General features: G+C 49.7%; 55 protein-coding genes (2 of these 55 cut by a window edge). 29 read left to right on the top strand and 26 right to left on the bottom strand.

Annotated elements, in window-relative coordinates; genetic code table 11:
- Positions 1-826, bottom strand: partial view of a dTDP-glucose 4,6-dehydratase gene (rfbB, locus tag BMW93_RS09040; RefSeq protein WP_090374888.1) — the 5' portion only. 230 nt of this gene lie to the left of the window's left edge; the window shows 826 of its 1,056 coding nt (coding positions 1-826); its start codon is at positions 824-826; its stop codon lies off the left edge, out of view.
- On the bottom strand, positions 823-1,842 hold the full coding sequence (gene galE / locus BMW93_RS09045) for a UDP-glucose 4-epimerase GalE (RefSeq protein WP_090374889.1): 1,020 nt from the start codon (positions 1,840-1,842) through the stop codon (positions 823-825). Before galE ends, rfbB begins: the two co-directional genes overlap by 4 nt.
- A 157-nt stretch (positions 1,843-1,999) precedes the next feature.
- Here galE and BMW93_RS09050 point away from each other — a divergent pair, with 157 nt between their 5' ends.
- Entirely contained in the window at positions 2,000-2,848 is an 849-nt protein-coding gene (locus BMW93_RS09050; RefSeq protein WP_090374890.1) for a transglutaminase-like domain-containing protein, read from the top strand.
- Between the two features lie 2 nt (positions 2,849-2,850).
- Here the strand turns inward: BMW93_RS09050 and BMW93_RS09055 are convergent, their stop codons facing one another.
- Positions 2,851-3,480, bottom strand: coding sequence for a 4'-phosphopantetheinyl transferase superfamily protein (locus tag BMW93_RS09055; protein WP_090375086.1), 630 nt, complete (start codon positions 3,478-3,480; stop codon positions 2,851-2,853).
- Between the two features lie 30 nt (positions 3,481-3,510).
- On the opposite strand from BMW93_RS09055, the gene BMW93_RS09060 reads away from it, so the two are divergent.
- From BMW93_RS09060 to folB, 3 genes are all read left to right on the top strand, one after another.
- Entirely contained in the window at positions 3,511-4,410 is a 900-nt protein-coding gene (locus tag BMW93_RS09060) for a WD40 repeat domain-containing protein (RefSeq protein WP_090374891.1), read from the top strand.
- A gap of 107 nt (positions 4,411-4,517) precedes the next feature.
- Positions 4,518-5,561, top strand: a complete 1,044-nt coding sequence (locus BMW93_RS09065) for a DivIVA domain-containing protein (RefSeq protein WP_090374892.1) — start codon at positions 4,518-4,520, stop codon at positions 5,559-5,561.
- Between the two features lie 9 nt (positions 5,562-5,570).
- Positions 5,571-5,921 (top strand): dihydroneopterin aldolase, encoded by a 351-nt coding sequence (gene folB / locus BMW93_RS09070; protein ID WP_019940367.1) that lies wholly within the window; start codon positions 5,571-5,573, stop codon positions 5,919-5,921.
- 87 nt (positions 5,922-6,008) lie between these two features.
- On the opposite strand, the gene BMW93_RS09075 is transcribed toward folB, so the two are convergent.
- From BMW93_RS09075 to BMW93_RS09125, 11 genes are all read right to left on the bottom strand, one after another.
- Positions 6,009-7,265 carry a saccharopine dehydrogenase family protein gene (locus BMW93_RS09075; RefSeq protein WP_255372344.1) on the bottom strand — a complete coding sequence of 419 codons (1,257 nt, stop codon included), beginning with the start codon at positions 7,263-7,265 and terminating at the stop codon, positions 6,009-6,011.
- Between the two features lie 3 nt (positions 7,266-7,268).
- Positions 7,269-8,459, bottom strand: a complete 1,191-nt coding sequence (locus BMW93_RS09080; protein WP_090374894.1) for a sorbosone dehydrogenase family protein — start codon at positions 8,457-8,459, stop codon at positions 7,269-7,271.
- Between the two features lie 63 nt (positions 8,460-8,522).
- Positions 8,523-9,887, bottom strand: coding sequence for an alkaline phosphatase family protein (locus BMW93_RS09085; RefSeq protein WP_090374895.1), 1,365 nt, complete (start codon positions 9,885-9,887; stop codon positions 8,523-8,525).
- Positions 9,880-11,082, bottom strand: a complete 1,203-nt coding sequence (gene eboE / locus BMW93_RS09090; protein WP_090374896.1) for a metabolite traffic protein EboE — start codon at positions 11,080-11,082, stop codon at positions 9,880-9,882. The genes BMW93_RS09085 and eboE overlap by 8 nt, the downstream gene beginning before the upstream one ends.
- The gene (locus BMW93_RS09095; RefSeq protein WP_090375087.1) at positions 11,079-12,239 is read right to left on the bottom strand and encodes a 3-dehydroquinate synthase; all 1,161 of its coding nucleotides are present in this window, start codon (positions 12,237-12,239) and stop codon (positions 11,079-11,081) included. The genes eboE and BMW93_RS09095 overlap by 4 nt, the downstream gene beginning before the upstream one ends.
- Positions 12,240-12,446: 207 nt before the next feature.
- Entirely contained in the window at positions 12,447-13,316 is an 870-nt protein-coding gene (gene eboC, locus BMW93_RS09100; protein WP_090374897.1) for a UbiA-like protein EboC, read from the bottom strand.
- 1 nt (position 13,317) lies between these two features.
- Positions 13,318-14,346: a TatD family hydrolase gene (locus tag BMW93_RS09105; protein WP_090374898.1), complete on the bottom strand. Its 1,029-nt coding sequence runs from the start codon at positions 14,344-14,346 to the stop codon at positions 13,318-13,320.
- A gap of 4 nt (positions 14,347-14,350) precedes the next feature.
- The gene (locus BMW93_RS09110; protein ID WP_090374899.1) at positions 14,351-15,199 is read right to left on the bottom strand and encodes an EboA domain-containing protein; all 849 of its coding nucleotides are present in this window, start codon (positions 15,197-15,199) and stop codon (positions 14,351-14,353) included.
- Between the two features lie 198 nt (positions 15,200-15,397).
- A complete protein-coding gene (locus tag BMW93_RS09115; RefSeq protein ID WP_090374900.1) occupies positions 15,398-16,027 on the bottom strand; it encodes an MgtC/SapB family protein in 630 nt (209 codons plus the stop codon).
- A 245-nt stretch (positions 16,028-16,272) separates the two neighbouring features.
- Complete coding sequence (locus BMW93_RS09120; protein WP_090374901.1) at positions 16,273-16,671, bottom strand: DUF5618 family protein; 399 nt, start codon at positions 16,669-16,671, stop codon at positions 16,273-16,275.
- A gap of 53 nt (positions 16,672-16,724) precedes the next feature.
- Entirely contained in the window at positions 16,725-18,014 is a 1,290-nt protein-coding gene (locus tag BMW93_RS09125) for an aminopeptidase P family protein (RefSeq protein WP_090374902.1), read from the bottom strand.
- A gap of 165 nt (positions 18,015-18,179) precedes the next feature.
- Between BMW93_RS09125 and BMW93_RS09130 the strand changes: the two genes are divergently transcribed.
- Entirely contained in the window at positions 18,180-19,706 is a 1,527-nt protein-coding gene (locus BMW93_RS09130; protein WP_090375088.1) for a S8 family serine peptidase, read from the top strand.
- Here BMW93_RS09130 and BMW93_RS09135 read toward each other — a convergent pair.
- The gene (locus BMW93_RS09135) at positions 19,703-21,295 is read right to left on the bottom strand and encodes a Na+/H+ antiporter (RefSeq protein ID WP_090374903.1); all 1,593 of its coding nucleotides are present in this window, start codon (positions 21,293-21,295) and stop codon (positions 19,703-19,705) included. The genes BMW93_RS09130 and BMW93_RS09135 overlap by 4 nt on opposite strands.
- Positions 21,296-21,550: 255 nt before the next feature.
- On the opposite strand from BMW93_RS09135, the gene BMW93_RS09140 reads away from it, so the two are divergent.
- From BMW93_RS09140 to BMW93_RS09160, 5 genes are all read left to right on the top strand, one after another.
- Positions 21,551-22,810, top strand: a complete 1,260-nt coding sequence (locus BMW93_RS09140; RefSeq protein ID WP_090374904.1) for a Gfo/Idh/MocA family protein — start codon at positions 21,551-21,553, stop codon at positions 22,808-22,810.
- A 6-nt stretch (positions 22,811-22,816) separates the two neighbouring features.
- A complete protein-coding gene (locus BMW93_RS09145) occupies positions 22,817-23,713 on the top strand; it encodes a sugar phosphate isomerase/epimerase (protein WP_090374905.1) in 897 nt (298 codons plus the stop codon).
- 118 nt (positions 23,714-23,831) lie between these two features.
- Positions 23,832-24,413 (top strand): Crp/Fnr family transcriptional regulator, encoded by a 582-nt coding sequence (locus BMW93_RS09150; RefSeq protein ID WP_090374906.1) that lies wholly within the window; start codon positions 23,832-23,834, stop codon positions 24,411-24,413.
- 90 nt (positions 24,414-24,503) lie between these two features.
- A complete protein-coding gene (locus BMW93_RS09155) occupies positions 24,504-25,172 on the top strand; it encodes a hypothetical protein (RefSeq protein WP_090374907.1) in 669 nt (222 codons plus the stop codon).
- 307 nt (positions 25,173-25,479) lie between these two features.
- Positions 25,480-26,700, top strand: coding sequence for a T9SS type A sorting domain-containing protein (locus tag BMW93_RS09160; protein WP_229240300.1), 1,221 nt, complete (start codon positions 25,480-25,482; stop codon positions 26,698-26,700).
- A 38-nt stretch (positions 26,701-26,738) separates the two neighbouring features.
- On the opposite strand, the gene BMW93_RS09165 is transcribed toward BMW93_RS09160, so the two are convergent.
- Complete coding sequence (locus tag BMW93_RS09165) at positions 26,739-27,218, bottom strand: hypothetical protein (RefSeq protein WP_090374908.1); 480 nt, start codon at positions 27,216-27,218, stop codon at positions 26,739-26,741.
- 136 nt (positions 27,219-27,354) lie between these two features.
- Between BMW93_RS09165 and BMW93_RS09170 the strand changes: the two genes are divergently transcribed.
- From BMW93_RS09170 to BMW93_RS09190, 5 genes are all read left to right on the top strand, one after another.
- Positions 27,355-28,590 carry a nucleoside recognition domain-containing protein gene (locus BMW93_RS09170; RefSeq protein ID WP_090374909.1) on the top strand — a complete coding sequence of 412 codons (1,236 nt, stop codon included), beginning with the start codon at positions 27,355-27,357 and terminating at the stop codon, positions 28,588-28,590.
- A 116-nt stretch (positions 28,591-28,706) separates the two neighbouring features.
- Positions 28,707-30,191, top strand: a complete 1,485-nt coding sequence (locus BMW93_RS09175; protein WP_090374910.1) for a TolC family protein — start codon at positions 28,707-28,709, stop codon at positions 30,189-30,191.
- 50 nt (positions 30,192-30,241) lie between these two features.
- Positions 30,242-31,675, top strand: coding sequence for an efflux RND transporter periplasmic adaptor subunit (locus tag BMW93_RS09180; RefSeq protein ID WP_090374911.1), 1,434 nt, complete (start codon positions 30,242-30,244; stop codon positions 31,673-31,675).
- Between the two features lie 132 nt (positions 31,676-31,807).
- Positions 31,808-32,815: an NAD(P)H-dependent glycerol-3-phosphate dehydrogenase gene (locus BMW93_RS09185; protein WP_090374912.1), complete on the top strand. Its 1,008-nt coding sequence runs from the start codon at positions 31,808-31,810 to the stop codon at positions 32,813-32,815.
- A gap of 58 nt (positions 32,816-32,873) precedes the next feature.
- Positions 32,874-33,986, top strand: coding sequence for an exo-alpha-sialidase (locus BMW93_RS09190; protein WP_177194052.1), 1,113 nt, complete (start codon positions 32,874-32,876; stop codon positions 33,984-33,986).
- A gap of 2 nt (positions 33,987-33,988) precedes the next feature.
- Here BMW93_RS09190 and BMW93_RS09195 read toward each other — a convergent pair whose 3' ends face one another.
- Positions 33,989-35,146 (bottom strand): DEAD/DEAH box helicase, encoded by a 1,158-nt coding sequence (locus BMW93_RS09195; protein ID WP_090374913.1) that lies wholly within the window; start codon positions 35,144-35,146, stop codon positions 33,989-33,991.
- Between the two features lie 104 nt (positions 35,147-35,250).
- Here BMW93_RS09195 and BMW93_RS09200 point away from each other — a divergent pair, with 104 nt between their 5' ends.
- The 9 genes from BMW93_RS09200 (at position 35,251) to fabF (ending at position 42,508) form a co-directional block, all read left to right on the top strand.
- Entirely contained in the window at positions 35,251-36,843 is a 1,593-nt protein-coding gene (locus tag BMW93_RS09200) for a serine hydrolase (protein WP_090374914.1), read from the top strand.
- 59 nt (positions 36,844-36,902) lie between these two features.
- Positions 36,903-37,103, top strand: coding sequence for a hypothetical protein (locus tag BMW93_RS09205; protein ID WP_090374915.1), 201 nt, complete (start codon positions 36,903-36,905; stop codon positions 37,101-37,103).
- Positions 37,100-37,360 (top strand): Txe/YoeB family addiction module toxin, encoded by a 261-nt coding sequence (locus BMW93_RS09210; RefSeq protein ID WP_090374916.1) that lies wholly within the window; start codon positions 37,100-37,102, stop codon positions 37,358-37,360. The genes BMW93_RS09205 and BMW93_RS09210 overlap by 4 nt, the downstream gene beginning before the upstream one ends.
- Before the next feature lie 189 nt (positions 37,361-37,549).
- Positions 37,550-38,104, top strand: coding sequence for a DUF2911 domain-containing protein (locus BMW93_RS09215; RefSeq protein WP_090374917.1), 555 nt, complete (start codon positions 37,550-37,552; stop codon positions 38,102-38,104).
- Positions 38,105-38,164: 60 nt separating this feature from the next.
- Positions 38,165-38,602 (top strand): hypothetical protein, encoded by a 438-nt coding sequence (locus tag BMW93_RS09220; protein WP_090374918.1) that lies wholly within the window; start codon positions 38,165-38,167, stop codon positions 38,600-38,602.
- 84 nt (positions 38,603-38,686) lie between these two features.
- Positions 38,687-39,949 (top strand): sorbosone dehydrogenase family protein, encoded by a 1,263-nt coding sequence (locus BMW93_RS09225; protein ID WP_090374919.1) that lies wholly within the window; start codon positions 38,687-38,689, stop codon positions 39,947-39,949.
- A 227-nt stretch (positions 39,950-40,176) separates the two neighbouring features.
- Positions 40,177-40,938 carry an SDR family oxidoreductase gene (locus BMW93_RS09230; RefSeq protein WP_090374920.1) on the top strand — a complete coding sequence of 254 codons (762 nt, stop codon included), beginning with the start codon at positions 40,177-40,179 and terminating at the stop codon, positions 40,936-40,938.
- A 49-nt stretch (positions 40,939-40,987) separates the two neighbouring features.
- Positions 40,988-41,221, top strand: coding sequence for a DUF2798 domain-containing protein (locus BMW93_RS09235; protein ID WP_090147974.1), 234 nt, complete (start codon positions 40,988-40,990; stop codon positions 41,219-41,221).
- Between the two features lie 36 nt (positions 41,222-41,257).
- Complete coding sequence (fabF, locus tag BMW93_RS09240) at positions 41,258-42,508, top strand: beta-ketoacyl-ACP synthase II (protein WP_090374921.1); 1,251 nt, start codon at positions 41,258-41,260, stop codon at positions 42,506-42,508.
- Between the two features lie 9 nt (positions 42,509-42,517).
- Here the strand turns inward: fabF and BMW93_RS09245 are convergent, their stop codons facing one another.
- On the bottom strand, positions 42,518-43,315 hold the full coding sequence (locus BMW93_RS09245) for an HAD family hydrolase (RefSeq protein ID WP_090374922.1): 798 nt from the start codon (positions 43,313-43,315) through the stop codon (positions 42,518-42,520).
- Positions 43,316-43,383: 68 nt separating this feature from the next.
- A complete protein-coding gene (locus tag BMW93_RS09250) occupies positions 43,384-44,091 on the bottom strand; it encodes an outer membrane beta-barrel protein (protein ID WP_090374923.1) in 708 nt (235 codons plus the stop codon).
- Between the two features lie 173 nt (positions 44,092-44,264).
- Here BMW93_RS09250 and BMW93_RS09255 point away from each other — a divergent pair, with 173 nt between their 5' ends.
- Positions 44,265-45,164: an EamA family transporter gene (locus tag BMW93_RS09255; RefSeq protein WP_090374924.1), complete on the top strand. Its 900-nt coding sequence runs from the start codon at positions 44,265-44,267 to the stop codon at positions 45,162-45,164.
- On the opposite strand, the gene BMW93_RS09260 is transcribed toward BMW93_RS09255, so the two are convergent.
- Both BMW93_RS09260 and BMW93_RS09265 read right to left on the bottom strand, forming a co-directional pair.
- Positions 45,102-45,788 carry a class I SAM-dependent methyltransferase gene (locus BMW93_RS09260; protein ID WP_090374925.1) on the bottom strand — a complete coding sequence of 229 codons (687 nt, stop codon included), beginning with the start codon at positions 45,786-45,788 and terminating at the stop codon, positions 45,102-45,104. The two genes, BMW93_RS09255 and BMW93_RS09260, sit on opposite strands and share 63 nt — an antisense overlap.
- A 3-nt stretch (positions 45,789-45,791) precedes the next feature.
- Positions 45,792-46,715: a UbiA family prenyltransferase gene (locus tag BMW93_RS09265; protein WP_090374926.1), complete on the bottom strand. Its 924-nt coding sequence runs from the start codon at positions 46,713-46,715 to the stop codon at positions 45,792-45,794.
- Positions 46,716-46,859: 144 nt separating this feature from the next.
- Here BMW93_RS09265 and BMW93_RS09270 point away from each other — a divergent pair, with 144 nt between their 5' ends.
- The 3 genes from BMW93_RS09270 (at position 46,860) to BMW93_RS09280 (ending at position 51,264) form a co-directional block, all read left to right on the top strand.
- Positions 46,860-48,443, top strand: coding sequence for a M20/M25/M40 family metallo-hydrolase (locus BMW93_RS09270; protein ID WP_090374927.1), 1,584 nt, complete (start codon positions 46,860-46,862; stop codon positions 48,441-48,443).
- A gap of 76 nt (positions 48,444-48,519) precedes the next feature.
- The gene (locus BMW93_RS09275; protein WP_090374928.1) at positions 48,520-49,911 is read left to right on the top strand and encodes a M17 family metallopeptidase; all 1,392 of its coding nucleotides are present in this window, start codon (positions 48,520-48,522) and stop codon (positions 49,909-49,911) included.
- Positions 49,912-50,049: 138 nt separating this feature from the next.
- Complete coding sequence (locus BMW93_RS09280) at positions 50,050-51,264, top strand: acetyl-CoA carboxylase biotin carboxylase subunit family protein (RefSeq protein ID WP_229240302.1); 1,215 nt, start codon at positions 50,050-50,052, stop codon at positions 51,262-51,264.
- Positions 51,265-51,447: 183 nt separating this feature from the next.
- Here the strand turns inward: BMW93_RS09280 and BMW93_RS36050 are convergent, their stop codons facing one another.
- Entirely contained in the window at positions 51,448-51,570 is a 123-nt protein-coding gene (locus BMW93_RS36050; RefSeq protein ID WP_255372342.1) for an SRPBCC domain-containing protein, read from the bottom strand.
- A 109-nt stretch (positions 51,571-51,679) separates the two neighbouring features.
- Here BMW93_RS36050 and BMW93_RS09285 point away from each other — a divergent pair, with 109 nt between their 5' ends.
- Positions 51,680-52,741 carry a PDDEXK nuclease domain-containing protein gene (locus tag BMW93_RS09285; protein WP_090374930.1) on the top strand — a complete coding sequence of 354 codons (1,062 nt, stop codon included), beginning with the start codon at positions 51,680-51,682 and terminating at the stop codon, positions 52,739-52,741.
- 30 nt (positions 52,742-52,771) lie between these two features.
- On the opposite strand, the gene BMW93_RS09290 is transcribed toward BMW93_RS09285, so the two are convergent.
- The 4 genes in view from BMW93_RS09290 to BMW93_RS09305 are tightly spaced (at most 46 nt apart) and all read right to left on the bottom strand, a layout consistent with a single transcriptional unit that may run on beyond the window.
- Positions 52,772-53,206, bottom strand: coding sequence for a nuclear transport factor 2 family protein (locus BMW93_RS09290; protein WP_090374931.1), 435 nt, complete (start codon positions 53,204-53,206; stop codon positions 52,772-52,774).
- A gap of 46 nt (positions 53,207-53,252) precedes the next feature.
- On the bottom strand, positions 53,253-54,569 hold the full coding sequence (locus tag BMW93_RS09295) for an MFS transporter (protein ID WP_090374932.1): 1,317 nt from the start codon (positions 54,567-54,569) through the stop codon (positions 53,253-53,255).
- On the bottom strand, positions 54,550-56,085 hold the full coding sequence (locus tag BMW93_RS09300) for a tagaturonate reductase (protein ID WP_090374933.1): 1,536 nt from the start codon (positions 56,083-56,085) through the stop codon (positions 54,550-54,552). The genes BMW93_RS09295 and BMW93_RS09300 overlap by 20 nt, the downstream gene beginning before the upstream one ends.
- Positions 56,086-56,096: 11 nt before the next feature.
- Positions 56,097-57,370: the 3' portion of a glycoside hydrolase family 88 protein gene (locus tag BMW93_RS09305; RefSeq protein ID WP_090375090.1), read on the bottom strand. 565 nt of this gene lie beyond the right edge of the window; the window shows 1,274 of its 1,839 coding nt (coding positions 566-1,839); the start codon falls outside the window, past its right edge; the stop codon is at positions 56,097-56,099.

The raw sequence follows: 57,370 nt of genomic DNA on the forward strand, positions 1-57,370 counted from the left end.
CTTCACCGCGGCCGAGCTTGCGGTCCATAATCTCGCAAAGCAAATGCACGAGGTCGATGTTTTTCCACTCATTGTGGCCGCCGATATTGTAGGTATCGCCATTGACGCCTTTATGGAAAATCACGTCGATCGCGATCGCGTGGTCTTCCACGAACAACCAGTCGCGGATGTTTTCGCCTTTTCCGTAAACCGGAAGTGGTTTTTGCTGGATGATATTGTGGATCATCAGCGGGATCAGCTTCTCGGGGAAGTGGTTCGGACCGTAGTTGTTCGAGCAGTTTGAAATAACCACCGGAAGTTTGTAAGTATTATGATAAGCCCTTACAAAATGGTCGGAAGATGCTTTCGAAGCCGAATAGGGCGAGCGCGGGTCGTAACTGGTCGTTTCCACGAAGAATGTGCCCGGATCGTGCAATTCACCGTAAACCTCGTCCGTCGAGACGTGGTAAAAACGACGGTCGCTGAAATCGTCTTTCCATGCTTTTTTGGCAGCATTCAGAAGATTTACCGTTCCAACGACATTCGTCATCACAAACGACATCGGATCGGAGATCGAACGGTCTACATGGCTTTCCGCCGCGAGGTGAACCACGCCGTGGAAATCGTTGTCGGTAAACAGCTTGTCGATAAACGTAGCATCGACGATATCGCCTTTTACAAATGTATAGTTCGGCGCATGTTCGATGTCGCGCAGGTTTTCGAGGTTACCTGCGTACGTAAGCGCGTCGAGGTTATATATATGATATTCCGGGTGAAAGTTGACGAACCGGCGCACAACGTGTGAGCCTATGAAACCCGCTCCGCCCGTAATCAGGATTTTTTTCATTTTTCAGCTTGAAGTTTTAGTTGCCAGTTCCACGCGTCGCGCAATGCTTCCGCCATGGTTTTCTCGGCATGCCATTTCATTACATTATTCACTTTATCAGACTGCGCATAGATTTGCTCGACGTCCCCTTCGCGGCGTGGCCCGATGGTGTAGTTGAGTTTCACGCCGTTTACTTCCTCAAAAGTATTAATCAATTGCAAAACGGTATAACCTTCGCCCGTTCCTACATTAAATACATCGTAATAGTTAGTATCCGTCTGCGATTCGAGCAGGTCGAGGGCCTTTACGTGCGCTTTCGCGAGGTCCACCACGTGAATGAAGTCGCGGATACAGGTGCCGTCGGGCGTATGATAGTCGTTGCCGAAAACGGTAAGCGACTTGCGGAGACCGGCAGCGGTTTGGGTAATGAATGGTACCAGGTTGCTCGGAACGCCATTGGGCAGCTCTCCGATGAGCGACGTTTCATGCGCGCCGATCGGGTTGAAATAACGCAATGAAATTGCTTTCAAACCGGGTTTGGAATGTACGTGGTCGCGGATAATGTCCTCGGCGATCGCCTTGGTATTGCCGTAAGGCGAGTTGGCCGGCAGGCGCGGCGTGCTTTCGGTTACAGGCAGCTTTTCGGGCTGGCCGTACACGGTACACGATGAGGAGAATACAAATTTATCAACATTGAATTCCTTCGCGGTCCGAAGCAGTACCAGGAGGGAAATGAGGTTGTTTTCGTAGTAGTTAAGGGGCTTCTCAACCGACTCGCCAACAGCCTTGTAGGCCGCGAAATGGATCACGCCGTCGAACTTTTCCTTTTCAAACAAGGCCCTTACTTTGTCGGCATCATTGCAATCGATTTCGTAGAATGGAAACTCCTTGCCGGTGATTTTTTTGATTCCTTCTAAAACGTTGAGATTGGAGTTGTACAGGTTGTCGATAATGACCGGTTCGAACCCTGCATTGTGTAACTCTACAACGGTATGGGAACCGATAAAACCGGCCCCTCCGGTAACGAGAATTTTCATGCGTTATGTGCGTTTTTTATAAAAAGATGGTGGTATAGATGTTGTTCAAAACGGTTTCTGACCGCCTTTTTTTCCGGGCAAAAGTAGAAAATTTGACGTCCATTAAAAAAAAATGTTTTTATTTATCCGTTGGTTGTAAAACGCAGATTTGAGGAAAATGAACCAGAAAGAAATCAAGGCACTGATATCCTTGCTTGATGATGAAGATCATGAAGTGAGTCAGCATGTTGAAGGGAAGATATTATCGTTGGGAGGGACAGTGATACCTTTTCTGGAGACTGAATGGGAAGAGAGTTTCAACCCGATCGTGCAGCGTAAAATCGAGGAACTGATCCACGAATTGCAGCTCAGCATTATGATCGAACGGTTACAAGCGTGGAAAAATGGCGGCGGGCTCGACCTGCTCGAAGGCATGTGGATCATCGCAACCTACCATTATCCCGATTTGTCGATCGAAAAGTTGAAAACCACCATCGAACAGCTTTACTACGATATCTGGATCCAGTTCCAGGAGGAAATGAATGCGGTGGACCAGGTGAAACGGATCAACAGCATTTTCTTCGGGGTGATGAACTTTGCGGCGAATACCAAAAACTTCCATTCACCGACGAACTCGATGATCAACTCGGTGCTGGAAAGCCGGCGCGGTAACCCGATCACCTTGTGCGTGATTTACCTGCTGATCGCAAGAAAGCTCGGAATGCCCGTGTATGGCGTGAATTTGCCCAATCTGTTCGTGCTGACCTATAAGAGCGACGCGACGCAGTTCTATATTAATGTATTCAACCGCGGGATCATTTTTTCCAAAACGGACATCGATCACTATATCGCTCAGTTGAATATCAAGTCCAAAGACATATTTTACCAGCCGTGTACCAATCTTGAAATTGTACAGCGCGTGCTGCGTAATCTGATCCTGTCTTACGAAAAGACGAGCGAGCAGGACAAAATCCGCGAGATCGAGAAAATACTGAAATCGACGCTCGACGAGCTGCCGGAAGGCTGATATCAGAGCGCTACGGCCAGGCAATGGCCCTCGAACCAGCGGACGTGAATATTGGAGGGCACGACGAGGTCTTCGTCGGTAAGGCTTCCCCTGAGGATAATATCGGGGTTTTCGAACGGGCTGATGAAAATAGCATCCCGAAAACTGATCTTTTTCTTTCCGTAGAGTTTATACAAGGCTTCTTTCGCGCACCAATACATGCAAAGACGAGCCACTTCGTCCTGCGCGTGGTCGTACTCGGGCGGGGAAAGGTACTTTTTGGAGGTACGCTGCAATTTCGGATCGGTCTTTTCCATATCTATCCCCACAGCGGCCGTGGGGTTGATGGCCACGGCCACGAACTCGGCGGTGTGGGTAATGGAAATATGCGAATCGTTGTCGATCAGGAATGCCTTGCCGTGCTCGTCCTTGTGAATGCCCACATAGTTAATGCCAAACTGCTCGGCCAGGGTTTTGATCAGCATCCGGCTGGCGAGCCATTCACGTTTTTTCTGCGGGTGGGATATTTTGTCGAGCTCCTGCTGGTTAAAGCCGTTACCCAGAGCCGTTTGAAGTTCCGCCTCGGTTTCCGTCAGTTTCCAGAGCAGTAATGTGCTGCTATCTTCTATCTTTTCGGAATGAACGAGGGGCATGGTAATACTGTTTGCTACAAAACTATCAAGATGAATATTCGCAAAGTAGATACTTTTTCCGGTCATAGGGACAGTGTTTATACAATTATTTCTGACGAAACGGGCCGTGGCTTTTATTCCGCGGGTGCCGATGGCTTTGTAATTCAGTGGGACCTGCAAAAGCCGGATCTGGGAAAACTCGTCGCGCGTGCGGGCACATCCGTATACGCGCTCGCATTACACGAAAGCGGCGATTCGCTGTGGATCGGGCAGAATTTTGAGGGCATTCAGGTATTGAATACACGGGATAATGTGATTCAGAAAACTTCGAAGATCACAACTGCCGCTATTTTTGACATTCGGTTCGCAGGCGACAAGGCGCTCATCGCATTAGGCGACGGCGTGGTGGTGGTGATGGACGTTCCGTCATTTTCGGTTCAGAAACATATTAAGATAGCAGGCAAAAGTATTCGCAGCATTGCCGTCAATATTGAAACCAACGAATTCGCCACGGGCGACAGCGATTGCAACGTCCATATTTTCGATCTGGATGGATTTAAATTAAAAAAGACGATCCAGGCACATACAAACTCGGTATTTTCCGTTAAGTATTCACCGGACGGTAAATACCTGTTCACCACCGGTCGGGACGCGCACCTGAAAATATGGGACGTCAATGATGCATACGGCATCGTCTCCGACATTCCCGCGCACATGTACGCGATCAACGACATTACATTCAGTCCCGATCGCTCCCTCTTCGCTACCTGCAGTATGGACAAGTCCATAAAACTGTGGGATGCAGTCACATTCAAGCTTAAAAAAATTATCGACCGGGCACGTCATGCGGGGCATGGAACGTCTGTGAACAAGCTGCTCTGGACGGGCTTTGAGAACCAGTTGGTTTCGTGCAGCGACGACCGTATGATCTCGGTTTGGGAGGTCGCGTAAGCCAATACTTATAATATGGTAATGTTGGTAAATACTTTGAAAAGTGACACATATATCTTTAACTTACACAACCGTTTTTAACCAGGTATCAAAGCACAGAATGCATCATGAAAATATCCGCTATAGAGATACGCAAGCACACTTTTGAAAAGATTTTCAGAGGTTATGACCCGGACGAAGTAGATGCTTTCCTGAACTCTTTGTCTCAGGAATGGGAGCGGTATTCAAGCGAAAACAACTTGCTGAAGATGCAGCTGGAATACGCGGAGAAGGAATTGGCGAAGTTGAAAGATATCGAATCGACGTTATTCAGAACCTTAAAAGCGGCCGAAGATACCAGTAAGTTAATCGAGAAAGAAGCCAACGAAAGCGCGGAAAAAAGAATAGAAGAATCACGCGTGACGGCGAATGACCTGGTAGCGGAAGCGGAACAGCGCACGAGCCAGATTATCAGACAAACCGAAGACCGGCTTTCGAAATTCAAGGAAGATTTTGCGCAGGAAGTGAAAGTCCAGGAACGCGATTTCCGGGCCATCGAGAACTTCCGCGATAACCTCATCGTACAGCTCAGCTCATTGGCCAACAGTGCGCTGGAAACCGTCGAACGTTTCGAACAGAAATACGATAAAGAGTCGGTCCTCAACAAAATGGAGGATATTAAAAAGCATATTGCAGAGATCGAAATTCCGAAGAAGATCACATTCCAGTCGCCGGTAAAAGTGGAAGTGGAAGAAACGCCTGCCGAACCGGAAGTGGAGGTGGTGTTGCAGGACGACAAACCGGATATTGTCTTTGAAATAGCAGAGGAGCAGGAAGCAGAACCGGAAGCGGTTTTTGAGGTAGATCCCGAATTGCCCGGGGAAGTGCCGGAAGAAGAAATTCAGGCTGTCGCGCCGGTAGTTACGGCAGTTCCGGAACCCGAACCTGCGCCCGCACCAGCTACCGAACCAGAGCCTGTGCGCGAAGAGCCGGTTGCTTACAACAGACCTAGACAAGCGCCTAAAACTGCCGCCGAAGAAGCGGAGGAAGTGCTGGCGGAAATGCATAAGGTAGCAGAGAAAGCGAGGGATTCTTCGGCGGGCATTAACCGGCCGAGAGAAAACAGCCAGCCGAAGAAGTCAGGCGGCGGTTCATTTTTTGACCAAATCTAATAACCACCATTGGGAACGATCAGTCTCGAAGGACTCGAATTTTTTGCATATCACGGCTACTACCCCGAAGAACAACGCATCGGAAACAAATACGCCCTGGACATTACCATTACCACGGACTTTTTCCGTGCCGCGCAGCATGACAAGCTGAGTGAGACCGTCAATTACGAAACCATTTACCAGCTCACGGCCAAGGTAATGAAAGAGCCGGCCAAGCTTTTGGAACACATTGGTTTTAATGTAATTGAAAAAATACGGGAGCATTACCCGACGGTCGAGAAGGTGACTGTGAAAGTCTCGAAATTCAATCCGCCGATAGGAGGGGTCTGCACCCGGGCGGTGATTACGATGGAAGGATAAAAAGCATGTCAGTCTGAGCGAAGTCGAAGACAGTCTGTACCGGACGTAGTACATGCGCTTCGACTGCGCTCAGCGTGACAATACATATCAATATTCGTGGGGAAGCTCGATGTTCACCGCTTCGTGCCACGGCAAGCCGTGAACGTTCAGCAGCTCCATGAAAGGATCGGGATTCAGTTCTTCTACATTATATACGCCCGGCTTCATCCATTCCTCATTCGTCAGCATCAGCATGGCACCGATCATGGCGGGAACGCCTGTCGTGTAGCTCACCGCCTGCGCGCGTACTTCGCGGTAGCATTCTGCGTGGTCGCAGTTGTTCCACACGTAGTAGGTTTTCTCTTCACCGTCTTTGATACCCTTGATCTGGCAGCCGATGGAGGTCTGGCCTGAGTAATTCTCGCCCAAAGTATCGGGAGCTGGCAATACCGCTTTCAGGAATTCAAGCGGAACGATGTCGATACCGTTGAATTTGATCGGCTTGATGCTCGTCATACCTACATTTTCAAGCACATTCAGGTGCGTGATGTACGCCTGGCCGAAAGTCATCCAGAAACGCGCACGTTTCAGGGTAGGGAAATTCTTTACGAGCGATTCGAGTTCTTCGTGGTACAACACGTAGCTCTCTTTCGGTCCAATACCGGGGTAATCGATCGGTTTATGGATAGACATCGCGGGGATTTCGACCCATTCGCCGTTTTCCCAATAGCGGCCCGGCTGGGTGATCTCGCGGATGTTGATTTCAGGGTTAAAATTCGTGGCAAAAGCTTTTCCGTGATCGCCTGCATTACAGTCGATAATGTCCAGGTAATGCATTTCGTCGAACTGGTGCTTGGCGGCGAAAGCGGTGAAAACCTGCGTAGCGCCCGGGTCAAAACCGCAGCCGAGAACGGCCATCAGTCCAGCCTCCTTGAAGCGTTCCTGGTAAGCCCATTGCCAGCTGTATTCGAATTTCGCAACGTCTTTCGGTTCGTAATTGGCGGTATCGAGGTAATGCACGCCGGTTTCGAGGCAAGCGTCCATGATCGTCAGATCCTGGTAAGGCAGTGCCACGTTGATAAGCACTTTGGGCTGGAAACGTTTAATGAGCAACACCGTTTCGGCCACGATGTCGGCATCCACCTGTGCGGTATGGATGGTAACCCCGTGCATTTCCTTGATTTCGGCTGCTATTTTATCACATTTCGCCTTGGTGCGGCTGGCGAGCATTATTTCGGTGAAAACATTGCTGTTCAATGCGCATTTGTGTGCCACAACACTACCGACACCGCCTGCGCCAATGATAAGAACCTTGGACATTTTAATAGTTTTAAATTTCCGGCAAAGATAGGACGACCGGTTAATTTTTCAATTTAAATTTCCGTTAACGACCTTCATCACTTTGCCTTGAACGTAGTTCAAATAATACACCTCACCCTTGATATCCTGCCCGAAAGACGAGATCGCGCCTTTACCTTCCATGATCAACGTGTTGCTTTTGCGGGTATTACCGTCGAGTTCGAGCGCCCAGATGCGCCCGCTGACGTAGTCGCCGTAAATGTATTTGCCGGCCAGTTCCGAAATAGCTGTTCCGCGGTACACATAACCGCCGGTAATGGAGCGGTCGCCGTTGCTCTGGCTGTAATCGTGTACAGGTTCGATAAGGCCCTGAGCATTGCAATTGGACGACGGGTTGAAGCAATCCACACCTTCCTTAATGCGCCAGCCGTAGTTGCCTCCTTTGGTGATAATATCGATTTCTTCGCGCTCGTCCTGGCCCACATCACCTGCGAAGAGCCTGTCGCTTCCCTTATCGAAGCTGATACGCCATGGGTTGCGGAGGCCGTAGGCGTAGATTTCAGGCAAATTTCCGGTCGTTCCGGTGGCGTAAGGATTATCGGCAGGAATGCTGTAATTCCCTTTTGCGGTCCCGTTCACATCCACGCGCAGGATTTTGCCCAAATGGCTTTTCAGATTCTGTGCATTGTTCTGCGGGTCGCCGCCGCTGCCACCGTCGCCGGTGGCGATGTAGAGATAGCCGTCTTTCCCGAATTGCATTGAGCCGCCGTTGTGGTTGTCGTAAGGCTGGTTGAATGTAAGGAGAATAGCTTCGCTCCCCGGATCGGCCTGCGTAGCGCTGGTGGCTTTATACCGGGCAATGACCGTTTTCAAGGGTGTGCCGGATGTATAATTGACGAAGAAATAGCCGTTGGTCTTAAAATCAGGATGAAATGCGAGACCCAATAACCCTCGCTCGCCGCCTGCTCTTACTTTGCTTTTAATATCAAGAAATGTAGAACTGGAAGAAACATTTTCAGTATTTGAAAATACCTTAATAATTCCCCCTTGCTCGACGACGAAAAACTGGCTGCTATCGCCGGGCGCCTGTATGAGATCGACAGGCTGGCTGAATGTCAATGCCGGGAAAACATCTTTGGAACCAATCGTATCCTCCGGAAGCTCGGGATCTTCCGGGACTTTGGGATCGTCGGATTTGCAGGCGAATAGCGCTAAGGCGAATGCCAGCGGAATGAGCGTCAGGCGAATTATAGCTTTCATGAGGTCGTAGTAGTAAGTTTCTACAACAACGTCATGAAAGCCGTATTAATTTTGGAATTGATTTTAAATCAGATGTTTCCAGATTACGTCGTACACGTCCACCGCTTCCAGTTCGGACTTTTCGGCGGCTTCGTCGGTGACGATGATCGGGTAGTATTCTTTGGGAATGTTAATGCCGCCGTGAGAGCCTTTAACCAATGTGGCATCGAGCGGAATAACGTCCATCAAATATCTGAAACCCAGTAATTTGCGGGCTAATTTGTAGCCTGCCCGCAGTTTGATCAACGGGTTTTTGGGATCCATAAACATCTCCACCGGATCGTAGCCCGGCTTGCGGTGAATATCCACCAAATGCGCGTAATCCGGTGCTTTGGCGTCGTCGAGCCAGTAGTAGTAGGTAAACCAGCTATCCGGTTTGGCCACGACCACAATATCGCCCGAGCGTTCGTGATCGATGTGGTAGGCTTTCTGTTCTTCTTTATCGAGCACGAGATCGATGCCCGGTGTTTTTTTCAAAACCTGCATGACCCGCTCTTTGACGGAAGGATCGTTCAGGTAAACATGCGCGATCTGGTGGTCGGAAACAGCGAACGCTTTGGAAACCCCCGCATCCAGCAGCTCATACCAGCGCTCCACGCGCACGGAAATCAGGCCTTCATTGCGGAGAATGCGGTTGATATGGACCGGGTTACTGACAGGATTGATGCCGTATTCAGAAAGCAGAATGATTTTCGCATTCCGCGCTTCATAGAACTGGATCAGCTCTTTTACTACCTCGTCTATCTCATTCAGCTCCTTGCTTATTTTGGAAAAATCCGGACCGAATTTCTGTAAACAATAATCCAGATGCGGCAGATAAATAAGTGTCAGCGTAGGATTGTGCTTTTTCTCAACAGACATCGAAGCATCCGCGATCCAGCGGGTCGATTTGATATTCGCGTTAGGTCCCCAGAAATTAAAAAGAGGAAACTGGCCGAGTTCGGCTTGCAGTTCGTCGCGCAATTCGGGTGGGTAGGAATAGCAATCCGGGGCTTTTACGCCATCCGCGTGGTATTGCGGACGCGGCGTTACCGACCAGTCGGCGGTGGAGTACATATTGTACCACCAGAACATCTTCGAAACTGTAAAATTCGGGTCTGCTTTACGTGCATTATCCCAAATTTTATCACCCTGCACGAGCTTGTTCGACTGTTTCCAGAACTTCACTTCGGAATCATCCCGGTCGTACCAGCCATTTCCGACGATACCATTCTCAGCAGGCCATTTACCCGTCACATAAGTACTTTGTGACGTAGTAGTGACAGCAGGAAGCACAGGTTTAATGGGCGTAATGTGCCGTTTTTTGACATAAGCATCGAGAAACGGCGTATGCTCGCCTATCAGGTTGGCGCTCAGCCCTACAATATCTATAACTACGGTTTTATTCATAATTCAATACTTTCTTCACCCATTCGAGTTCGCGCACGATGGATTCGCCGATGGGCTTCTGCATATCCTCGGGCAGTACGCCCCAGGTGTAGGTTTCAACTTCGAGGTATGCCGAAAAGGGGGCGTCTTTTTGCAATGCGAGGGTCTGAACAATATCCCCTTGCGTCGAATCCAGCACGCCGTACGTATTTACAAAAAGCGGAACGTGGAAATGCACGCGCCATTCTTCGTGGGTTTCGTTCCAATCGGTGAGTGCTTCTTTCAGATCGGGGTAATGCGTGAAATGGCCGTCGTCGTGGCGGGCCACCACCTGGTGCAGGTACACAGGCTCGTCGAAAGTTTCGATGGCTTTGCGCTTCACCTCTTTCTCGCTCGTATAATTCACTTTTAAAGCCGAGCTCACCTGAATGCGGCCGACCTGAATGCCGTGCTCGTTCAACGAATCGAGAATATCTTCCGGTTTTTCAAAACCTACCGCAGCGTGGCAAATGTCGTAGCACAGTTGAATATGCTTTAAAATGAGCGCTTGTGCCGCGTCTCCGTCGATTCCGTATTTTTCTATTAAATAGATAATGCCTTTCGGAAGCAGGAGATTGGTATACCAGGTGACGAAATCCTCGGTATTGTCGAGAATGCCGTCCGGCTCGGGTTCAATATCCAAATGCAGAAACTTGCCCGTTTCCTTTTCAATGCGGATCAGTTCATCGAGCAGTTCGAGGATATGGTCGGTTGCTTTTTCGGTCGCCTGCTGTTTGTCCGTTTCGGTTTTCCACCAAAGTCTGTATGACAAAGGCGGCGTGGAAACACCTCCGTGCATATCGGCAGGCAGCAATGCAGCCAGGATATTGAAAAGGCGTTTGGTATAGGCAAGTCGGTCTACGGTAGTCCAGTCGGGCGTGTGCACATCGTCCTTCACGCGCGTGTTGTGAAAGCCTCCGTAAGGGAAGCCATTAATCACAAATACATATACATTCTGCTCGTCAAGCCAGTTTTTGAACTCGGCGAGTACTTCCGGCTTGCTCAGCTCGATCGACGCTTCGTTCGCGACGCGCAGCCCCAGACCGAACGGTTTGCCGGGCGCGAGTTGCTCGCGAATGTAAGGAATGCTTTCGCGCAGCGACCGGAAATGGTCGTCCCATTTTTCACCGGGATGGATGTTGCTGCAATAGGTAAGGTGTCCGTAAGGCGTGATCATGCAGGGATAATTTTGGAACTTTCGAGGTAATCCACCGACAATGCGATAATGTCGGCATCCAGTTCATGCACTTCCACTCCTTTTCCAATCTTTTCCAACAGCATGATGGTCAGCCTGCCGCCTAAATGCTCGCGGAATTCCTGCAAGCCGTTGCGGAGGTTGATTTTATCGTTTTCAGCCAGTTTGGAATGGTATAATTCAAAACCGACTTTGGTCAATACATCTATAATGCGGTGTAGGTCGCTTTCCGCGAGCATACCAATTTTGTGGGCATACACACAATCCAATGCAATGCCGATGGCTACCGCCTCGCCGTGACGAACCTGAAAGCCGGTCAAGAATTCGAGCTTATGCGCTGCCCAGTGACCAAAATCCAACGGTCGCGACGAGCCGAATTCAAACGGGTCGCCGCCGGCAATGTGGTCGGTGTGCATTTCGGCGCAGCGGTGGATGAGGTAGGCCATAGCGGCTTCGTCACGGTTGGCAAGCGCCGTTGCGTGCTCTTCGATCCATTCGAAGAAAGCGGCGTCTTTGATCAATGCCACTTTCACCGCTTCCGCAATGCCTCCGCGCCAGTCACGGTCGTCGAGCGTGCGCAGGAAGGTAAGGTCGTTGAAAACAGCTACCGGCGGCGCGAATGTGCCGAGGAAGTTCTTTTTACCGTGAAAATTAATGCTGTTTTTCACGCCCACGCCGGAATCGTTCTGTGCCAGAACGGTCGTCGGAATGCGGATGAGCTTGATACCCCGGTGCGAAACCGCGGCCGCGTAACCCACGAGGTCGAGTACCGCGCCGCCGCCGATTCCTATCACAAATGAATGGCGGTCGATACCGAACACATCGACGGCTTCTACGAGCTTATCGAATTGCGACGGATCATTTTTGCAGGCTTCTCCGCCCGGTACCACGATAATCTCTGGCGCGAGCTGGATATGCGTCACATTTTGTGCGAAATAGGCGCGGATATTGGTTTGCAAATCCGGCTGTGTCTGTTCAAACCCCTCGTCCACGATCACCAGGGCTTTGCGTTGAAAGCCCTGCTCGGTATATTCTTGAAAAAAATCTTTCAGTAACGGGTTCTGGGTGTCAAAAAGGTGCTGGGTGAAGAATACGGCATAGTTGTATTCCACCTGGAAACGTTGTTTTATGGTTTGCATTGAATTCGGCATTGAACAAGCAAAAGTGGGTATTTAATATAAAAACGTTTGAAAACACGATCCGTTCAAACGCAACTTAAAACATTGATATAAAGACTAAAATTAACAGGTTTTCCCCGTCCCGTCATCTTCCATTTTATTTATTAGCCCGAAGCCACCTTCTTCTCTGCGCGGGCCGCCCCTTCCTCATCCGCTCTCATTCTTCTACTAAGTCACCGCAAATGCCTTCGCCAAATACATCGAAAGCGGTAGCAATGCAAGCACTGCGATAGCAACAGGCAGCAAGCCAAATGCCGCGCACCACGAGGCATTCATCACGATTAAAGAGATAACCCCCGCTTTCACCGCTTTACCGATCAGCGGGCCGATAGGGTTTTGCATTGCATTCCAAAGCGGACGGAAAATAAACCATGCATGCAGCAATACAAATGGAACGGTGAACAAAAGATTACCCTTTCCCTGCGCGATCGTCAGCTGTGCGGCGAGAACTGCCAGGTACAGAAATGCGGCGATGTATAATGTACGTTTCTTCCCGCCATGCACTTCATCCTGGCTGATGAGCGTGATCGCGCCGATGTACATGATCGGGAAAATGGCGATGAAAGCCCATTGTTGAAACGATTCCGGCAATACGCTCATCCCGAGGATCAGGTTGCCGCCCCGGCACATGCCCATGACCAGCGGGCCGAAGAAAACGTGATGTTTGGCAAAACGGTTGTACAAAACTGTCAGCATAGCGATAACAACTGCGATCATTCCGCTCTGTAAACTGAATGCGCCCGCTGCGATAATGCCTAGTAACAATAGCGAAATGCCCATCGTAGCAGCCTGCGCAAGCGGCACTTTACCACTGGGAATAGGCCGCTCAGGACGTTCGACGGCGTCGAGCCTGGCATCGAAAACGTCGTTCATTACCACACCGCCACCGTAAAGGCCGAGCGTGGAGAGCACGAGTAATGCGGGTGAGAAATCCGAGAAGGTAAATTGCGCGATCGCCATACCGGCCAGGATGTCCGCGATGGCGGTAACCAGGTTGGCCGGGCGCGTCAGCTGCAAATAGGGTTTGAGGCTGCTCACTTTAATTGATCACTAAAAAGTCCTTCACCGGAGCAAGTTGCTGGCCACCTCTCAAAATGCTGTTACCATGGAATTTCTCCGTCTGATCGACCGCGTAGCCCGCTTCGAAATCAGTCACGTCGATTTGCCCGCTCTTACCGAATGCGTCGATCGCATTCTGATAAGTCACGAGGCGGATCGTTTCGTCCGAAATACCCCGCATTTTCATTAATGCGGCCGTTTTCGGGATCGCTAGCGGATCAGAAATGCCCCAGTCGGCGGCGGAGTTGATCATAATGCGCTCAGGGCCGTATTGTTCCACGACTTTTACCATGCGCTCGTTGCCCATTTTGGTAAAAGGATAAATGGTAAATGCCGCCCAGAAGCCCTGATCGAGCACGCTTTTCACGGTCTCTTCATTGTTATGGTCCACAATTACCCACGACGGGTCGATGCCATGTTCCAATGCGATGGCCATACTGCGCTCGGTGCCTTTCTTTTTGTCGCGGTGCGGGGTGTGGATTTGAACCGGTAGCTTCGCTTCTTTGGCGAGTTCGAGTTGGAGGCGGTAGTATTTTTCTTCGGCAGGTGTCTGATCATCGAAACCGATTTCACCGACGCCTACGACGCCTTCTTTATAAATGTACAGCGGCAGAATCTCCATTACCTGCTCCGCGAGCGGCTCGTTGTTCGCTTCGCGGGAGTTGAGGCCCATCGTGCAGTAGTGTTTTATACCAAACTGCGAGGAGCGGAAGCGTTCCCAGCCTACCAGGCTGCTGTAATAATCTTTGAATGTGGATAACCCCGTCCGAGGCTGCCCGACCCAGAATGCAGGTTCGATCAGCGCCACGATACCTGCCTGGTTCATGGCCTGGTAATCATCCGTTGTACGGGAAACCATGTGGATATGCGGGTCGAAAAAGCGCATTCCCTGGATGAGGTCTTTATAATCGTTCCAGGCGATGTCGCGGTGTGCGGGGGCCTGGTTGGCTTCTTCGCTTTCTTCGAAATGCGAAGGGTTAGGGGTTATTTCTGTATGATTAGCACACATAATGTCAATGTTCGAGGTCGGCCCAGGTCAATGCGCCGGATTTTACGGATTTTTCCAGATCGGTATATTTTGCCAAAAGGTAATTGGCAGCCGGCAGCGTCGCTTCGCCACAGGCCAATGCGGCTGCTTTGCGGTCTTCTTCTTTTTCAGAGTCAAACAAATGCTGCATATCCGCCAGAAGTGCTGTATTCAGATACTTTCCGGTAAGCCGCCAAACCTGTGCGGGTACGCTGCGTCCGGCCGCCCAGCGCTCATGCGCGAAGTCGGAAAGCGTCACCGCCAGCTTCTCGTTCGAACGGTTTTCCAGACCTTCTATAAAATGGATGGGCTTGTCGTTGAATATCGTTTTGAGTACCAACTGGTTCCAGGCCAGCTCGCTAAAATATTTCTCCGGGAACGGGTTATGCAAGGCAATCGCATCGAATACAAAACCCATATTCGAACGAACCGCATCCGTGGCGCGGAAAAGCCATTGATCGGGATATGAAAGCAATGGTAATGCCGAATACAGCGCCACCAGCTCATTCATTTCCGCCGTATCGAACAGCGTTTCGATGTTTTTGGTATAATCTTCTTTATCCGAAGGGTCGAGTCGCGTGAGCAGCCACACGCGGCTAAGCCTCACGAGCGACCATCCATCGACCGAAAAACCTGGTATTTCAAGATTCAATGCGGCCTTTTCGGCGTCGGAGGTTTGGATGAGTTTTTTAGATAGAAACCTGGGGGCTGCCACGAAGGCGGTCATCAGCTCAATGGGCGCAGAGGAGCTTTTTTGCTGTAACCACCCGGCCTCTGATGCCGAAGTGTTCGAAGCGATGATCTCCCAGATCTTTTGTTTAATAATATCGGACATAACTGTTGTCTGTGATCCCGTTTACCGGTTTGTACCGTGTAAATCTAATGAGGACTTGGGTTATTGCTATAATGCCTGTTTGCCTGTATAAAGTTTCCTGTCGGCTATTTATAACGTAGCGAAGGCACTTTTTGGCTCATTTTCGGCCATGATTCATATCAGTTTTAATGAAAAACTAATATCAATTGTAACTGATGGTTAAAAGTCAAATTCCAATATATCGGGGTCGTTGAGCAGCTGGTGGGTCAGTTTTTCATGCTTTTTTTCGGAGCCCTGTAATGTCCAGCTACCGGTAATATGGGTGCCGATGCGGCTCTGTTCGCCACGGAGGATTCTTAGGTCGTATTCCTTGAAAAGGTTCTCGTAGGTTTTCAGGGTCTTTTTCTGGTAGACGCACATCAGGCGGTAATTCCGTATCTGGCTTTTCCGCCGGATAAACTTCTGTACGGGCGCCAGAATCACCAGCGTCATGCCTGAAATCACGAAACAAATGATCGACACTTCATAAAACCCGGCCCCGATGCCCATTCCCACAGCTGCCGTAACCCACACGATCGCCGCCGTCGTAATCCCGACCACCCGGTTATTTTCCCGGAAAATGATCCCCGCACCAATAAAACCGATACCGGTCACGATATTAGCCGCGATCCGCCCCGCATCCGAGCTGATTTTAATGGAAAGGATCGTAAACAACGTCGACCCCATCGCGATCAATATCAGCGTCCGCAACCCGGCCGATTTGCTTCGGTACTCCCGCTCAGCGCCGATTATTCCGCCCAGCGTAAAGGAGATCAGTAATTTGTAAATGTCTTCGGGAAGCAGGTCCATTCAATGTAATTTGTATTCATAAATAAAGCCGGAGAGATGTTGAATCTCCCGGCTTGCCGTTGTGGTGATGTTACATCCCTACTGGATTCGTAATTTGTCTGGTTCGTCGTTTTTGCTACCAATGTTACGTGCCTGACGGCACTTTTCCGATAGATGTCTAATCGGGTTAGCGATGTAATATTGGTAGAAACTGTGCTAGGTACGATTAATAGCAATGTCGTAGGCATGTAACGACAATATCCAAGTCAAGCGGCAGTTCGCGTTTCAACCCAGTCAATTAGTTTTTCAGCCTCCTGCATTCCAAGTTTTGCCAAATCCGCGCTGCCCGCTCCGTCATAAGCCATATCAAGGTGCAAAACCTGATGAGCGGTAAGGAATGCGTGCAGTATCTTTTTGTCAAGCCCTGAAAGATTCTGTTTATACCAATCCACGTCTTTCCTTCCCTTTGTTTTCTTACCCAAATAACGATCTAATGCAAACAAAACACCGGTGTAAGCAGTATGCCCGGCCATTTTTACATATTTGGCATCCTGATAATAGCCGTCTTCCTTACCCGCTTTCTCCCGCAGGATTTCTTTTGCATTGTCGAGATAGCGTTTCGCTTCACCGACTGAGTCTTGAATGGAGAGTTCTTGTTTTGCCATATTAAGTGTATGTGATTGAGTGAAATGATAAAATTACGAAACAGATGGGAATTCTACCCATTCATCCATTCCTCAATCGCCTCCGCCTCTAACGGAATATGCGCCATCAAATCCACATTACCGTTCTCGGTAATCAGAATATCATTTTCCAACCGAATGCCTAATCCTTCCTCCCGAATGTAAATGCCCGGCTCGCAGGTGAAAACCATGCCGGCTTCGAAGCGGCGGTATTTGTTGCCTACGTCGTGGATATCCAGGCCCAGGAAATGGGAGGTGCCATGCGGGAAGTATTTTTTGTAAGCAGGCCATTCCGGGTCCTGTTTTTCGATGTCTTCTTTCGTGATCAGCCCCAGGCCGATGAGTTCGCTTTCCATAATGCGGCCGATTTCCTGGTGGTATTCGTCCCATATATTGCCTGGGACCAGCAGGACTTTGGCGGCTTTGAAAACCCTGAGTACGGCATCGTACACATCGCGCTGGCGTTTGGTGAAGCGGCCATTCACGGGAATACTGCGGGTGAGGTCGGCGCCGTAGTTGGCGTATTCGGCAGCGACGTCGAGGAGCAGGATATCGCCGTCTTTGCAAACCTGATCGTTCTGAATGTAATGCAACACGCACGCATTCGCGCCGGACGCGATGATGGGTTGGTAGGAGAAACCTTTTGAACGGTTACGGACGAACTCGTGGAGCAGTTCGGCTTCGATTTCGAACTCGTGTACGCCGGGTTTTACAAATTTCAACACCCTCTCAAAACCCTGTTTCGTAATGTCGCAAGCCTTTTGCAGCAATGCGATTTCCTCCGGTTGCTTAACCGCTCGGAGCTGGTGCATTAATGGGGCAAGGCGCAGAAGGGAATGCAGCGGGTAACGTCGTTTAAAATCCTCAACGAACCGCGCGTCGCGCGACTGCACGTACGAGTCGTTACGGGTATGCTCGTTGGTATTCAAATACACATTTTCAGCTTCGAAAACGATGTTCCCGAACACGGTTTCGTATTGATGCGTCCAGTAAATGCTTTGAATGCCGGTGGCTGCGCGGGCTTGTTCCTTGGTCAGTTTTTCGCCTTCCCAAACGGCAATGATTTCATTGGTTTCGCGCAGAAAAAGCACCTCGCGGAACTTCGGATCGGGGTGGTCGGGAAAGATGAGCAGGATGGTTTCCTCCTGGTCGACGCCGGTGAGGTAAAACAGATCGCTGTTTTGTTTGAAACCCATTGTGCCGTCCGCATTAGTGGGCATAATATCGTTGGCATTGAGAATGGCGAGCGATTTTGATTTCAATAAAGTCGTCAAACGGCGTCTGTTTTCAACAAATAGCTTTTGGTCGATAGCGGAATATCGCATGTCTGTATTTTTTCGGATCAGGTAATTTAATTTGTAAATTTACGTTTATCTTGTTCAAAAATTCTAAACATCCGCCGTTGTACGAAATGGCCTAAGGCCGTGCAAATGCAGTTTTGAAAGTGTTATTATACCAAATTGATTAAGAATACCTAACTAATGCCGTTGATGAGAAGACTGCTTTTGCTTGCGTTCGTATGTGTGCCGTTGGTGTTGTCAGCAAGCCCGAAATATTGGATTTTTCTGAAAAACAAAGACCTGACTGCAACCCCCGCAGTGTCGGCCCTGACCTTGGAAAACCGGCAGAAACTAGGCCTGGTACTTTCGGATGAAACCGATTTGCCGGTTAAAAAAGAATATGAAACAGCATTACGTGGGCAGTCTGTCAATATCATCAACCGCTCCAAATGGCTGAATGCGGTTTCGGCCAACCTCACGAGCGAGCAGGCGATGAAAGTCAGGGAACTCGATTTCGTAGCGGATGTAGTCATGATCGATCCTGGTTTCTACATCGCGCGCACGCAGCCGACCGAAAAGGCGCAAATGGCGCCGGTGATGTCGCAAGTACAGGCTAATGCATTTTTGAAAGAAAATATCACGGCGAAAGATGTGACGATCGGGGTGATCGATGCCGGTTTTTACGGCGCGGATTCCTCGCTTTCGCTTTCACAGGTTTTTTCCAATAAAAGAATATTGGGGATACGGGATTATGTCAAACCGGGCCGTCCGGGCGATTTGCTGTTCAGCACCGCCGAGTCATTCTCCGATATGCACGGTACCGAAGTGCTCGCAGCCATTTCAGGCATCGATTACCAGGACCAGGTGCAGTATGGGATGGCTACCAATGCGAAGTTCTACCTCGCCCGCACCGACTATTCCATGCGCGAGTACCGCGGGGAAGAGGATAACTGGATCGCGGCGATGGAATGGATGGACAGCCTCGGCGTGCGTTTGATCAATACTTCTTTGGGTTATGCCAAAGGTTTCTCGGACCCGAAAGAAAACTATCAGCCATCGCAAATGGACGGTAAAACAAGCGCTATCAGCAAGGCGGCACAAATCGCTTCTGATAAAAAAGGCATTATGATTATCGTTTCCGCCGGTAACGAAGGCGACGATAAAAGCTGGGGGATCGTTTCGGCCCCTGCGGATGCGAAGGGCGTGCTTTCGGTAGGCGCTACCAACGGCAAACTCTGGAACCGCATTGGTTACAGCAGCGTCGGGCCGGAGTTTCTGTCCTATGTGAAGCCGAATGTTTCGTGCTTTTCATTGTACGGAACGTCGCTTTCCGCTCCGGTGATTACCGGTTTCGCGGCCTGCCTGCTGCAAGCCAATCCGCAACTTTCGAACAAAGAACTGATCTCGCTGATCGAGAAATCGTCGCATTTGTATCCTTACGGCAATAACTATGTAGGTTACGGGGTGCCGCAGGCTTCCCGCGCGCTCGCACTCGCGAAAGCGCCGTATTTGCCTAACAACTCCAAACTCGTTACCGCCAAAGGCCGCACTTGCGAAGTAGAAGTGACCAGCCAGGATTCAATTGTGGCTATTTATCGTAAAAAAAGCGAGAAGGACGTGATCGCCCAACAGGTAGCGAAAGTGCAAAACGGCAAAGTCTCGCTCAAACGCCAGAATAACGAAAGATTCACGACCATCGACCTTCGGGATTATGTAGTGGAAGTGGAATGGGATTAGCGTGACTTGCGGAGTCTTGCTTCTTCGAGATCCAGCTCGTTTTCTTTGGTCCGGATCAGCTCGTCGGAGCAGACTTTTTCACTTCTTAATTTTACAATTTCCTCTCTTTTGACGGCAATGATTTCCAAAAGCATTGCACGGTATTTGCGCACGTGGCCGATCGACTCCTTGTTTTCGGAGCGCAGCAATTTGTAGTCCGCCATTTCGATAATCTTTTCATACCGCTCCTTTAACAGGCGGAACGGCTCGAAATCCTGTATTTCACCGTCATAATTGGATTTCATATAATCCAGGCTTACCGCCGCAAGCCTTGAATTGATGATGGCGTTCTCTTCTTCCAGATTTTCCCCCTCGTCGTCGATTTTAAGCCATTTGATTAAGTAAGGTAAACTCAAACCGTGAAATACCAGGGTAAAAAGGATCACGACAAATGTGATGAAGAGGAAAAGGTCACGATGGGGGAAAGGTTGCTTGTTGACCAGCAGGGGAATGGATAGCGCCGATGCCAGCGATACTACGCCACGCATTCCCGCCCAACCTACAATGAAGACGGATTGCCAGGTCGGATTCGCTTCTTTTTTGCGCACCGATTTGAACAACCGGGGAAAGTATGTCCCGGGGAAAACCCAAATGATGCGTATCACGATCGTGACAAGGCTGATGATGACCGCGTAGGTGACCAGTTCGGTCACGGTGTAGTCGTTCAGGCCCTTTACTACCGCGGGCAATTGCAACCCGATGAGGATGAAAACGATGCCGTTGAGGAGAAATACGACCGTTTGCCAGACGTAGTTTCCCTGCATCCGGGACTGGTAGCTGAAAAGTTCATGCGCCCGGAAGCTCAGAAACAACCCGCCGCTCACCACTGCAAGCACACCCGAATAATGGAAGTGCTCGGCGGTAATATACATCAGGTAAGGTGAAATGAATGTCAGCGCGGTGTCGACGCTCGGTGTGGTCGGGAAAAAACGGTGCACCACGTACAGAACATGCGCGATGGCGAGCCCGATGACGACGCCCATTGCCGCCACCATAAGGAAATCCGCCCCTGCTTTCCAGAGTACGAAATTCCCGGTTTCGATCGTCGTGAGCGCCACGCGGAAAACGATCAGTGAAGAGGCGTCATTTACAAGACTTTCACCTTCAAGGATCGTGACTACGCGTTTCGGAACTTTAATTCCGTGTAAAACCGACGTAGCCGCCACGGCGTCGGGAGGCGAAATAATACCGCCCAGCACGAAGCCCATGGCCAACGTAAACCCGGGAATCAATGCGTGCGAAATGTAGGCAACTGCCGTGGCCGTGAACACGACCAAACCTACCGACAACAAACCGATAGCCCGCCGGGACGCCCAGAAATCTTTCCAGGACGTGTTCCAGGCAGCCTCATAAAGGAGTGGAGGCAGGAAGATCAGGAACACCAGGTCGGGTTCCAGCTGGAAATGCGGTATGCCGGGAATGAAACTGATCAGCAGGCCCGCTATGACGAGGAAGATAGGGTAGGATATACCTATTTTTTCGCTCAGCATCGTGAGCATGGAAACCACGAAAAGGAGCGAAATGATCAGCAGTAAGTTCTCAAGAATCATAATCAGTGAATCGACCTTCGAAGGTATAAAAGAATATAAATTGTAAAATTAACATATATTAAGTTTTGTGTGTGGTCGAGCACGCAAATGGAAATTTTGGTTTATATTAGCAGAAAATATTGTGGTTTTGCGTTAACTTTAATGCTTCAAGATCCTGGATCACCGGCGTTATCAACAGAAAATTCAATAAAATCAGTCATTCCATCACCTAATCCTTAATTGACAATGAGTACTTCTCGGAGAGATGTTTTGAAAATGGCGGGAGTTGCATTGGCAGGTAGCACATTGCCGACCTTCGCGATTCTGAACCCCAACCGCGCTTTTGCAGGCGTAAATGCCGATACCCTCAAAATAGGTTTGATCGGTTGCGGTGGACGCGGCTCTGGTGCAGCCAACCAGGCCCTCAAAGCCGACCCTAACGTGGTGCTTTGGGCTATGGGTGACATTTTCAAGGACAAAATGGACGCGTCGCTTGAAAACCTTACCAAAGTGCACGGACCGAAAGTGAAAGTGGACGAAGGACGTAAGTTCATTGGTTTCGACGCTTTCAAAAAAGTGCTGGATTCGGGTGTGGATGTAGTACTGCTTGCTACGCCTCCTCATTTCCGTCCCGAGCACCTCACTGCCGCTATCAATGCAGGCAAACACGTATTCTGCGAAAAACCGGTAGCGGTTGACGCTCCCGGTGTACGCAAGGTACTCGACGCGGCGAAGCTGGCAAAACAAAAGAATGTATCCCTGATGTCGGGCTTCTGCTGGCGTTACCACGAGCCGAAACGTGCGAGCTTCGCACGTATCCTCGATGGCGCGGTAGGCGACATTACGGCTATCTATAACACTTACGATACCGGTACGCTATGGTCGTTCCCACGCGTTTCCGGCTGGACAGACGCCGAATATGTATTGCGTAACTGGACGTACTACACCTGGCTCGCCGGCGACCATATCGTGGAGCAGGCGGTACACAGCATCGACATGATGGCGTGGGCCATGGGCGGTAAATTGCCGGTTTCGGTGGTTGGTACAGGCGGTCGCCAGGTTCGTACCGACTCATTGTTCGGTAATATTTTCGACCACTTCTCGGTTGTTTACGATTACGACAATGGCGTGAAAGGCTTCCACCACTCACGTCAGCAGGCTAACTGCGAAAATAGCTACCTCGTACAAACACTCGGTACCAAAGGAAGCGCGATGGTGAACTGTGCACGTAACGTACACGAAATTACCGGTGCCAACCCATGGAAATACGACGGCGTACAAAACGACATGTACCAGACAGAGCACAACGAACTGTTTGCGTCTATCCGTAGCGGTAAGCTGATCAACGACGGTGAATTCATGGCGCACAGCACATTGACCGCCATCATGGGTAGAATGGCTGCCTACACCGGCAAGCGCATCACCTGGAACGAGGCGTTGAACTCTACCGAGAAGCTGGGACCTGATACTTACAGCTTCGACATGAAACCACCGGTTGTAGAGGTGGCGAAACCAGGTATCACTGCATTCTCCTGATACTTTATGCAAAGAAGAGATTTCCTGAAAAACACCGCCATGGCAGCAACTGCCGTGGCGGTGGGCTCTTCTGCTCTTGCAGCAGAAGCAGCTGCACCACGTCCGATGGTGAAAAAGAGCTTGATGTGGGGGATGGTAAAAGAAGATTTATCCGTAATGGATAAATTTAAGTTACTGAAAGATCTGGGTTACGATGGTGTTGAGCTCGATTCTCCCGACAAACTGGATATGAAAGAGGTCCTTGCGGCCAGAGACAAAACTGGTTTGCTGATTCCGGGTACCGTGAATTCAATGCATTGGAAACTGCCATTGTCTGATCCTGATCCGAAGAAGCGGGAAGAATGCGTCAAATCAATTGAAAAAGCATTGTGGGATACCAAAGAATATGGTGGCAGCACCGTACTCGTAGTGCCAGGGGTAGTGAACGCGAATGTAACCTATGGTGAAGCATATGAACGTTCTCAGGCAGAGATCCGTAAGTTACTTCCCATAGCGGAAAAAACGGGCGTCAAAATAGCCATCGAAAACGTTTGGAACCAGTTTCTGCTGAGTCCGCTGGAAGCGGCAAAATTTGTGGATGACTTTAAGAATCCCATGGTTGGCTGGTACCTGGATGTAGGGAATGTACTACGTTACAGCTGGCCGGTTTCCTGGATCGAAGCATTGAACAAACGTATTTTAAAGCTCCATTTGAAAGAATTCAGCTTTAAAAAACAGAATGACCTCGGCCTGTGGAAAGGCTTCGACGTCGAGTTTATGGAAGGCGATTGCAACTGGGCCGAAGTAAACAAGGCGTTGCAGAAGGTCGGCTATTCAGGCTGGGCTTCCGCGGAAGTTTCGGGCGGCGATCGCAAACGTTTATTGACTATCCGTGAGAAGATGGACCTCGTTTTCAACGCATAATTACACTTCTTACAAATTCGAATAGGGCCCGGTTTTCCGGGCTTTTTTTGTGCCCTGTTTGTAGTATAGAAATGTGATTGAAAATTTTCAACTTGCGGTTATATCACCACACTATGCTATGTATTTCGAATTCATTTCCTCCTTGAGTGAAATCCTGCCCGTCGAAGACCAGACCAGGATACTGTTTCAGCAATTGCTTAAAATCGTACAAGTACCGAAAGGGCGGATACTGCTGTCGGACGGCGAAGTGTGCGACAAACTCTGGTATCTGCAATCGGGTCTCGTCCGCGGCTATCATCTCGTCGCCGACGGCCAGGGCAACTTCCGGGACGTCACCGACTGGTTCGCCAGCGAGCGCGATTTCTTCCACGCGGCCGACAGCTTCCTCAGGCAGGCACCCTCGCGCGAATGCGTCGAAACGCTGGAACCCTCCGTACTCATCTACATTTCCAGGGCCGACCTTTACCAACTGTACGCCAACCACCCCGAAGCCTGCTGCATCGGCCGTATCATCGCCGAACGCCTTTTACTCACCCATCAGGACCTGCTCCGCGATATGCGTACGCTTTCCGCCTCCGAGAAGCTGGAATCATTCCGCGCACGCTCGCGCGAGCTCTTCAACCGCGTGCCGCAGAAGTACATTGCATCCTACCTCGGCATCTCCGAAAACTACGTGAGCAAGCTCCGGGCCAGGCGCTGAATTTCCTTCCTTTTTGTAGGTCCGATCCTTCCTTTTCCCAGAATGGGTGTGGTAGGTTCTCAGTTTATTTGTACAAAAAATATAAATAATATGAAGAGAACATGCTACCTACTTGCCTTGGCCCTTTTCGGGCTTGTTATTTCAATGCAAAGTGCTCATTGCCAGGAGCAAAAGAAGCCTCCGGAAGGGATTTTCAATAATCACTCCAGTACGGATTATAAGTGGGATGTTAGTTTGGATGTATTTCGTATGATAGCGGCCAGCCAAGCTCATATGACTCTTAGGTATGCACCTAAAAGGAGGCAAGGAGCTTTCCGCGCGACCATTAATACATTAGGCTGGTTTGCAGACAAAGGCGCTTCAAAAATGAATTCCGATTCGGGTTATTCAGAGACTTTTGACAGTCGCAGTGAAATGCAGAGTTTTTCAACCTCATTCGGCATCGGATATGAATGGAGGAGAAACCTTCGGGTAGGCCAATTCTTTCATGGAGTAGATACGGAAATCGACTGGTACAACAACTATAAAAATACCACTGGAATTCTCCCTTCGTCCAGTCTGGCAGTGGCTGTTGCTCCGTTTTGTGGGTATAAGTATCAAATCTCCAAGCGCTTGTCGGCTTCGCTAGAAAGCAACCTTTACATCCATCATCGCTGGTCCGAGGGCAAAAGTTTGGATGGAGAAGTCACATCAAAAAGCCATCGTTTCGGATTCGCATTGAGTCCCATTAGTAAGCTAAATTTTACTTTTCATTTTTAAATACAACACTATGAAGACTATGAACCTAAGTCTTTGTATCGCATTTGTATTTTGTCAGATTGGATTATCAATAACGGCAAAAGGGCAATCGGTAGCGATCAATTGCGGGCTTCCAAATAACACGTGTTCGTATGCGCTTCCAAATAATACTGAACACACCTATTCCGTTGCAATGACCTCGTTTGCAAAATGTCAAGACGGTAAAGATTGCAAGTTTAAATGGGAGGTTACCAATGGCCTCATTGTTGGAATCCCCCCTGCAACCCCATCCATACTTGAAGCAAACTCAAATATACAAATCAAGGTCTTGTGGAATAACGTTAACGGCAATGGAACAATCAAAGTGACGTCCGACAAGCCAAATGGTGGCATACCTGAATGCTCACAATGCCCTGTCGGCCTAACCCAAACAAAAACCATCCCTATCCGCTACCTGGGTACGCCCGGCAATATCAAAATAAATGGCGTTGCGCAAAGCGGCAGCTATCAAGTCAATTGTGGTACTGCGCCGATCAATGTCTCGGTAGATCCCGTAACGAATGCAACAAACTACGTGTGGACTTATCCGGCAGGATGGTCGATTTCTGGAAGCGGAAATATCGTAACGCTTACGCCTAATGCAGGTTCGGGTGGTGTGATCAAAGTTACGACTTCCAGAAATGATGTGCCTGGTCTGACAACTTCTTCGCAGTTGACTATCACAAGACTAGTTCCTGCCAAACCAGTCATCAATTCACCCGATTTTTTGCTTTGCAACCCTAAAACAATTACCGCAACGGCCAGCAATGCAACAAGTTACAACTGGGTAGCCACTGGCGGTATCGTCGCTAATTCTCCCGGAAATACCAACTCCGCGCAGATAACCGGTGTTTCGGACGGTACTGTGAAAGTTTCGGCCACGTCGTCTGTCTGCGGTGTCACATCGGCATTCAGCAATCCAATCAACGTCAAAAGAAGTGCCCCGCTACCCGCTTCATTACTGGTAACCGCCAACGGCGGCGGCTCGCCGGATTTCATGTGCAACGGCGCTGGTGTGATGCTGAATGCTTACACGGCCGAGCCGGGAACGCAGTTCGGGATATGGACCTGCAGCGATCCGGGGAATACGATTCTGAATTCCAATGGTGGGACAGCCTATTTCAATTCCTACGTCAATAGCTGCTATGGCATAGACATTACCGTTAGCAACTGTTTCGGTTCGGTTCAGAAAGGCATTACGATTTGTGTGGATAACTGTGCGAAAGGAACGCCGATCTATAAGGTATTTCCTAACCCGGCGAAAGATCAGGTGAAAATTCAGTTTGATGGCGTTGCCAGAGAAGCGCTTCCGCAAGTCATTAAACTATTCAGCGAAGTTGCCGGAAAAGAAGTCAGATCGGTTCAAGGAGCAGATCACTATGAAAGTAATTCGTTTGCCCAGGAGAAAACGATCAGCATACCTGTGGCCGATTTGCCAAGAGGTACGTATTATTTAAGACTCATTAGCCGGGATGGCGGTACTGATAATGTGCGCTTGGTCCTGGAATAAACCTGTCGCTTGTCTATACCCTCATTACCCACCGTTCCTCACTTACTCACCTTGTACCGGGCCCTTCCATAATACTTCAAAGTCGATATCTTCAATTGCTTCTCCTTCAATGCGATCAGTTTGTACTCCTTAAATTCCCCCTGCTTGTCCAGAAAGCCTACGATGCAGGATTCCTTCTCGGGGCCTTTGCGGATTTCTACTTTGGGCATGATGCCGAAGTTGGGAATGGTCAGCGTGTCTTCCGCTTCCTGGACCATGTATTCGATCTTCATGAGAAATTTGAAGGTCTGTTTCGTCTCGTAAACATCCACCGCCAGCCGCCAGTCGTTCAGCTCGTCTTTCACCTTTTCGCTGTAACTCGCGACGGGGCTGTTTTCTACTTTTTCGCGGGTAAGCGGGATGGTATCGTTGATGGCTTTGCCTGGCTCCCCGCTGTTTGAGGCTGTGTCTTCGTTGTTGTTTTTGGGTTTGTTGCAGCACAATAGTGCCAAAAGGAGTAAAAAGCTGTAATGCTTCATGGAAAATCGTTAAGGTTTGTTGATAGGTCTACCTGTTTGCAATATACTTTTGTTATTTGCATTAAAAGAAATATTTTACTCAATGCATTATAAACAAATCATTACTAATCCCGCCTTTCGCACCCCGTAACCTGACATGGCTTTAAACTATATTTTCGTTTCCTTTTTCGTCATCGCCTTTCTGATTGCATTCCTGCAATTCATTTTTACGGGTGATGTCCAGACCTTTAAAGCTATTACGGAAGGGATGCTAAAAATGGCCGAGACGGCCGTAATGGACATCGCTTTGCCGTTGACAGGCGTAATGACATTCTTCCTGGGTATTCTCAATGTGGGTGAAAAAGCAGGCATTATCCACGTCATAGCGCGGTTTATAGGGCCGTTTTTCAACAAACTTTTCCCCGAAGTTCCCAAAGACCACCCGGCAAACGGCCAGATGATCATGAACTTCTCCGCGAATTTCCTGGGTCTCGATAATGCGGCCACACCCTTTGGGTTGAAGGCCATGCAAAGCCTGCAAGAACTGAACCCGAGCAAGGATACCGCGTCGAATGCGCAGATTATGTTTCTCGTACTGCATACGTCCGGCTTGCAGATCATACCGCTGTCGATCATCGCACAGCGCGCGATCCTGGGCGCCGAAAGCCCTTCCGACGTGTTTATTCCGTGCGTGGTAGGTACGTACGTGACCACGGTCGTGAGCATGCTCATCACGGCAACCTGGCAGAAGATTAATCTGTTTAACCGGACGGTAATGCTCGGGCTTGGTAGTGTGACGGCGATGATCGCATTGATATTGTGGTACTTATCTGGCTTGCCGAAAGAACAGATCGAAACAATCTCGATCCTGGCCGGTAACTCGGTGCTGCTTTTTGTCGTGGCGGGCTTTCTCGGCTGGGGGATGTTTAAGAAGGTCAATGTATTCGAAGCATTCATCGAAGGTGCCAAAGGCGGGTTCACCACTTCGGTGACGATCATTCCTTATCTGGTGGGCTTGCTGGTAGCTATCAGCGCATTCCGTAGCTGCGGCGCGATGGATTACCTGATTGATGGTTTGAAATGGGTATTTGCCTCGACAGGCATGAATACCGACTTTACCGACGCATTACCGGTAGCGCTCATGAAGCCCCTCAGCGGCAGCGGCGCACGTGCACTGATGATCGACGCTATGAAGCAATTCGGTCCGGATTCCTTCGTGGGAAGGCTTGTCTGTATTTTTCAGGGATCGGCCGATACCACATTATATATTGTCGCGCTTTACTTCGGGTCTGTCGGGATCAAGAACACCAGATACGCTATCGTGGCGGGCCTGATCGCCGATTTGATAGGAGTCGTAGCCGGAATATGGCTCGGTTATCTGTTTTTTCACTGATCCCGGAGTACCCGGGATAAATCGCCCTTTACCACGGAAATGCAACCGTCCGTACCAAATGGATGGTCGCATTTTGAGGTAAGCACTAATATTGATCATCTAACTCTAAACCGCTTATGTTTCATTCTTTACGCTATTCCGCACTGGTTTTGGCATTGTTTGGTGGAATGACAGTGTCTCAGGCGCAGCAAAATGTGAGTCAGCCGGCCAATACCTATTCGCTGGAAGATTGCATCCGGATCGCCCTGGAAACCAACCCGCAGGTCAAGCAATCGGAAATTACGGTGCAAACCAACGGGAACACCTACGAGCAGTCGAAATGGCAGCGGTGGCCGAGTATCAGTTTCAGCGCCAGCCAGGGTTTCCGTTCCGGTCGTAACATCGATCCGTTTACCAACCAGTTCGTTCAGCAGAATGTGAGTTCCAACAACTACCAGCTCGGCGGACAAGTGACCCTTTTCAGCGGTTTTCAAATCAGTAACAATATCAAATTCAATAATGCCAACTACCAGGCGAGCGCCAAAGACCTGGAAGCGACCCGCAACGATATCATGCTCAATGTAGCATTGTCCTATTTGCAGGTAGTGACCAACGAGGAGCTGATCATGGTAGCACAGCGGCAGGTAGATGCCTCGCAATTGCAGGTAGATCGTACGGCTAAACTGGTGGAAGCAGGTACGCTCGCTGAAAGCAATCTTTTCGACCTGAAATCGCAGCTGGCCAACGACGAGCTTTCACTGGTAAATGCCCAGAACAATCTCGAAACAGCCAAGTTGAATTTGAAACAATACATGAATATGCCGGGCAGCGAGGTAATCAATGTGGTGAAAATTGCCGTGAAAGACCCGACAATGCAGGCATATGACGCTTCGATTCAGGAAATCTTCGAGACCGCATTGAACAATCTGCCGCAAATGAAAGCCGCCAATATGCGGATCGAAGCATCGAAAATCAATGTGGATCTGGCGAAAGGGGCCGGAATGCCTACGTTGACTTTGAATGGCGGTGTTTATACGGCCTATTCGAGCGCGGCGCCCAAGCAGCGGTTTGTGGGAGACGGGACAGGGAACACGACGATCGATGTTCCTTCAACGACAGACTACATTATGATAGACAATAAGCAAGTTCCGATCATCCAGCGTGTTACCGCGCCGAACGGCTCTATCCAGAATTTTCGCTATTTCAATCAGCTCGACTTTAACCGCAACTCGGCGATCAACCTGAACCTTTCTATCCCGATCTTCAACAATTTTAGGACGAAATACAATGTCGCGAATGCCAAATTGCAGCAAAAAACTTACGAATACCAGGCCCAGCAGGTGCAATTGACGATCCGCAAGAATGTGGAACAGGCCTATATCGATATGACGAATGCGGCCAAGCGTTACTCCGCAACCGTCAACCAGGTGCGTGCATTGCAGGAAACTTTCCGCGTGGCGCAGGTACGCTTCGACGTGGGCGCGATCAACTCGGTGGAGTACAATATTGCCAAAGCCAACCTCGACAGAGCGAATGGTAATCTCGTTCAGACCAAATACGACTACGTTTTCAGGACTAAAATCCTGGATTTCTATATGAACCGTCCGCTCTCTGATTTCTAGAATTCCCGTACTATCAGCAACCTATTCTTTAAAATCGTAATCAAAAAAATATGGCACGTAAATCTTCGAAACAGATCTGGTGGATAACGGGAGGTGTCGTGGTGGTACTCATCGCCGGGTTGTTTGGGGCCAAACAGGCTGGCTACATCGGCAAACCCAAGACTACTGAGGTAGAATACACGACCGTCAAAAAATCGGATATCATCGAACGGGTAAGTGCGTCGGGAAAAGTGCAGCCGGAAGTGGAAGTGAAGCTCAGCCCGGACGTGTCCGGTGAGATCATCGCATTGAATGTAGCCGAGGGAGATTCGGTGGTAAAAGGACAGCTGCTGCTGAAAATCCGCCCCGATAACTACGAATCACTGATGGCGCGCGCACAGGCTGCCGTCAATTCAAGCAAGGCCAATTATGAGCAAACCAAAGCATTGGTAGCCCAGGCGGAGGCAAGGCTCGTGCAGGCGAAGGCCAATTACGACCGTAATAAGAAGCTTTTTGCCGACAAAGTGATTTCATCCGCAGACTTCGAAGGCTTCGCGTCAAGTTATGGCGTGGCCCAGCAGGATGTGGAATCATCGAAAGCGAATGTAGCGGCGGCGCTTTTCAATATCAAGAGCGCGGAAGCGAGTATGCGGGATGCTGCGGAAAACCTGCGTAAAACCAGCATTTTCGCGCCGGTAAGCGGGATTGTATCGCTGCTGAACGTAGAAGCCGGCGAGCGCGTGGTAGGTACGTCGCAAATGGCCGGTACCGAAATGATGCGCATTGCGAACCTGGCTGATATGGAAGTCCGTGTGAATGTGAATGAAAACGATATCGTTCGGGTGTCGATCGGCGATACCGCGGAAATCGATGTGGATGCTTACAGCTCGTCGGGGCGTAAGTTCAAGGGTGTTGTGAAAGAAATCGCGAATACGGCTGCGGGACTTGCGTCACTTTCCTCATCGTCCAGTTCCGTTGCGAGCACTTCCGCGGACGCTGTGACGGAGTTTCAGGTGAAAGTGAAGATATTGAACGAGTCGTTCAAGGACCTGATGACCGCACGTTCGAAAAAATCTTACCCATTCAAACCGGGTATGACAGCATCGGTAGAAATCATTACGGAGCGTAAGAATGGCGTGGTATCGGTGCCTATCGCGGCGGTTACCACGCGTGGAGGAACCCAGCAGGTGATCCCGGGCTCTGGCGACGGCTCGAATAATAATGCACAGCCAGCGGAAGAAGACGAGAAGAAGCCGAAGAAGCAGGAAGTGATTAAAGAAGTGGTATTTGTTGATGTAAATGGCAAGGCGGAAATGAAGGAAGTGAAGACGGGTATCAGTGACTTCGAGAACATCGAAATCCTTTCGGGCCTCAAAGCAGGCGACAAGATTATCTCCGGGCCATACATTGCTGTATCCAAAAACCTGAATAACGGTGACCTCGTCGAGAAAAAGAAGGAAGATCCGAAAAAAGATGGAAAAAAATCAAATGAAAACCCGAACTGATGCGTTGTAAAAAAGTAATAAGTTCGATTTAGTTTAGGTTAAAAAGGAAAATCCTTGCGGCTTTGCTGCAAGGATTTTTTATTTTCAGCTATTTTGGCCCATATTTCAGCCAAATTCTGACATTTCCGCCGGATGAGTTTTTTAAATAATACCAAAATTGCCGTGATAGGCGGAGGAAGCTGGGCGACCGCCCTGATCAAGATCCTTTGCGAACAAAATCACGTACAGATCCGCTGGTGGCTCCGGAACCAGAAGGACATCGACCATATCCGGAAGTTCAACCACAACCCGAGCTACCTCAGCGATGTGGTCCTTTCACCGAAGAAAGTAAAGGTCTTTGAGAAAACGACCGATGCCGTAAAAGGGGCGGATTACATCATTCTCGCCGTTCCTGCCGCATTCATCCAGGAATCATTACAGCATTTATCGGCGAAGCATTTGCAGGGCAAACGCATTGTATCGGCCATTAAAGGAATGGTACCGGGCCAGAATGCCCTTGTTACCGATTGGGCCGCCGACGCTTTTGGCATTGAAATGAAAGATACCTGCGTAATAGCCGGTCCGTGCCACGCAGAAGAAGTCGCTTTGGAAAAGCAATCCTACCTTACCATCGCTTCAACTGAATGTCCCGCCGCCGAGGATTTTGCGGAGCTGATGACCTGCCGCTACGTGACGGCCAATGCGCTGGACGACCTTTACGGCGTCGAGTATGCCGCGGTGATGAAAAACATCGTCGCGCTCGCGTGCGGGATTACGCACGGGCTCGGGTATGGAGACAATTTCCAGGCGGTACTCGTATCCAATGCGATGCAGGAAATCGGGAGCCTGGTAACGGCCCTCGACCCCCGCGAACGGAATCTGAGTTCTTCCGCATACCTCGGCGATTTGCTCGTAACGGCCTATTCGCAGTTCAGTCGTAACCGGTTGTTCGGAAATATGATTGGTCGAGGATACAGCGTGAAGGCTGCGCAGCTGGAAATGAAGATGATCGCGGAAGGTTACTACGCAACAAGGAGTATTCACGAGCTCAATAAGACTTATCACGTTAATTTGCCCATTACCAACGCGGTTTACAGCATTCTCTATGAAGAGCATACACCTGCGGCGGTGATGAACGAATTGAAGAAGTTGCTCAAATAATAGCCTCTTTTCTGTTCGTGCGGGTATTCTGCAAAACGTTCAACCTATCATTTAATCCATGCTACAATACAAAAAGCAATCCAGGTGGCTCGCGGCTACCTTGCTACTGGGCTCACTTGTGATGACATCCTGCGGCTCGAAACAGACGGAAACGGCAGAGGACAAGAAACTGGATTCGCTCGCGAATGAAAAGGAATTTGTCTTCGGCGATCAGCGCCCGTTCCCGCAATGTCACGCGTCCACGCTCGTGCGGCTGGATGACGGACAGTTTCTGATAGCATGGTTTGGCGGTACGGAGGAAAAGAACCCGGATGTAGGTATCTGGCTTTCAAAAGGACGTCCCGGCCATTGGAGCGAACCGATAGAAGTAGCTAAGATCCGCGAGGATGCACACTGGAACCCGGTTTTGCAGAAAACTGCCGATGGTAAAGTGATATTGTATTTCAAAGTAGGGAAGGAGATTGCCCAATGGGAAACGTGGGTGAAAACTTCTTCGGACAATGGCGCAACGTGGTCGGAGGCCTATGAGCTCGTGAAGGGGGACAAAGGCGGCCGCGGCCCGGTGAAAGACAAGCTGATCGAGCTTTCGAACGGCGACTGGCTGGCAGGCGCTTCCAACGAAGTGAACCGCTGGGAAGTTTTTGTGGACCGCAGTACGGATAAAGGCAAAACATGGACCGCCAGCCCGTATTTCAAGATCGATACGATGGAAATCAAAGGAAAAGGCGCGATTCAGCCTACATTATGGGAGTCGGCACCGGGCAATGTGCATATGCTTGTGCGCACGACCGGCGGCGTGATCGGGCGTAGCGATTCGAAGGACAATGGCAAAAGCTGGTCGACCATTAAAAAGACCTCCTTGCCCAACCCGAACAGCGGTATCGACCTTGCAAAATTGACAGACGGAACGCTGGTACTCGCCTACAACCCCGACGACCACAACTGGGGCTCCCGCTCACCGCTTTCGCTGATCCTTTCGTACGACGACGGCCAGAACTGGACCGACAAGATTGACATTGCGACAGGCAAAAAAGAAGACGAATATTCCTACCCCGCCGTAATCAGCTGGGGCGATTCGGTGGCGGTTACCTACACTTATAACCGCCGGAAAATCGCATTCTGGACAGGAAGCAAAAAGGACATTGTCGACCTGGCAGCGAAGAAGAAATAGTATTAGTAACCCCGCAGCTCGATATCGTAGGACTCCATCATTTCAACATGCTTACCCATCTTTTTTTGGATGATTTTGAAATGATGGACGTCTTCGGGGCAAATCAGGGATATCGCCTCGCCGGGATTTTCGGCACGGCCCGTCCGGCCGATGCGGTGAATATAATCCTTCGGTGATCGCGGCAGTTCAAAATTGATTACAAAAGGCAAAAACTGGATGTCGATTCCGCGCGACGCCAGGTCTGTTGCTACCAGTACATTCAGTTTCCCGGATTTAAACTTATTCAAAGCCTCGGTGCGCGCGCCCTGGCTTTTTTTGCTGTGCATGGCCATCGCGTCAACGCCGTTCTTTTTCAGCTTTTCGACGAGGTTATCCGCCGTTCTGGTCGCTGAAACGAACACCAGCACCTGTTTCATTTCCTTAGATTTGATCAGATACCTCAGTAGCGGCCCCTTTCGGTCGGGATCGACGAAGTAACCGGTTTGTTTGATCAGATCAAGGTTCTGTTCTTCCTCCTCGATTTCAATGCGGATCGGGTTTTTTAGCTGGTTTTTATTGATTTTATCTACTTCATCTCCCAAAGTGGCGGAGAACAATATGCTCTGGCGCGTTTTAGGAAGCAGGAAGAAAATGTCCCGCATTTCGTCGGCGAAACCCATATTCAGCATCTTGTCGGCCTCGTCGAGTACCAGAATGCCTGTTTCGGACAAGCTGAGGGCTTTGTAAGAGATTAGTTCGAGCAGTCGTCCCGGCGTGGCTACCAATATCTCCACATTTTGCATTGCGATCATCTGCGGATTGATGGACACTCCGCCAAACACCGCCAGGGTTTTCACTTTGCGCGGAAGCCTTTCCCCGAAGGTCTGGAAAACCACACCAACCTGAACCGCCAGCTCACGGGTAGGTACCAGTACCAACGCGGTAATGTGCCGGTTTTTCGCTGGTGGCCTGTTTTGAAATGATTCCAGAATAGGCAGGACGAAACTTGCCGTTTTCCCGGAGCCTGTTTTAGCGATGCCAAGCACATCATTTCCCTTCAAAATGGCTGGAATTGCGGCCTGCTGAATCGGATACGGTTGAGTATAATTCTGTTCAGCAATGGTTTTTAGTAATGGTTCGGACAATCCAAGCGATTGGAAGGAAATTGTGTTCTCCGTCATGCGGTCATTAGTTTTGTGATCGGTGCAAAGATAGAACTACCTGCGCAAATGCCGCTTGTCCGCCCGTCCGTCAGAAACTTTCGATCACCAGCATTCATACAATCATGTCGTACAACCGCAGGGAATTCCTTCAAAAATTAGGGTTTGGAGCCCTTCAATTGGGTGTAATCAGCGCTATTCCGGCTTCGGCCTGGGCGTCGTCGCTCAGCTATGGGCAGTTACCACGCAGCTCGCCGGAGGCGCAGGGAATGTCGGCCAAAGGCATCCTGGACTTCGCTAATGCTGTGGAAACCGACCGGCTGAACCTGCATAGTCTGATGGTTCTGCGGCAGGGAAAGGTTGTCGCCGAGGGCTGGTGGGCACCCTATGCCCCGGATTTGAAGCATACACTGTATTCGCTTAGTAAGAGCTTTACTTCCAGCGCGATCGGTTTCGCCGTGGCGGAAGGTAAGCTGAAAGTGGATGACAAAATCGTTTCCTTTTTCCCGGACGAAAAACCTGCAACGGTGAGCACCAACCTCGCGGCCATGCGCGTACGCGACCTGCTCAGCATGTCGACCGGCCACGATAAGGACACAACCGGGAAGCTGCGCGAGTCGGGCAGCGATAATTGGGTAAAATCGTTTCTCGCCCAGCCCGTCGAGCACGAGCCGGGGACATTCTTTGTGTACAATAGCGGGGCTACCTATATGTTATCGGCGATCATTCAGAAATTAACTGGCCAAACTCTGCTCGAATACCTCAAACCGCGCCTTTTCCAGCCTTTGATGATCGAAGATGTGGATTGGGAAGTGGACCCGAAAGGCATTAATACCGGCGGGTGGGGATTGCGGGTGAAAACGGAGGATATTGCCAAATTCGGGCAGTTGTATTTACAAAAGGGAGAGTATAATGGGAAACGCATTCTTCCGGCTGCTTGGGTAGAAGAAGCTACACGCTCGCATATCATGTCCAAAGGCAGCAACCGCAAGCCTGAGGACGATGACTGGCAGCAAGGCTACGGCTACCAGTTCTGGCGCTGCCGCAATGGCGCATACCGCGGCGACGGCGCTTTCGGGCAATATTGCATTGTGATGCCCAAAGAAGACATGGTCGTAGCCATCACCAGCGAAACCGGCGACATGCAGGCCATTCTGAACCACGTTTGGAACCACATTTTGCCGACGGTAAAAGCTACCGGCGTTCCGGCCGACAAAGGTGTTCAAGGCGAAATGCAAAAGAAGCTGAGCTCGCTTACACTGCCGTTAACAGCCGGAAAACCGACTTCCGAACTCGCCGCGAAAATGAATGGTAAAGCGTTTAAGTTGGCAGATAATGAGTTAAAAATTAATAAAGTCTCCTTCGAATTCGACAAAGGCTGGTGCCTGTTCCGCGTGACCGACGACAAAGGCGAACACCTGGTGGTAAATGGTTTAGGTAACTGGAAAATCGGTCTGACGGACTTATCGACCCTGCCGCTAAAATTGGTACTAACCCCGGTCCCGGGCGAAAAGAAAACAAAAATCGCCGCCAACGGAGCCTGGATCGACGATACGACCTTCGAAATGACCTGGCGTTTCGTCGAAACCGCGCATTATGAGACGGTACGATGCAAGTTTGAGGGGGATAATTTGCAAGTTGAGTTTAAAAGAAGCCTGGCAATTATCGGTAATACGAAAGACCCGAGGCCGGTTTTGAGCGGGAAGGTAATCGCTTAGATGCTGATTGTCAGTTCAGTTTTTTATATTTGTATAAACTAGCTTAAACACACCACACTATGAGAATAACAATCGATTGGTACAAACTGAAACTGGCAATGGCTGGTAAAGGCAAAGCGAACAAAGCCAAAAAAGAAAAGCAGGATACTACCGAGTATCTTCTGAGCAGTAAAGAAAACAGGGAAAGGTTGCTCAGAGCGATCGCAGACCTGGAAAATGGTGGAAAAAATTTCCATGAAAGAGCGCTTATTGAAGAATGAAGCTAATCTTTCACGATGAAGGGTGGGAAGACTACCTTCATTGGCAGCAAACAGACAAGAAGATCCTGAAAAGGATCAACGAATTGATAAAGGATTGTAAAAGATCTCCTTTTGATGGAATCGGAAAGCCCGAGCCGTTGAAGGGAGATCTTTCCGGTTATTGGTCCCGCAGGATAAACGAAGAGCACCGCTTGGTATATTCGGTAACATCCGATGCGATCAGGATATTGAAATGCAGATTCCATTATAAAAAGTGAGCGGGCCTTAGTTTTGAAAATTTCGTCCTTAAAATCTGACCTTTAATTTAATAACATTACTCAGACTTGCCCACATACGTAATCACAAAGTGAAAATACCATTCTCCTAAAACTTAACGCAGCCGTGATTCACAATCTCGGCTGTTTTTCATATCATTAGCCTTCAAATCTTTAACAAAAATCACAAACATGAAAAAGAACATTTTCCTGGCCCTTTTGATGATGGTAGTTGCATTCGGGGCGAATGCGCAGAAATTCAGAGGGCTGGATAAGAGTCCGCGTGATATTGCCTATTTCCCGGACCACTTCGCGCATGACCGCAAGGATGGCGAGAAGGCGTTGGTGAAGGTTTCGTACAGCCGTCCTTTTCTGAATGGCCGTGAAATATTCGGGAAAAAGGAGCCTTATGGCAAGGTTTGGCGCCTGGGTGCGGATGAATCTACCGAGATCAAATTTTATGAGGATGCCACTTTCGGCGGTAAAAAAGTGAAAGCTGGTACCTACTCGCTGTTCGCGATCCCGAATGAGAAGGAATGGACGATCATTTTAAGCACCGATGTCGATTACTGGGGTGCTTTCAAATACAAGGAAGCCAACGACGTGCTGCGCGTGACGGCGCCGGTAAAAAAAGCAGATGCACCGATCGAGAACTTTTCGATCGTGTTTGAAAAGGTTTCTGATAAAGCCGCGAAAATGTACCTCGGTTGGGAAACAACCATCGTAGAAGTGCCTGTGACGTTCTGAGACCGCTGAAATGGCATGGTTCTTTCTTAGGATCGATATCTCAACCAACAGACTATTGAAATGGCAGATATCAATGATCAGATCGAACAATTCTTTGAGGCATACGAGCAGCGTTTTGCCGAAGGGCTTGCCGGGAATGCGGTAGCGGAAGAAACGGCAAAGGCTTTCGCCGATTTTTTTGTTGAGGCGAGTCCGGTAGGTATTTCGGGTGGTAAAAATGACCAGAGCTTTCTGGACGCGGTGCCGAAAGGTTATGATTTTTATCGCTCCATCGGCATTACCAAAATGGAGATCCGCCAGCTGGACATTACCGAGCTGAACGAGTTGCATTACATGGTGGAAGTGTACTGGGAGTCGTTTTATGAAAAGGATGGCGTATCGGATTCGATCGAGTTCAGCGTGATTTACCTGCTCCAACATCTGAACGGGACGCTGAAAGTATTTGCTTACATTACCGGTGACGAGCAGGCTGTTTTGAAGGAGAGAGGCCTTGTGTAGACGACGGATACTGGCATTATTATTGTGAAAGCTGGCCGGGAACGCAATGTTCCTGACCAGCTTTCTACATTAATATCAACAAACATGAACAAATACCGCTTCATTATCGCCGGTATGCTGGCTTTGGCGTCGCTAACCGGTTGCAACAACGAAAAGAAGGAAAAAGAAGAAGCTGCGCAAACTGGCCCCGATTCGGTGGCTACCGCAACCGACCAACTTACACTACCCGCGCCTTTCGCAACCGAATCTGTGGAAAACCGGCCCAAAGAAGAAGGCTGGCCTGATGATAAAATGCCCGTGGCTCCCGAAGGTTTTGTGGTGACGAAATTCGCCGACAAGTTTAACAGCCCGCGCTGGACCTACGTCGCTCCCAATGGGGACATTTTCGTGGCCGAATCGGGGACGAAAAAGAGTGCCGACCGCATTACGCTCCTACGCGATGTGAACAAGGACGGTACGCCGGAGATGCGCGAAATATTCCTCGAAAAGCTCAATAAACCACTCGGCATGCTGGTGCTGAATGGATTCTTCTACGTAGCAAATACCGATGGACTTTTTCGCTATCCCTATAAAGAAGGTGAAACGCGGATCACTTCCAAAGGCCAGAAAATTTTAGAATTGCCGGCCGGTGGATACAACAATCACTGGACGAGAAATATCCTGGCAAATGCAGACGGTAGCAAAATCTACATTTCCGTAGGTTCGGCAAGTAATGTGGCCGACCACGGCATCGACGAAGAAAAGCGCAGGGCGAATATCCTGGAAATTAACCCCGACGGCTCGGGTGAGCGCGTATATGCAAGCGGGCTGCGCAATCCGGTGGGAATGGACTGGGCGCCGGGCTCCAACGTGCTCTGGACGGCCGTGAACGAACGCGATAAGCTGGGCGACGACCTCGTGCCCGACTACATTACAAGTGTGAAGGAGGGCGGTTTTTACGGCTGGCCCTATGCCTATTTCGGCCAGAACGAAGATCCGCGCAGGAAAGGCGAACGGCCGGACCTCGTAGCCAAGACCATTGTGCCCGACGTGCCGGTTGGCTCGCATACGGCCTCGTTGGGGCTGGCTTTTTACAACAAAACCCGGTTTCCTGCCAAATACCATAACGGCGCTTTCGTAGGCCAGCACGGATCGTGGAACCGCTCGAAACTTTCGGGTTACAAAGTGGTTTTTGTACCATTTAAAAACGGCAAGCCGGCAGGTAAGCCCGAGGATTTTCTGACTGGTTTTGTAGAGAATGAAAAGAAGGTGTATGGCCGCCCAGTGGACGTGACGGTGATGGCCGACGGGTCGGTACTGGTGAACGACGACTCTGGAAACGTCATCTGGCGTGTGGCTGCCAAATAAGAATTTGTTAGTCGTTGGAAATAAAGCGGCCTGGGGAAGCAGCCAGGCCGCTTTTTGTGAAATAGGAAAATCATTTGCAAAAGTTTCTTCCATTTTTCTTGGAAAAATATACCAATCAGTATATTTTTGTCATGTGAATTTGATTTCACAAAAGAACTAACCGGCTGGTCCCGGTTTTAATTTTCTAAAATAATATACCGATTGGTATATTTTAAACCTGAAAGACAATGAAAACTACTGGAAATACAATTTTGATCACCGGCGGAAGTGCTGGTATTGGCTTCGAATTCGCGAAAGCATTCTCTGCAAAAGGTAACCATGTGATTATCACCGGTCGTAATGAAGAGCGTCTGCAAAAAGCCGCTGCACAGCTTACCAATGTAACGCCTGTCGTTTTCGATGTGGTCGATAAGCATTCTACGGATGCATTTGTGGCACGGCTGGAAAGTGAGTTTCCGGAACTGAATGTCGTGATCAACAATGCCGGAAAGGCCTCTTACTACCACCTGGATGGTGACGAGGACGCCGCGACGCTGGCCGAAGAAGAAATCACGACCAACTACCTCGCGATTATCCGCCTGAATCAGAAACTGCTGCCATTGCTCAAAAAAGCAGATGAGGCGGCGATTGTGACGGTTTCTAGCATTGCGGGACTTGTTCCCAACCATTTCCTGCCTACTTATGCGGCAAGTAAGGCGGCATTGCACTCCTATACGCAATCGCTTCGCATTACGCTGGGCCAATCTTCCAATATCAAAGTATTCGAAATCCTGCCTCCGCTGGTGGATACCGAGTTTTCAGCTGAAATCGGTGGCGCAACCAATGGTATCCCGCCGAAACAAGTGGCCGATGAACTCGTGGAAGCATTTGAAAACAATACCTATGAAATTCTCACAGGACGTACTGCCGATGTATTCAATCTGTTTTTGAGCAATCCCGCTGCCGCTTTACAGGCGATGAACCCGACGGTGGACCTCCAAAATGCCTGAGAAGGCAGTGTTGACAAGTAACCTTCAATTCACAAAAATCACATCCGGAATGAGACAGAAAATCGCTTTTGCCATGATCATGGGCGTCGTTACGACGGGCATAATTTCCTTCGCTTTGATTTCCCTAAATATTGGATTTGTTACCAATTTTTTGGTGATTTGGCTCAAATCTTGGAGCATGTCGTATCTGATCGTCATCCCGGCAATCCTGCTGATTGGCCCGAAGGTGCAAAAACTGGTCGACGACATCTTCAAAGATACACTGACTCAGGAGGTTGACTGACCGTTCCTGATGTCCTGGATCAAATAATCAAACTGTATGAAAAGAGTAGTAGTTACCGGCCTGGGGGTTATTTCTCCGCTGGGGAATTCTGTGGACGAATTCTGGCAAAATATTGTAGATGGTAAAAGCGGTGCTGCTACCATTACTAAAATAGACGTTTCCAAATTCAAAACGCAGTTCGGCTGCGAAGTGAAAGACTTCAGGGCCGAAGATTATATCGAGAAGAAGGAGATTAAAAAATACGATCTGCATACCCAGTACGCCATTGCGGCATCGGATACGGCGATCAAAGACGCAGGGTTGGACTTCGCGAATATTGATCTGGAAGACCGCCACGATATGGGCGTGATCTGGGCGACCGGAAACGGTGGTATGGGCACATTTGAAGACCAGTTGCTGGAATTCCACGCATCGGGCGGTGTGCCGCGTTTCAACCCGTACTTTATTCCCAAAATGATCGTGGATATTGCGGCGGGCGTGATCTCGATCCGTCACAAGTTGCACGGTCCCAACTATTGTACCGTTTCGGCTTGTGCTTCTTCGAACACGGCATTGATCAGCGCATTCGACACGATACGCATGGGTAAGGCCAAACTGATGATAGCCGGTGGCTCGGAAGCTGCGATTATCTATTCCTCACTGGGCGGTTTCAGCGCGGCGCAGGCACTTTCAAAAAGAAATGATGATCCGGCAACGGCTTCACGGCCGTTCGATAAAGACCGTGACGGTTTCGTGATGGGCGAAGGGGCGGCGGCATTGATCCTCGAAGATCTGGAACATGCCCAAGCGAGAGGCGCTAAAATCTATGCGGAAATCGTTGGCGGCGGCATGGCTGCCGATGCTTACCACCTCACCGGAACGCCTCCGGACGGGATGGGCGCCGCATTGGGTATGAAAAAGGCCCTGAAAGAAGCAGGCATTACCGCTGATCAGATCGACTACGTGAATGCGCACGCGACTTCAACCGGCCTGGGCGATATGAGCGAGCTGCACGGTATGAAAACCGTGTTTGGCGACCATCCGGTAGCGATCAGCGCCACTAAATCCATGACCGGCCATTTGCTGGGCGCGGCGGGAGCCATTGAAAGCATCGTTAGCGTTTTGGCGGTGAAGAACGATATTATCCCGGGTACCATCAATACCGAGAACCTCGACGAGGCGATCCCGGAAGGTATGAATATCATATTGGGTAAGTCGGTGAAACAAACCGTGAATTACGCGCTGAACAATACCTTCGGTTTCGGAGGTCACACGGCGACATCCATATTCAAAAAATATACGGAGTAGGGCGTTGCCTTACTCCGTGATTTCCGAAAGGATTTCCACAACCCCGTTTTCATCGTTGCTTTTAGCGATGAAACGGGCTATTTTTTTGATATCCGGGTGCGCATTCGCCATCGCGTACGAGTAATGCGCCTTTTCGAGCATTTCGAGGTCGTTGAGGTAATCCCCGAAAACCATCGTCTGCTCGGCTGTCACCTGGAATTTTTCCTGCAAAACTTCCATTGCGCGGCCTTTGTTGGCTTTTTTGTGCGAAATGTCGAGCCATATCGGCCCGGAGACTTTCACTTGCAGGTCGTCTTCGTATTTTTTGTAATGCGGGTAGCTGTTCACTTCGGAACCGGCCAGGTCGCATAATGTGAATTTCAAAAACTGGTCGTCCGAGATTTCGAGCAGGTCGTTCACTACCTCGTATCTTTCGAAATACAGTTTGAGGTGATTGATAAACTCCTCGTCGTCGTTTTCGACGTAAGCCTTTTTCTTCCCGCAAATGATCGGGTAGGTATTTTTGATCTTTCTCGAAATCAATATCAGCTCGTGGGTAATCTCCGGGTCGATCGCCTGAATGTGGATTTCCTCATCTTTAAAAACCACATAACTGCCATTTTCGGCTGCAAAAATGACTTCGTCCTTTACCGCATCGAGGGTTTTGGCGAGGTTGAAATACTGACGACCGCTGGCTGCGACGAAAATGATCCCGTGATTTTTGAGTTTTCTGAAAACAGGAAAAAAAGATTCGTGGATTTCGTGTTTGGAGTTTAAAAGCGTACCGTCCATATCGGTAGCCACAAGCCGGATGTCGGAAAATGTCATACTTGATTGAATATTGCCTTACTAATCAAGCCAAATAAGCCGGGTATGGTTCCGTTTTTACTGCTTTTTTAGAATATTCGGTACTGTACGCCCACGCGCCATACACGCATGTAAAGCTGGTTAACGCCGCCGTCCCAGCCGTTAAGCCAGTTGGTGACCCCGTGTGCGTAATTGACGGTCAAACCTAGCCGTTTGCCGGAGATTTTCGCTTCGATGCGCGGACGGAAATCGAGCCCGGGCGTGAGGCCGTCGCGATCAGTGTAGTGGTCATCTTCAAATACTTCCCGCACTACCAGCCTGCTTGAACTGCTCAGGCCCAGTCCGAAATCGGCACCTCCACGGAGCGAAAGATCCAGGTTCTCCGCCAATGGGAAGTTGTATCCGGCGCTTGGGAAAATGTTGATGAAATGATTTCGGGTAATGTTGTAGGCATTTTCAGTTTTAAAAATCATATCGTCAACCTGAAAATTCTCCACGTTGATTCGCGTCCGGAGGTTTTCGTAACCGGCTTCGAGTGCCAGCAGGAAATGGTTTTTGTATTCATGCTGCACGGTGAGACTTGCGCCGTAAGTAGTAGTCGGCACATTGCCCAGGTATCCCGCGGCGCTCGGCGTGCAATTGCAGAAAAGCCCACCGGTACTGGACGAAGTCGTTTTTTCTGCGCTCGCACCTGCAAAACGCGAAACGCCGCTGTTGAGGCCGACCGAAAATGTAGTTCGCTGAGCAAGGCCGATGTGGCAGATTAACAGAAAGGAAAGGATGGAAAGAATTTTCATGGATTTGGGTTTTGGGAATGGAAACTGTCTGGTTGACACAGTTTGTCAACAGTCGGTTGCATGAAGAAAATGTTAAATTTCAAAGACGATTCTTCTTCCCAAATGTACCACCACGAACCCGGTCGCATTTTTTGCTGTTTCGAAAGCACGGTCCACACCACATCCGCAGCCTGATGAAATTTTCAAAGTACTACCTCACCGCATTCATTTCGTTCCTGATCTGGGGCTTTTTCAGTCTGGCCCTCAAACCGTTAAAGGGTTATCCGTCGCTCGATATCCTTTTCTACCGCGTGTTCATGTGTGCGGCGGTGATGGCGGTGATCAGTTTGTTCGTACGCGTAAAAGTGCTGAAAGAAAGTGTCGCGACATTCAAGGCAATGCCCGCTGCGCGGAAACGGCAGGTAGCATTCCTGACGCTGATCGGTGGTGTGTTGCTGACGGCCAACTGGTTTTTCTTCATTTACGTGATGAACCACATCAGCGTGAAAGCGGCGTCGTTCGCCTATCTGGTCTGCCCGATCATGACGACCGTGATCGCGTTTTTCGTACTCGATGAAAGGCTCAGTAAATGGCAATGGACAGCGGTAATGCTTAGTGTATTAAGTTGTATCTTGTTGTCATTCAACAATATATCCGATATTCTGTACAGCCTCATCGTAGCAGCTTCCTATGCATTATACTTGGTAAGTCAGCGGAAAAATACAGGGATCGATAAGTTCCTGGTACTGACGATCCAGATCATATTCTCTGCATTGCTGCTCCTGCCTTTTTATCCCAAATACAGCGCTGCGCTGCCCACGGAGGCTTCTTTTTACATACTAATCACACTCATAGCGGTGGTTTTTACAATCATTCCGCTGTTTATGAACCTGTACGCATTGCAGGGCGTGACTTCCTCTACAATGGGTATCCTGTTATATATCAATCCATTGATGAATTTCGCGATTGCATTATTCTACTTTCATGAGCCCATTAATGCGACGCAGATCACGGCCTATTCGATGATCCTGCTATCGATTATTATTTTCAATGAACGATTCATTTTCGGTAGGGGCCGCACCGCCGTCGCCTGATTTTCGGTAGGCGGCCGAGCGGATAAAACGGCTGAAACGGAAGGTTTCAGATGTCAGGTGGTAGTCATGATTGTCAAAATGCCGGGTCATGTCGGGCAGTTGATCGGCTTCTACGTGACTGATATTTTGGAAGAAAACATACATCGAGCGGAGCAGGGTTTTTTGCCAGAGACGATTAATGTTTTTATCAATATGAAAGTCGGTGAACAGCCATAATGCACCATTTATGAGGATACTATCCAATTTTTGAAAAACTACCTGCGCGCGTGCGGGGCTGAAATTGTCGAACAGAAATGGCGTCATAATCACGTCGTAGGCGGCTGGTGCGGTGTAATCTTCGATACCGGTGTGAATGAATCTCACCTGATTGTCTTTAAAATCTCTTTTTCTGGCCAGTTCCAGCATATTGGATGAGATTTCCACGTAATCGATGGTCAATCCTGACGGGCAGATTTTGGCCATTTCTTCCAGTATCCAGCCCGTGCCTCCGCCTACGACGAGCACGCGTGCGGGAGGCGTCAGCAGCGGCAGTAATGCCTGCTGCGCACTTATGATCGCTTTCCCGAAGATGAGCTTGCTGAGTTGGTCGTAATGGGTGGCAATGCGGTCGTAATTGTTCAGCATGGGCTAATGCGGGTTTTGATACACAAAAAAGCTGCCCGCGATCCCGCATAATGCCTTTACGAGTAACAGGCCGTCGATTACGATGAGATAGAACAAAATGCTATGCCGCCTTTGCATCGAAAATGCCACAGCCAGCAAGCACACAAACGGAGCCATATTGAGCAGGATCGTCGGGAGCCCAAATCCGCGGTAAGTAGCGAACAGTAGCAACGAAACCAATCCGATCACCAGTAGCGGCACCAGTACATAATAGATCGTATTCCGCAGGCCCATCCGTACGGCAAATGTTTTCAGCTCGATATTGGCGTCGTCTTCATAATCCTTCATATCGAACATAATGGCATTGACGGTGCAAAACATCCAGTTTTTCGTAAAAAGCCAGAGCATCAGCAACGGTTCGGCGACCGTCACACCTCGCTCGATCCGCAATGCCGCCACCGGGAAGATGTTTACGCATCCTGCCCACACAAAGCCTATTACAAATGCTTTGAGCCAGCCGGTATGCCTCAGGTTAAAGGAAATAAGGGATTTTGGGAGCAAACCATAATAGAGGACGGCGGCAAGTGGCACTATGGACAGTATCAGCCAATAGTAAATCGGTAAATGCAGTACCGCATGGAAGTTTTCAATCAGATACCAGCTTCCTGTGACCGCACAAATGCTGAGCAATACGATCTGGCTCACCCGTACGAAGCGGTAATGGAGCCGGTACCATTCGGTGCGTGGATTGGCCGAGACTTTGGGCGCGACAGGCCCGGAATAGGCGATCGTGTAGTAAAAAACAGTTGTGCAGAAGAGTAGCAGGTAATATGCCGGCGAATTGAGTGGGAGGTTTAGCTGAAAGGCAGTTTCCAAAGACAATGCGACCGCCAGCAAGCCGACGAAGTAGTTTGCAAAAAATAGAAATGGGATAATCCTCTTTAACATATCTGCCTGTGAGCCAGCGCCAGCGCCTTTGTGACGACCGAATAATATAATTAAAATATCGATTTAGAATTTTTAAAGAGCGTGTGCGAAGCCTCACCGCTATTTCCTACATTCGAAATGGATACTTCTTAAACCACCAATTACATGAAAAAAATCTATTTGCTGCTAACCCTTTGTCTTTCGACCCAGACGACCGCATTTGTTTTTGCACAAAGTAAAGATCCGGTCCGGACGGATCCAGTCCGGAGGGACCCGGTTGTTGAAAACATCGTGAAGGAGGCCACAGAAAATTCACAACTTGAAAAACTGGCCCACGAACTGATGGACGTAATCGGCCCGAGGCTCGTGGGCTCACCGCAAATGCAGCAGGCGCACGACTGGGCGGTAGCGAAATACAAAGGCTGGAATATCACCGCCAAAAACGAAAAGTGGGGCGAATGGCGGGGCTGGGAACGCGGCGTATCGCACATCGACATGGTGGCGCCGCGCGTGAAGTCGCTCGAAGGCATGCAACTCGCATGGAGCCCCGGTACCAACGGTAAAACTGTGACTGCCGACGTGGTAATCCTGCCCGATGTGGCCGATTCGGTGGCATTTCAGAAATGGTTGCCTTCTGCAAAAGGCAAGTTTGTGCTCATCAGTATGAACCAGCCCACCGGCCGGCCCGATTACAACTGGCAGGAATTTGCGACCAAAGAGTCATTCGAAAAAATGAAGAAAGACCGCGACGTGCAAACCGACGCCTGGGCCAACCGCCTGAAAAAGACCGGCTATACTGCACGTGCATTACCGCTCGCATTGGAGAAAGCCGGGGCTGCGGGTGTGGTTATGTCTTATTGGTCAAAAGGTTTTGGGGCTAATAAAATATTTGGAGCTTATACCAAGACGATTCCTACGGTGGATATTTCGCTGGAAGATTACGGACTGCTCTATCGACTTGCAGAATCCGGCCACACGCCGAAAATCAGTGTGCGCGGGGATGCGAAGGAAACAGGTGTAAGTCAGACGTTTAACACGGTAGGGGAGATCAAAGGCACCGAGAAACCGAACGAATATGTAATCCTTTCCGCGCATTTCGACTCCTGGGACGGTGGAAGCGGCGCCACCGACAATGGTACCGGCACACTCGTGATGATGGAGGCGATGCGGATTTTGAAAAAAGTATATCCTAATCCCAAACGCACGATCCTTGTCGGCCACTGGGGAAGCGAAGAGCAGGGGCTGAACGGCTCCCGCGCATTTGTAGAAGATCACCCGGAAATTGTGCAGAATATCCAGGCGGTATTTAACCAGGATAATGGGACGGGCAGGGTCGTTAACATGTCCGGTCAGGGCTTTTTAAATTCCTACGAATATCTCACGCGTTGGCTTTCCAAAGTCCCCGATCCGATCCGTACGCCTATTCAAACCTCGTTCCCGGGTGCTCCCGGCACCGGAGGCTCCGACTTCGCTTCGTTTGTGGCGGCTGGTGCGCCGGCGTTTTCGCTGAGCTCATTGAACTGGTCGTATGGCACGTACACCTGGCATACCAACCGCGATACGTACGACAAAATCGTATTCGACGACGTCCGCAGCAATGCGATCTTAGCCGCTATTCTGGCATATCAGGCTAGCGAAGATCCCGCCAAAACTTCCCGCGACAAAAGCGTTCTGCCTCTTGACGCCAAGGGTGTACCCGGCGCTTGGCCCGAACCACGCAAGCCAACCCGTCGCGGCGGCCTGGATTAACCCGCGCATAACCCATTTTTGAAAGCAAAGGCATATATTGTCTTTGCTTTTTTTATTAACCAGAATTTCGGAATCAATGCAAATAGAGATCATACAGGAGCCAGTTGAAAACATTCTCATCATCCGTCCTTTCGAACAAGGCACCGAGCTTTCTAACCAGGAAATGTTCAAAGCGGAGAAGGGGGAAATATGGTGGTACTCTTCGAAGGAATTGTGGGTAGGATTGGGAAAAACACCTAAGCTCCCGGCAATCATCAAAATTTTCCGTTCGCTTTTTTTTAAAAGAAAAGACCGCTGGCCCGCACACATTACGCTCGACGCCCGCGGGCGCGATGCGGAATGGATTGGAAATGCTGTAAATGGACTCGTTTTGGGCGGTTATGATCTGCAACTATACAAAACCGAGCCGAAGGCGGTCAGCGAATTTTTTAAATCGGGAACACTCTCCATCATCGCAGATGAAGGTTCGGATGTAAAACTATCTGCTGAGAATGCATTAAAAACAGCTTTGGTGCAAATACGCGTCATGGATCTGATGAATGCCCCTTCCAATTACAAAAAGCCTTCCACGCTGGCTGAATGGGCCCGTAAGTCGGGTGCGGAGAATGGGTATTCGGTGGAAATATTGGAGAAAAAGCAATTGGAACACGAGGGAATGCATGCATTGCTGGCCGTAAATAAAGGAAGCGACGAGCCGCCGGTAATGATCGTCTCGGAGTATAAACCGGCGCATTATACTAGAACGGTGGCGCTGGTAGGCAAGGGCGTTACGTTCGATACCGGCGGCATTTCGATCAAACCATCGGCCAATATGCATTTGATGAAAAGCGATATGGGCGGTGCAGCGGCGGTTTTGGGCACTGTCGAGCTGGCTGCGCAACTGAAACTTCCCGTGCGGATTATCGGTGTGATACCTTCTACTGAAAATTCGGTCGATGGCTCGGCGATGAAACCTGGCGATGTAATCGGCTCGTATGCCGGTAAAACGATCGAAGTGATCGATACCGACGCGGAGGGCAGGCTGATCCTCGCCGATGGGCTGCATTATGCCGTCAAACAATATCAGCCGGATGTGCTCATCGATCTGGCAACGCTCACGGGCAGCATTATCCAGACGCTCGGCTACGAAGCGGCAGGGCTCTTTACACCTAACGATATTCTCGCGGCAGAGCTCGTTCAGGCAGCCGACGAAACGGGGGAACGCCTCTGGCGCCTGCCGGTTTGGGATGAATATAAGGAAGAGATCAGTTCAGACATTGCCGATGTCAAAAATTACCACGGCAAACCGCTGGCCGGGGCGATCGTAGCAGCGAAATTCCTGGAAGTTTTTACCGCCGAACACCCTGCCTGGGCACATCTCGACATTGCCGGAATGGCGTTTGGTGATACCGAGTTCGCGCCCGGCCGTGCGGGGACAGCCTACGGAATAAAGCTGTTGATTGCTTATTTGTCGAAACTTGCCGGTTAAGGCCGGATGCCCGGGTTGTAACGGAAATTTAACCCGGGCTTTTCTTGTCAAAATGGTTCTTTTTGCTAGATTTGAGAATATATGCTTTGCGGCATGGCTCGTTCGTAAATGCTGTTACCGTCCACCAAATCCCGTTTTATGACCCGAACTCTGACTTTTCTCTGCATTTCCACCTATTTCAAAGGCAACGATTTTTTGCAGGCGCTCAAAGACGCCGGTAACAAGGTCTTTTTGATCACCGCGAAAAAACTGGAAAACAAACCTTGGGTCAGGGAGGCCGTGGATGAGTTTTTTTATGTGGAGGAAGGCGAGGACGGTACTTACAATATGAACGAGATCATCACCGGCCTCGCATACGTCATGCGTACCCGCCCGATCGACCGCGTGGTGGCGCTCGATGATTTCGATGTGGAAAAGGCCGCGCATATCCGCGAGTATTTCCGCATTCCCGGGATGGGGCAGACCACCGGCCGTTATTTCCGCGACAAGCTCGCGATGCGCACCAAAGCGTTGGAGTCGGGCATTCTGGTACCGGGCTTTTCGGCGCTTTTTAATGATGATCAGATCAATCGTTTCATTGAAAAATATCCGGGCCCATGGATGATCAAGCCGCGTTCGGAGGCTTCCGCATCAGGCATTCAGAAACTGAGCACAGTCGAGGAACTCTGGAACACTATTCATGAACTGGGCGACAAGCGGCATGCCTACCTCGTGGAACAATACAAGCCCGGTGACGTTTACCACGTCGATTCGATCTCTTACAACGGTATTGTTATATTTTCCTGGAACAGCAAATACCTTGCGCCGCCATTCGACGTCGCACACGGAGGCGGCATATTCCGTTCCGTTACGGTACCGCTGGATTCTTCCGAAGAACATGCATTGCAAACGCTCGCCGTGGATTTGCTCAAAGCATTTGGATTGAAGCACAGTGCCTCGCATACCGAAGTGATCCGTTGTTATGAGGATGGTAAATACTATTTTCTCGAAACATCATCCCGCGTCGGCGGCGCCCATCTTTCTGAAATGGTGGACGCGGCATCGGGCATTAACCTCTGGAAAGAATGGGCCCGGATGGAAACGGCGGAAGCGAAGGGCGATAACTATAAATTGCCACCTGTCAGGAAAGAATACTCAGGCATTCTTATCTCTCTGGCTCGCCAGGAATGGCCCGATCTGTCGGTTTTTAATGACCCGGAAGTGGTCTGGCGCATGAACGAGCCACATCATGTCGGACTTGTGGTAAGGTCCAAATCCCGCGATAAGGTGCTGGAACTAATGGACAAATATGCGGCCATTGTTCAGAAAAAATACCACGCTTCGGCGCCGGCCCCGAAGAAGCCAGCGCATTAATTATCACTTTTTAGGTAATGGGACTTGGAAACGGCTGGCCGGCTGATAGCAAAGTTCTCCGCGATCCACCTTTAAAACTGTATGAAAGCCTTTTCATCGGTTCGATTTCGAGGATTTTGTGATACATAATCCCATCCCGTTTCTGCGCCTTCCGGGGTTTTTGCTGCGTCTGGCATTCAAAACCTATCTCGGGTTGAAATCCTTCATGGGGCTCCATTTGGCGAGAGTTTCGGGATTAGTCAGGCATTCCCAGATCATCTCGAGCGGATATGGATAAAACCATTTGAGTTTGATATCGCGTCTCATAAAGCGTAACTTTTTAGTTACGCAATTTTTTAATGAAAAGTTTTTGTAGAAGTGTGTTACCAAAGTGAAAAGCTGACGTCTAAATGGATGGACTTAAACACATTCCATGATGGGCAAGATTATCAGCACTGCGTTATTCAACACTGTAAAAGACCTTATTCTCGCTAGCCGGCAGCATATTGCAGTTTCTGTGAATGCGGAGATGAGCATGCTTTACTGGAAAATCGGCAAAGTCATTCGCCAGGAAATTCTCAAAGACGAGCGTGCAGAATATGGAAAACAAATTCTCGCTACACTGTCGCGCGAATTGACGAATGAGTATGGAAGGTCGTTTTCGGAGCAAGGTTTGAGGAGAATGGTACAATTTGCGGAGCTGTTTCCAGATGAACAAATTGTCGTTTCACTGACACGACAGTTGAGCTGGTCACATATGAAGGAGATTTTACCGATCTCTGAACCAATAAAACGCGAATTCTACATCCAAATGTGTATCCACGAAATGTGGAGCGTGCGCACATTCCGGGAACGCATTCAATCCATGCTTTACGAGCGCACGGCTATTAGCAAAAAGCCGGAGGACGTGATCATCAACGATCTGCAACTTCTGAAAAGCGAGCAAAAACTGAACCCTGACCTGGTTTTCAAAGATCCATACTTTCTTGATTTCCTGGGCTTGAAGGACGCCTATTCCGAAAAGGACCTGGAAGCGTCGATCATCGTAGAATTGCAGCGGTTCATCATTGAAATGGGCGGCGATTTCGCATTCATGGCGCGGCAGAGGCGCATTACCATTGATCACCGGGATTATTTCATCGATTTGTTGTTCTATCACCGGCGGCTGAAATGTCTTGTGGTAGTCGATCTGAAAATGGGCGAGTTTGAGGCGGGTTTTAAAGGTCAAATGGAGCTTTATCTGCGGTTTCTGGAAAAGTATGAGAAGATCGAAGGCGAAAATGATCCGATCGGATTGATACTATGCTCTGGCAAAAGCAGCGAGCATATCGAGCTGATGCAGCTGGGCCAAAGTAACATCCGCGTGGCCGATTACCTGACGGCGCTGCCTTCGCGACAGGTTTTACAAGAGAAGCTGCACAAAGCAGTCGAAATAGCCCGGCACAAAATGGAGCAGCGCGATTTGTCCAAAATAAAAACGGGTCTGCCAAGCGATTAGCAGACCTGTTCCTGATATCTCTAAAATGGTTTAAACCAGTTTAAATGCCTGACGCCCCAGCAGCACCCAGTTTCCTTTTACTTTTTGGAATACCATGAACACACCGAGCTTCACCTGCGCAGGGTCTTTTCCCTTATTATGGGTGTCGCCATACAGCTTGTGACGGACCAGCGCTACATCACCCGAAATAGAGATCGTTTGCTCGCTGAGGTCGATTTTAGTGAATTTGGATTCTTCGCTTACGAGCGCGCGGATGAACTCCTTCTGATCTTCCAAAAGACCGTTGGAGTGGCCATAGGAGAGGGAAGGAGAGGTAAGTTTTTTCAAATCGGCTTCGTTGGCGCTGATAATGGCTGTTTTGAGTTTTTCAACGGTAGCGGCAACTGCCTTTTCATCGGCACTTTGCGCAAATACAAATGCATTGCCTATCAAAAGGAACGCGAGGAGCAAAAATGTTTTTTTCATCGATTAATAAGGAATTAGGATATTACAATTATCGATCGGCGGTCAACTAGATATCAACCCTTTCCATTTTCGGCGAGAACAAGTGCATTACGCCCCACGCGAGCAGGTATGCGAACCCGCAGATGATAAAAATGACATTGTAGCCTCCGCCGATGTTCCCGGCAGCCTTGTAGTTGTCGAGAATGATCCCTACCAAAAGAGGAAACAGGATGCCTCCTACTGATCCGGCCATTCCGCCGATACCGACGACCGAACTTACAGCCTTTTTAGGAAACATATCCGACGCCGTGGTGAAAATATTTGCGCTCCACGCCTGGTGCGCCGCCGCCGCCAGACTGATCAGCACCACCGCCTGCCAGATATTGGTCGTATACTGAGCTGCCATAATGGGCATGACCAGGAATGCAAAAATCAGCATGGAGGTCTTCCTGGCGCGGAACACCGGCCAGCCTTTTTTGATAAAATAACCCGACAAATAGCCGCCGCCGATACTCCCTATCGTAGTGGCCGTGTACACGATTACAAGTTCCGGGCTCGGTTTTGAAAGATTCAGTTTAAATGCCTCCGCGAAATAGGAAGGCAGCCAGTAAAGGAAGAACCACCAGATCGGATCGGTAAGCATTTTACCAAATACAAATGCCCAGGTTTGCCGGATTTTGAACAGTTGAAGCCATTTTACAGGTGCTTCCTTGCTGGTATCGGGCTCGTTGTCGCTGTGGATATAGTCGTATTCTGCTTTGTTGATATTTTTTTGCTTCGCCGGGATCTCGTACATCCGCCACCAGAATATCAGCCATACAAAACCCAGCGCGCCGGTGATGAGAAATGCCTCCTGCCAGCCGTAAGCTCCCAAAATCCAGGGAACCATGATAGGTGCCACCACCGCGCCGATATTAGCTCCTGAATTGAAAATGCCTGTCGCCAGCGCCCGCTCTTTCTTAGGAAACCATTCGGCGGTAGCCTTAATCGCCACCGGGAAGTTACCGGCTTCGCCCAACCCGAGAATGGCACGCATGAACCCGAAACTGAATGTGCCGGTTGCGACGGCGTGCAGCATGGCTGCGATACTCCATACCACCACGGAGATGACGTAGCCGATTTTGGTACCAATTTTATCGATAATAGCCCCGAAACCAATCAGCGAAAATGCGTAGGCCGCCTGAAACGCCATTACAATGTGGCTAAAATCGGATTCCGACCAGCCGAAATCGGCTTCCAGCGTCGGTTTGAGAAGGCCGAGCACCTGGCGGTCGAGGTAGTTGATGGTCGTTGCGCAAAACAGCAGGGCAACAACGCGCCAGCGGTAGCTGGTTTTTTTGTCCTCCGCCTGGATTTCTGCGGGTTCAGGATTGTGAGAGAGCATATTCCGTTTTTTCTAGAAGCGTTTTAAGTGTTTCAGTAATACCAATTTGCGCAATGGATTGTAGATATCTGACGATGGAACTGTGTACAGAATCGATTTTATTCAAATCACGGCCCCAGATCGACTGCTCTTTCAGTATCGCTTGTACCATGTCGGGCAGCGATGCCATTTGCCATTTCTGGTAAAAGAACGGGGCTTTCGGGTCCTGGATCAGGTAAGGCACGCCTTCAATACGGCCGTAGTAGTGATCGCCCTCTTTTTTCACGACTTTCATAAAATGAATGAAAACCGCGAGCCCGAAGGTCATATACTCGGGCAGGTAGCCATTTTTTGCTTCGTAGTTCAAATAGGTAGGGATCACCCTGGAAAGAATCTTGGCAGAGTAATTTTGGTTGATATTGAACCACTTGTGTAGAATATGCGGGTTGCGGAAACGATCGGCGACCTGGCGGCTGAATGCCAGCGCTACTTCCGGGCGGACGTCGTAAGGAATGGATGTCGCGATTTCACTTTCCATTAAATGCGTAATGTATGCGGAAAAGAACGGGTCGTTCATCGCTTCGACTACGGTTTTGAACCCACACAAATGCGCCAGACCGCCCCCCAAAGTGTGAGGGCCGTTAAGCAGCCGCAGTTTGAGTTCCCGGTATTGTTCGATGTCCGGCTCAATAATGAGCCCCTCGTCGATGCCGTAAAAGCCGATTTTTTGGCGGATACGCTCATCGCCTTCGATAGCCCACAAATGGTAATGCTCGGTCGCGATCAGCAGCTCGTCGCGGTAACCGAGTTCTTCTTCCAGTTCTTTCAGGCGTATTTCGTCGGGCTTGCCGGGTACGATGCGGTCGACCAGCGAGTTGCAGAAGAAGTTGCATTGTTCGATCCAGTCGATGAATGCGCCTTCGAGGCCGTTGCGGTGGGCGAGTTCGAGGATGATGGATTCGAGCTTTTTGCCATTATCGGCGATTAATTCCGTTGGAATAATGGTTATGCCAAAATCGGGGTTGCCGCTGAATGCCACATAGCGCGCATACAGGAACGCCAGCAACTTCCCGGGAAACGACACCGGCGGCCATTGGTAAATATCGTCCTGAACGAGTTGAATACCGGTTTCCGTGGTATTGGATATCACAATGCTCACCGCCGGGTTTTTGGCCAGGTCCAGCACGAGCGACCATTGTGTTTTGGCCGAAAGCACGCGGCTGATCGCCGAAGAGATGATATTTTCCTCCTTCGCTTCCCCATTCTGAATGCCTCGTGAGCAGATCGTGTAAAGGTTGTCCTGTCGCTCGAATGCCTTGGTATCACCCTGGTCGGTGGATTTCACGACCACGATCCGGCCGTTGAAGACGCCTTGCCGGTTGGCTTTGTCTATGAAATAGTCGGCCAGGCCGCGGAGGAATGCGCCGGTACCGAATTGCAGCACTTTCTCCGGCAGCTGGAACACGGAATCATCGGCCACTACCACGGCGGGCTGGCTCCTGAGCTGGCGAAGGTTTTCCCGGAAGAGGTAGCCCATAGCATTTAAATTTACTTTTTAACAACCTGTTTCAACAACCAACCGGCGAGGTCTTTGCCCGCCTCGAAATTTTCGAAGCTGGTATCGATCCTCCTGCCGTCAACATATTCATTGTAAAGCCATGGATCGCCCACGGCGAACACAGTACCCTTACCATATTTGGAAATACCCAAAATGACGTCGCCCTGGTCGGTCAGCAATGGTTTGGCGGGCGGCGTGAGGGCGAGCGGTGAAAGTTCTTTAATGTAAATTTTTTGGGTGTGTGGAAAAACGGCTTTTGCCCCGGCGGTGATCATCAGTTTACCCTGCTCGAACTGCGTGCCTTGCACCATATTCCGGTTCTTATTCGTGAACTGGATGCCGAATTTCGCAGCCAGTTTATTGAAATGCGGGATTTCGCAATTGGCGGTGTCGTTCGCCATGAGTACCAGTACGCCGCCTGCTTTCACCCATTTTTCAATCTCCGAAATAGATTTATCGTCGATAAAATGTGGCTCGGACGTTTCTTTTTTGGTGTCCGGGTCGACGATAACATAGATATCAATGCCTTTCAAGCTCGCGGCAGCAGGTGCTGCGGGAATTGAAACCGTTTTAGCACCCAACTCACGGAAAGTATTGCCCCAAAGCCAGAAACCCGAGTGCATGCGGTCCTCCCAGGTGTAATGGAATTGCTCTGGCGCGCCGGTCAGGTCTTTGCGGGTTTCGTGGTTGAAATAGTAGTCTAAACCGATGGTTTTTCCCTTTCCAACGGCATTCTCCGCCGCGATTTCCATTTCAATACTCGCAAAAATGAATGGACCGATGCCTTTGAGATCGTTTTTACGAATAGGCTCGCTGAGGTAATATTCATAAGTGCCGTCGCGGTAAGGCGTGCCGCCCAGGCCACCCACGCTCACGGTTTTATTAAGGCTTAAAGAGCCATTGTCTTCTTTTTCTACAAAATTTTGAAGGATTCCCTGGTAACCTTTCTTTGCATTCATAGCAAATTTTTCAGGGATGTAGCCCAGTCGCGCGCCTTTCGCGAGCGCATATACGAACATGCACGAGGCCGATGCCTCGAGGTAGTTGCCGGCACGTTTGCCCTGGTCGATCACCTGGTACCAGGCACCCGATTCCGCGTCCTGGTATTTGGCCAGAACAGGGGCTAATCTTTGCAAATAGCCGATCAGCTGCGCTCTGCCGGGATGCTGCGCCGGCAGGTAATCCAGCACGTCCACGAGCGCGATGGCGTACCAGCCAATGGCCCGCGCCCAGAAACTCTGGGAACGGCCTGTTGTCTTATCCG

Source organism: Dyadobacter sp. SG02, assembly GCF_900109045.1.
In the GTDB taxonomy this organism is placed as follows: domain Bacteria; phylum Bacteroidota; class Bacteroidia; order Cytophagales; family Spirosomataceae; genus Dyadobacter.

What these genes read in the sequence shown, in the direction of transcription:
- BMW93_RS09170 (WP_090374909.1), top strand. Translation starts at nt 27,355, where the DNA reads ATGGCTTTAAACTATATTTTCGTTTCCTTTTTCGTCATCGCCTTTCTG.
- BMW93_RS09155 (WP_090374907.1), top strand. Translation starts at nt 24,504, where the DNA reads ATGAAGAGAACATGCTACCTACTTGCCTTGGCCCTTTTCGGGCTTGTT.
- BMW93_RS09050 (WP_090374890.1), top strand. Translation starts at nt 2,000, where the DNA reads ATGAACCAGAAAGAAATCAAGGCACTGATATCCTTGCTTGATGATGAA.
- BMW93_RS09225 (WP_090374919.1), top strand. Translation starts at nt 38,687, where the DNA reads ATGAACAAATACCGCTTCATTATCGCCGGTATGCTGGCTTTGGCGTCG.
- BMW93_RS09115 (WP_090374900.1), bottom strand. Translation starts at nt 16,027, where the DNA reads ATGGACCTGCTTCCCGAAGACATTTACAAATTACTGATCTCCTTTACG.
- BMW93_RS09105 (WP_090374898.1), bottom strand. Translation starts at nt 14,346, where the DNA reads ATGTGTGCTAATCATACAGAAATAACCCCTAACCCTTCGCATTTCGAA.
- BMW93_RS09175 (WP_090374910.1), top strand. Translation starts at nt 28,707, where the DNA reads ATGTTTCATTCTTTACGCTATTCCGCACTGGTTTTGGCATTGTTTGGT.
- BMW93_RS09190 (WP_177194052.1), top strand. Translation starts at nt 32,874, where the DNA reads ATGCTACAATACAAAAAGCAATCCAGGTGGCTCGCGGCTACCTTGCTA.
- BMW93_RS09210 (WP_090374916.1), top strand. Translation starts at nt 37,100, where the DNA reads ATGAAGCTAATCTTTCACGATGAAGGGTGGGAAGACTACCTTCATTGG.
- BMW93_RS09120 (WP_090374901.1), bottom strand. Translation starts at nt 16,671, where the DNA reads ATGGCAAAACAAGAACTCTCCATTCAAGACTCAGTCGGTGAAGCGAAA.
- BMW93_RS09245 (WP_090374922.1), bottom strand. Translation starts at nt 43,315, where the DNA reads ATGACATTTTCCGACATCCGGCTTGTGGCTACCGATATGGACGGTACG.
- BMW93_RS36050 (WP_255372342.1), bottom strand. Translation starts at nt 51,570, where the DNA reads ATGAGACGCGATATCAAACTCAAATGGTTTTATCCATATCCGCTCGAG.
- BMW93_RS09060 (WP_090374891.1), top strand. Translation starts at nt 3,511, where the DNA reads ATGAATATTCGCAAAGTAGATACTTTTTCCGGTCATAGGGACAGTGTT.
- BMW93_RS09230 (WP_090374920.1), top strand. Translation starts at nt 40,177, where the DNA reads ATGAAAACTACTGGAAATACAATTTTGATCACCGGCGGAAGTGCTGGT.
- BMW93_RS09195 (WP_090374913.1), bottom strand. Translation starts at nt 35,146, where the DNA reads ATGACGGAGAACACAATTTCCTTCCAATCGCTTGGATTGTCCGAACCA.
- eboE (WP_090374896.1), bottom strand. Translation starts at nt 11,082, where the DNA reads ATGATCACGCCTTACGGACACCTTACCTATTGCAGCAACATCCATCCC.
- BMW93_RS09300 (WP_090374933.1), bottom strand. Translation starts at nt 56,085, where the DNA reads ATGGGCTACCTCTTCCGGGAAAACCTTCGCCAGCTCAGGAGCCAGCCC.
- BMW93_RS09095 (WP_090375087.1), bottom strand. Translation starts at nt 12,239, where the DNA reads ATGCAAACCATAAAACAACGTTTCCAGGTGGAATACAACTATGCCGTA.
- BMW93_RS09055 (WP_090375086.1), bottom strand. Translation starts at nt 3,480, where the DNA reads ATGCCCCTCGTTCATTCCGAAAAGATAGAAGATAGCAGCACATTACTG.
- BMW93_RS09205 (WP_090374915.1), top strand. Translation starts at nt 36,903, where the DNA reads ATGAGAATAACAATCGATTGGTACAAACTGAAACTGGCAATGGCTGGT.
- BMW93_RS09180 (WP_090374911.1), top strand. Translation starts at nt 30,242, where the DNA reads ATGGCACGTAAATCTTCGAAACAGATCTGGTGGATAACGGGAGGTGTC.
- BMW93_RS09200 (WP_090374914.1), top strand. Translation starts at nt 35,251, where the DNA reads ATGTCGTACAACCGCAGGGAATTCCTTCAAAAATTAGGGTTTGGAGCC.
- BMW93_RS09260 (WP_090374925.1), bottom strand. Translation starts at nt 45,788, where the DNA reads ATGCTGAACAATTACGACCGCATTGCCACCCATTACGACCAACTCAGC.
- BMW93_RS09290 (WP_090374931.1), bottom strand. Translation starts at nt 53,206, where the DNA reads ATGAAAAAAACATTTTTGCTCCTCGCGTTCCTTTTGATAGGCAATGCA.
- BMW93_RS09270 (WP_090374927.1), top strand. Translation starts at nt 46,860, where the DNA reads ATGAAAAAAATCTATTTGCTGCTAACCCTTTGTCTTTCGACCCAGACG.
- BMW93_RS09110 (WP_090374899.1), bottom strand. Translation starts at nt 15,199, where the DNA reads ATGTCCGATATTATTAAACAAAAGATCTGGGAGATCATCGCTTCGAAC.
- BMW93_RS09125 (WP_090374902.1), bottom strand. Translation starts at nt 18,014, where the DNA reads ATGCGATATTCCGCTATCGACCAAAAGCTATTTGTTGAAAACAGACGC.
- BMW93_RS09140 (WP_090374904.1), top strand. Translation starts at nt 21,551, where the DNA reads ATGGCGGGAGTTGCATTGGCAGGTAGCACATTGCCGACCTTCGCGATT.
- BMW93_RS09255 (WP_090374924.1), top strand. Translation starts at nt 44,265, where the DNA reads ATGAAATTTTCAAAGTACTACCTCACCGCATTCATTTCGTTCCTGATC.
- BMW93_RS09065 (WP_090374892.1), top strand. Translation starts at nt 4,518, where the DNA reads ATGAAAATATCCGCTATAGAGATACGCAAGCACACTTTTGAAAAGATT.
- BMW93_RS09135 (WP_090374903.1), bottom strand. Translation starts at nt 21,295, where the DNA reads ATGATTCTTGAGAACTTACTGCTGATCATTTCGCTCCTTTTCGTGGTT.
- BMW93_RS09145 (WP_090374905.1), top strand. Translation starts at nt 22,817, where the DNA reads ATGCAAAGAAGAGATTTCCTGAAAAACACCGCCATGGCAGCAACTGCC.
- BMW93_RS09265 (WP_090374926.1), bottom strand. Translation starts at nt 46,715, where the DNA reads ATGTTAAAGAGGATTATCCCATTTCTATTTTTTGCAAACTACTTCGTC.
- BMW93_RS09130 (WP_090375088.1), top strand. Translation starts at nt 18,180, where the DNA reads ATGAGAAGACTGCTTTTGCTTGCGTTCGTATGTGTGCCGTTGGTGTTG.
- BMW93_RS09280 (WP_229240302.1), top strand. Translation starts at nt 50,050, where the DNA reads ATGACCCGAACTCTGACTTTTCTCTGCATTTCCACCTATTTCAAAGGC.
- BMW93_RS09235 (WP_090147974.1), top strand. Translation starts at nt 40,988, where the DNA reads ATGAGACAGAAAATCGCTTTTGCCATGATCATGGGCGTCGTTACGACG.
- BMW93_RS09085 (WP_090374895.1), bottom strand. Translation starts at nt 9,887, where the DNA reads ATGAATAAAACCGTAGTTATAGATATTGTAGGGCTGAGCGCCAACCTG.
- BMW93_RS09285 (WP_090374930.1), top strand. Translation starts at nt 51,680, where the DNA reads ATGGGCAAGATTATCAGCACTGCGTTATTCAACACTGTAAAAGACCTT.
- BMW93_RS09215 (WP_090374917.1), top strand. Translation starts at nt 37,550, where the DNA reads ATGAAAAAGAACATTTTCCTGGCCCTTTTGATGATGGTAGTTGCATTC.
- fabF (WP_090374921.1), top strand. Translation starts at nt 41,258, where the DNA reads ATGAAAAGAGTAGTAGTTACCGGCCTGGGGGTTATTTCTCCGCTGGGG.
- BMW93_RS09250 (WP_090374923.1), bottom strand. Translation starts at nt 44,091, where the DNA reads ATGAAAATTCTTTCCATCCTTTCCTTTCTGTTAATCTGCCACATCGGC.
- BMW93_RS09275 (WP_090374928.1), top strand. Translation starts at nt 48,520, where the DNA reads ATGCAAATAGAGATCATACAGGAGCCAGTTGAAAACATTCTCATCATC.
- BMW93_RS09220 (WP_090374918.1), top strand. Translation starts at nt 38,165, where the DNA reads ATGGCAGATATCAATGATCAGATCGAACAATTCTTTGAGGCATACGAG.
- BMW93_RS09295 (WP_090374932.1), bottom strand. Translation starts at nt 54,569, where the DNA reads ATGCTCTCTCACAATCCTGAACCCGCAGAAATCCAGGCGGAGGACAAA.
- BMW93_RS09185 (WP_090374912.1), top strand. Translation starts at nt 31,808, where the DNA reads ATGAGTTTTTTAAATAATACCAAAATTGCCGTGATAGGCGGAGGAAGC.
- BMW93_RS09165 (WP_090374908.1), bottom strand. Translation starts at nt 27,218, where the DNA reads ATGAAGCATTACAGCTTTTTACTCCTTTTGGCACTATTGTGCTGCAAC.
- BMW93_RS09080 (WP_090374894.1), bottom strand. Translation starts at nt 8,459, where the DNA reads ATGAAAGCTATAATTCGCCTGACGCTCATTCCGCTGGCATTCGCCTTA.
- BMW93_RS09150 (WP_090374906.1), top strand. Translation starts at nt 23,832, where the DNA reads ATGTATTTCGAATTCATTTCCTCCTTGAGTGAAATCCTGCCCGTCGAA.
- galE (WP_090374889.1), bottom strand. Translation starts at nt 1,842, where the DNA reads ATGAAAATTCTCGTTACCGGAGGGGCCGGTTTTATCGGTTCCCATACC.